The 56,350-nt window shown below is 64.9% G+C and carries 52 protein-coding genes, 2 tRNA genes and 1 pseudogene (2 of these 55 running past the window's edge); 20 read left to right on the forward strand and 35 right to left on the reverse strand.

All coding sequences use genetic code 11. The features are described 5' to 3' along the window. The 7 genes and pseudogenes from QQK63_RS10945 to QQK63_RS10975 all read right to left on the reverse strand — a co-directional run. On the reverse strand, window positions 1–349 hold the 5' portion of the coding sequence (locus tag QQK63_RS10945) for an ABC transporter permease (protein WP_277822671.1). Its footprint begins 458 nt before the window's first position; the window shows 349 of its 807 coding nt (coding positions 1–349); the start codon lies at window positions 347–349; its stop codon lies off the left edge, out of view. Window positions 350–555: 206 nt separating this feature from the next. Continuing rightward, window positions 556–1,428: pseudogene (locus QQK63_RS10950) on the reverse strand (ABC transporter permease); the annotation flags it as partial. Between the two features lie 140 nt (window positions 1,429–1,568). Further along, on the reverse strand, window positions 1,569–2,156 hold the full coding sequence (locus tag QQK63_RS10955; protein ID WP_277822673.1) for a peptidylprolyl isomerase: 588 nt from the start codon (window positions 2,154–2,156) through the stop codon (window positions 1,569–1,571). Further along, the gene (locus tag QQK63_RS10960) at window positions 2,149–2,649 is read right to left on the reverse strand and encodes a peptidylprolyl isomerase (RefSeq protein ID WP_277822675.1); all 501 of its coding nucleotides are present in this window, start codon (window positions 2,647–2,649) and stop codon (window positions 2,149–2,151) included. The genes QQK63_RS10955 and QQK63_RS10960 overlap by 8 nt, the downstream gene beginning before the upstream one ends. Window positions 2,650–2,666: 17 nt before the next feature. Then, complete coding sequence (gene coaD / locus QQK63_RS10965) at window positions 2,667–3,164, reverse strand: pantetheine-phosphate adenylyltransferase (protein ID WP_277822677.1); 498 nt, start codon at window positions 3,162–3,164, stop codon at window positions 2,667–2,669. Window positions 3,165–3,248: 84 nt separating this feature from the next. Next, window positions 3,249–3,683: a CBS domain-containing protein gene (locus tag QQK63_RS10970; protein WP_277822678.1), complete on the reverse strand. Its 435-nt coding sequence runs from the start codon at window positions 3,681–3,683 to the stop codon at window positions 3,249–3,251. A gap of 91 nt (window positions 3,684–3,774) precedes the next feature. Beyond that, on the reverse strand, window positions 3,775–4,662 hold the full coding sequence (locus QQK63_RS10975; RefSeq protein WP_277822680.1) for a LysR family transcriptional regulator: 888 nt from the start codon (window positions 4,660–4,662) through the stop codon (window positions 3,775–3,777). A gap of 161 nt (window positions 4,663–4,823) precedes the next feature. Here QQK63_RS10975 and QQK63_RS10980 point away from each other — a divergent pair, with 161 nt between their 5' ends. Then, on the forward strand, window positions 4,824–6,323 hold the full coding sequence (locus QQK63_RS10980) for a CoA-acylating methylmalonate-semialdehyde dehydrogenase (protein WP_277822682.1): 1,500 nt from the start codon (window positions 4,824–4,826) through the stop codon (window positions 6,321–6,323). Here QQK63_RS10980 and QQK63_RS10985 read toward each other — a convergent pair. Further along, on the reverse strand, window positions 6,307–6,732 hold the full coding sequence (locus QQK63_RS10985; protein WP_284283209.1) for a YkgJ family cysteine cluster protein: 426 nt from the start codon (window positions 6,730–6,732) through the stop codon (window positions 6,307–6,309). The two genes, QQK63_RS10980 and QQK63_RS10985, sit on opposite strands and share 17 nt — an antisense overlap. A gap of 180 nt (window positions 6,733–6,912) precedes the next feature. Between QQK63_RS10985 and QQK63_RS10990 the strand changes: the two genes are divergently transcribed. From QQK63_RS10990 to mmsB, 3 genes are read left to right on the forward strand one after another with little or no spacing between them, the layout of a single operon-like run. Further along, complete coding sequence (locus tag QQK63_RS10990) at window positions 6,913–8,055, forward strand: acyl-CoA dehydrogenase family protein (protein WP_277822686.1); 1,143 nt, start codon at window positions 6,913–6,915, stop codon at window positions 8,053–8,055. 39 nt (window positions 8,056–8,094) lie between these two features. Then, on the forward strand, window positions 8,095–9,129 hold the full coding sequence (locus QQK63_RS10995; RefSeq protein WP_277822688.1) for an enoyl-CoA hydratase/isomerase family protein: 1,035 nt from the start codon (window positions 8,095–8,097) through the stop codon (window positions 9,127–9,129). 17 nt (window positions 9,130–9,146) lie between these two features. Further along, window positions 9,147–10,019: a 3-hydroxyisobutyrate dehydrogenase gene (mmsB, locus tag QQK63_RS11000; protein ID WP_277823019.1), complete on the forward strand. Its 873-nt coding sequence runs from the start codon at window positions 9,147–9,149 to the stop codon at window positions 10,017–10,019. A 167-nt stretch (window positions 10,020–10,186) separates the two neighbouring features. Here the strand turns inward: mmsB and QQK63_RS11005 are convergent, their stop codons facing one another. The 7 genes from QQK63_RS11005 to QQK63_RS11035 all read right to left on the reverse strand — a co-directional run bounded on the left by QQK63_RS11005 (window position 10,187) and on the right by QQK63_RS11035 (window position 19,673). Then, complete coding sequence (locus QQK63_RS11005; protein ID WP_277823021.1) at window positions 10,187–10,903, reverse strand: alanyl-tRNA editing protein; 717 nt, start codon at window positions 10,901–10,903, stop codon at window positions 10,187–10,189. Next, window positions 10,903–13,335 carry a DUF3772 domain-containing protein gene (locus QQK63_RS11010; RefSeq protein WP_277822690.1) on the reverse strand — a complete coding sequence of 811 codons (2,433 nt, stop codon included), beginning with the start codon at window positions 13,333–13,335 and terminating at the stop codon, window positions 10,903–10,905. Before QQK63_RS11010 ends, QQK63_RS11005 begins: the two co-directional genes overlap by 1 nt. Continuing rightward, a complete protein-coding gene (locus tag QQK63_RS11015) occupies window positions 13,332–14,360 on the reverse strand; it encodes a cysteine synthase A (protein WP_277822692.1) in 1,029 nt (342 codons plus the stop codon). The genes QQK63_RS11010 and QQK63_RS11015 overlap by 4 nt, the downstream gene beginning before the upstream one ends. A 113-nt stretch (window positions 14,361–14,473) precedes the next feature. Continuing rightward, window positions 14,474–15,601, reverse strand: a complete 1,128-nt coding sequence (locus tag QQK63_RS11020) for a gamma-glutamylcyclotransferase (RefSeq protein ID WP_277822694.1) — start codon at window positions 15,599–15,601, stop codon at window positions 14,474–14,476. 23 nt (window positions 15,602–15,624) lie between these two features. Continuing rightward, window positions 15,625–16,836, reverse strand: coding sequence for an SAM-dependent methyltransferase (locus QQK63_RS11025; RefSeq protein ID WP_277822696.1), 1,212 nt, complete (start codon window positions 16,834–16,836; stop codon window positions 15,625–15,627). A gap of 102 nt (window positions 16,837–16,938) precedes the next feature. Continuing rightward, window positions 16,939–18,354, reverse strand: coding sequence for a cryptochrome/photolyase family protein (locus QQK63_RS11030; RefSeq protein WP_277822699.1), 1,416 nt, complete (start codon window positions 18,352–18,354; stop codon window positions 16,939–16,941). A 140-nt stretch (window positions 18,355–18,494) separates the two neighbouring features. After that, a complete protein-coding gene (locus tag QQK63_RS11035) occupies window positions 18,495–19,673 on the reverse strand; it encodes a Ppx/GppA phosphatase family protein (protein WP_277822701.1) in 1,179 nt (392 codons plus the stop codon). Window positions 19,674–20,006: 333 nt separating this feature from the next. On the opposite strand from QQK63_RS11035, the gene QQK63_RS11040 reads away from it, so the two are divergent. From QQK63_RS11040 to QQK63_RS11060, 5 genes are all read left to right on the forward strand, one after another. Beyond that, window positions 20,007–20,333: a virulence factor gene (locus tag QQK63_RS11040; RefSeq protein ID WP_277822703.1), complete on the forward strand. Its 327-nt coding sequence runs from the start codon at window positions 20,007–20,009 to the stop codon at window positions 20,331–20,333. A gap of 28 nt (window positions 20,334–20,361) precedes the next feature. Then, window positions 20,362–21,270 (forward strand): methylenetetrahydrofolate reductase, encoded by a 909-nt coding sequence (locus QQK63_RS11045; protein WP_277822705.1) that lies wholly within the window; start codon window positions 20,362–20,364, stop codon window positions 21,268–21,270. An 18-nt stretch (window positions 21,271–21,288) separates the two neighbouring features. Beyond that, on the forward strand, window positions 21,289–22,359 hold the full coding sequence (locus QQK63_RS11050) for a methyltetrahydrofolate cobalamin methyltransferase (RefSeq protein ID WP_277822707.1): 1,071 nt from the start codon (window positions 21,289–21,291) through the stop codon (window positions 22,357–22,359). Window positions 22,360–22,439: 80 nt separating this feature from the next. Next, window positions 22,440–24,485 carry an ASKHA domain-containing protein gene (locus tag QQK63_RS11055; protein WP_277822709.1) on the forward strand — a complete coding sequence of 682 codons (2,046 nt, stop codon included), beginning with the start codon at window positions 22,440–22,442 and terminating at the stop codon, window positions 24,483–24,485. A 47-nt stretch (window positions 24,486–24,532) separates the two neighbouring features. Continuing rightward, window positions 24,533–24,606 (forward strand) — tRNA-Gly (locus tag QQK63_RS11060). 207 nt (window positions 24,607–24,813) lie between these two features. Here the strand turns inward: QQK63_RS11060 and QQK63_RS11065 are convergent. Then, a complete protein-coding gene (locus QQK63_RS11065; RefSeq protein ID WP_277822711.1) occupies window positions 24,814–25,842 on the reverse strand; it encodes an AbrB family transcriptional regulator in 1,029 nt (342 codons plus the stop codon). A gap of 99 nt (window positions 25,843–25,941) precedes the next feature. Here QQK63_RS11065 and QQK63_RS11070 point away from each other — a divergent pair, with 99 nt between their 5' ends. After that, window positions 25,942–26,433: an acyl-CoA thioesterase gene (locus QQK63_RS11070; protein WP_277822713.1), complete on the forward strand. Its 492-nt coding sequence runs from the start codon at window positions 25,942–25,944 to the stop codon at window positions 26,431–26,433. 61 nt (window positions 26,434–26,494) lie between these two features. On the opposite strand, the gene pgi is transcribed toward QQK63_RS11070, so the two are convergent. The 6 genes from pgi to QQK63_RS11100 all read right to left on the reverse strand — a co-directional run bounded on the left by pgi (window position 26,495) and on the right by QQK63_RS11100 (window position 34,645). Then, window positions 26,495–28,102, reverse strand: coding sequence for a glucose-6-phosphate isomerase (gene pgi / locus QQK63_RS11075; protein ID WP_277822715.1), 1,608 nt, complete (start codon window positions 28,100–28,102; stop codon window positions 26,495–26,497). 5 nt (window positions 28,103–28,107) lie between these two features. Further along, complete coding sequence (gene pgl, locus QQK63_RS11080) at window positions 28,108–28,779, reverse strand: 6-phosphogluconolactonase (RefSeq protein WP_277822717.1); 672 nt, start codon at window positions 28,777–28,779, stop codon at window positions 28,108–28,110. A 1-nt stretch (window position 28,780) separates the two neighbouring features. After that, entirely contained in the window at window positions 28,781–30,229 is a 1,449-nt protein-coding gene (gene zwf, locus QQK63_RS11085) for a glucose-6-phosphate dehydrogenase (RefSeq protein WP_277822719.1), read from the reverse strand. Window positions 30,230–30,372: 143 nt separating this feature from the next. Then, window positions 30,373–31,329 (reverse strand): agmatinase, encoded by a 957-nt coding sequence (locus QQK63_RS11090; protein ID WP_277822721.1) that lies wholly within the window; start codon window positions 31,327–31,329, stop codon window positions 30,373–30,375. 65 nt (window positions 31,330–31,394) lie between these two features. After that, window positions 31,395–33,299, reverse strand: coding sequence for an ABCB family ABC transporter ATP-binding protein/permease (locus QQK63_RS11095; protein WP_277822723.1), 1,905 nt, complete (start codon window positions 33,297–33,299; stop codon window positions 31,395–31,397). A 68-nt stretch (window positions 33,300–33,367) separates the two neighbouring features. Then, complete coding sequence (locus QQK63_RS11100) at window positions 33,368–34,645, reverse strand: LysM peptidoglycan-binding domain-containing protein (RefSeq protein ID WP_277822725.1); 1,278 nt, start codon at window positions 34,643–34,645, stop codon at window positions 33,368–33,370. A 152-nt stretch (window positions 34,646–34,797) separates the two neighbouring features. Between QQK63_RS11100 and QQK63_RS11105 the strand changes: the two genes are divergently transcribed. Then, the gene (locus QQK63_RS11105) at window positions 34,798–35,346 is read left to right on the forward strand and encodes an LOG family protein (protein WP_277822727.1); all 549 of its coding nucleotides are present in this window, start codon (window positions 34,798–34,800) and stop codon (window positions 35,344–35,346) included. Window positions 35,347–35,409: 63 nt separating this feature from the next. On the opposite strand, the gene QQK63_RS11110 is transcribed toward QQK63_RS11105, so the two are convergent. The 6 genes from QQK63_RS11110 to QQK63_RS11135 form a co-directional block, all read right to left on the reverse strand. After that, the gene (locus QQK63_RS11110) at window positions 35,410–36,009 is read right to left on the reverse strand and encodes a superoxide dismutase (protein WP_277822729.1); all 600 of its coding nucleotides are present in this window, start codon (window positions 36,007–36,009) and stop codon (window positions 35,410–35,412) included. 111 nt (window positions 36,010–36,120) lie between these two features. Further along, window positions 36,121–36,687, reverse strand: a complete 567-nt coding sequence (locus QQK63_RS11115) for a sarcosine oxidase subunit gamma (RefSeq protein ID WP_277822731.1) — start codon at window positions 36,685–36,687, stop codon at window positions 36,121–36,123. After that, a complete protein-coding gene (locus QQK63_RS11120; RefSeq protein ID WP_277822733.1) occupies window positions 36,680–39,721 on the reverse strand; it encodes a sarcosine oxidase subunit alpha family protein in 3,042 nt (1,013 codons plus the stop codon). The genes QQK63_RS11115 and QQK63_RS11120 overlap by 8 nt, the downstream gene beginning before the upstream one ends. Further along, a complete protein-coding gene (locus QQK63_RS11125) occupies window positions 39,718–40,038 on the reverse strand; it encodes a sarcosine oxidase subunit delta (RefSeq protein ID WP_277822735.1) in 321 nt (106 codons plus the stop codon). The genes QQK63_RS11120 and QQK63_RS11125 overlap by 4 nt, the downstream gene beginning before the upstream one ends. After that, a complete protein-coding gene (locus QQK63_RS11130) occupies window positions 40,032–40,781 on the reverse strand; it encodes a glycosyltransferase family 32 protein (protein ID WP_277822737.1) in 750 nt (249 codons plus the stop codon). Before QQK63_RS11130 ends, QQK63_RS11125 begins: the two co-directional genes overlap by 7 nt. Beyond that, window positions 40,778–42,022, reverse strand: coding sequence for a sarcosine oxidase subunit beta family protein (locus QQK63_RS11135; RefSeq protein WP_277822739.1), 1,245 nt, complete (start codon window positions 42,020–42,022; stop codon window positions 40,778–40,780). The genes QQK63_RS11130 and QQK63_RS11135 overlap by 4 nt, the downstream gene beginning before the upstream one ends. A gap of 195 nt (window positions 42,023–42,217) precedes the next feature. Between QQK63_RS11135 and ccmI the strand changes: the two genes are divergently transcribed. Genes ccmI through QQK63_RS11155 form a run of 4 tightly spaced genes read left to right on the forward strand, consistent with a single transcriptional unit; the run spans window position 42,218 to window position 44,769 of the window. Further along, window positions 42,218–43,453, forward strand: coding sequence for a c-type cytochrome biogenesis protein CcmI (gene ccmI / locus QQK63_RS11140; RefSeq protein WP_277822741.1), 1,236 nt, complete (start codon window positions 42,218–42,220; stop codon window positions 43,451–43,453). Next, complete coding sequence (ruvX, locus tag QQK63_RS11145) at window positions 43,450–43,935, forward strand: Holliday junction resolvase RuvX (protein WP_277822743.1); 486 nt, start codon at window positions 43,450–43,452, stop codon at window positions 43,933–43,935. Before ccmI ends, ruvX begins: the two co-directional genes overlap by 4 nt. Beyond that, on the forward strand, window positions 43,932–44,204 hold the full coding sequence (locus QQK63_RS11150; protein WP_277822745.1) for a DUF1289 domain-containing protein: 273 nt from the start codon (window positions 43,932–43,934) through the stop codon (window positions 44,202–44,204). Before ruvX ends, QQK63_RS11150 begins: the two co-directional genes overlap by 4 nt. Window positions 44,205–44,208: 4 nt before the next feature. Further along, the gene (locus QQK63_RS11155; RefSeq protein WP_277822747.1) at window positions 44,209–44,769 is read left to right on the forward strand and encodes a hypothetical protein; all 561 of its coding nucleotides are present in this window, start codon (window positions 44,209–44,211) and stop codon (window positions 44,767–44,769) included. On the opposite strand, the gene dusA is transcribed toward QQK63_RS11155, so the two are convergent. Next, on the reverse strand, window positions 44,766–45,764 hold the full coding sequence (gene dusA / locus QQK63_RS11160; RefSeq protein ID WP_277822749.1) for a tRNA dihydrouridine(20/20a) synthase DusA: 999 nt from the start codon (window positions 45,762–45,764) through the stop codon (window positions 44,766–44,768). The two genes, QQK63_RS11155 and dusA, sit on opposite strands and share 4 nt — an antisense overlap. 303 nt (window positions 45,765–46,067) lie before the next feature. Here dusA and QQK63_RS11165 point away from each other — a divergent pair, with 303 nt between their 5' ends. Together QQK63_RS11165 and QQK63_RS11170 are read left to right on the forward strand one after the other, a co-directional pair. Then, on the forward strand, window positions 46,068–46,553 hold the full coding sequence (locus QQK63_RS11165; protein ID WP_277822751.1) for a hypothetical protein: 486 nt from the start codon (window positions 46,068–46,070) through the stop codon (window positions 46,551–46,553). Window positions 46,554–46,620: 67 nt separating this feature from the next. Next, a complete protein-coding gene (locus QQK63_RS11170) occupies window positions 46,621–47,220 on the forward strand; it encodes a hypothetical protein (RefSeq protein ID WP_277823023.1) in 600 nt (199 codons plus the stop codon). 527 nt (window positions 47,221–47,747) lie between these two features. Here the strand turns inward: QQK63_RS11170 and QQK63_RS11175 are convergent. Further along, entirely contained in the window at window positions 47,748–48,632 is an 885-nt protein-coding gene (locus QQK63_RS11175) for an AraC family transcriptional regulator (RefSeq protein WP_284283211.1), read from the reverse strand. 159 nt (window positions 48,633–48,791) lie between these two features. On the opposite strand from QQK63_RS11175, the gene QQK63_RS11180 reads away from it, so the two are divergent. Together QQK63_RS11180 and QQK63_RS11185 are read left to right on the forward strand one after the other, a co-directional pair. Then, entirely contained in the window at window positions 48,792–49,661 is an 870-nt protein-coding gene (locus QQK63_RS11180; RefSeq protein ID WP_277822757.1) for an SDR family NAD(P)-dependent oxidoreductase, read from the forward strand. Between the two features lie 12 nt (window positions 49,662–49,673). Beyond that, window positions 49,674–50,483, forward strand: a complete 810-nt coding sequence (locus QQK63_RS11185; RefSeq protein WP_277822759.1) for an SDR family oxidoreductase — start codon at window positions 49,674–49,676, stop codon at window positions 50,481–50,483. An 88-nt stretch (window positions 50,484–50,571) separates the two neighbouring features. On the opposite strand, the gene QQK63_RS11190 is transcribed toward QQK63_RS11185, so the two are convergent. The 5 genes from QQK63_RS11190 to QQK63_RS11210 all read right to left on the reverse strand — a co-directional run bounded on the left by QQK63_RS11190 (window position 50,572) and on the right by QQK63_RS11210 (window position 55,325). Then, window positions 50,572–50,648: transfer RNA gene (locus QQK63_RS11190), tRNA-Arg, on the reverse strand. Window positions 50,649–50,715: 67 nt separating this feature from the next. Next, the gene (gene ispG, locus QQK63_RS11195) at window positions 50,716–51,849 is read right to left on the reverse strand and encodes a flavodoxin-dependent (E)-4-hydroxy-3-methylbut-2-enyl-diphosphate synthase (protein ID WP_277822761.1); all 1,134 of its coding nucleotides are present in this window, start codon (window positions 51,847–51,849) and stop codon (window positions 50,716–50,718) included. Between the two features lie 105 nt (window positions 51,850–51,954). Further along, window positions 51,955–53,205 carry a helix-turn-helix domain-containing protein gene (locus QQK63_RS11200; RefSeq protein ID WP_277822763.1) on the reverse strand — a complete coding sequence of 417 codons (1,251 nt, stop codon included), beginning with the start codon at window positions 53,203–53,205 and terminating at the stop codon, window positions 51,955–51,957. 169 nt (window positions 53,206–53,374) lie between these two features. After that, entirely contained in the window at window positions 53,375–54,598 is a 1,224-nt protein-coding gene (gene hemA, locus QQK63_RS11205; RefSeq protein ID WP_277822765.1) for a 5-aminolevulinate synthase, read from the reverse strand. A gap of 160 nt (window positions 54,599–54,758) precedes the next feature. Further along, window positions 54,759–55,325: a 5-aminolevulic acid synthase gene (locus QQK63_RS11210; RefSeq protein ID WP_277822767.1), complete on the reverse strand. Its 567-nt coding sequence runs from the start codon at window positions 55,323–55,325 to the stop codon at window positions 54,759–54,761. Window positions 55,326–55,459: 134 nt separating this feature from the next. On the opposite strand from QQK63_RS11210, the gene QQK63_RS11215 reads away from it, so the two are divergent. Then, on the forward strand, window positions 55,460–56,350 hold the 5' portion of the coding sequence (locus QQK63_RS11215) for a M20/M25/M40 family metallo-hydrolase (protein WP_277822769.1). Its footprint extends 486 nt past the window's final position; the window shows 891 of its 1,377 coding nt (coding positions 1–891); the start codon lies at window positions 55,460–55,462; its stop codon lies off the right edge, out of view.

Here is a 56,350-nt window from a genome sequence, read left to right on the forward strand (position 1 = left end):
TCAGAAGCGAGATCGCCACGATCACCTCGGGCAGGACGAGGGGTAGCATGATGAACCCCACGATGCCGCCCTTGCCCGGAAAGCCGTAGCGCGTCGCGGCCCGCGCGGCGAAAAGCCCGAGGATGGTGGAAAAGATCGCCGTGGATATCGCGATGATCAGCGAATTCAGCGTGGCGGCATGCAAGGCAGGCGTGTCGAGCAACAGGCCGAACCATTCGGTGGTGAACCCCCTGAGCGGAAAGGCGATGACCGAGCCGCTGTTGAACGCGAAGAGCGGCAAGAGCACGATGGGCGCATACAGCACGACAAGGTAGACGCCTGCGAAAACGGCGAGCAGGTTCAGTTTCATATCCCCCACCTCCCCTTGGGCACCCGTGTAAGAATGAGGGCCGATCCCGCGCTGACGATCAGCAACAGGCCAATGATTGCGGCCTCCGGCCCGACAAGACCCGGTGCCGCCGAAAACGCGACACGGATCGCTGCGATTTCCGCGACAGCCGCGCCAAGGGCGATTGCGCCGCCCCGCATGCCGCCACCCATGCGATCGGCAAGCCACAGCCAGAACCGCAAACGGCTGATGCCCCACAGGAGCGTCATCGCGACGATCAGCATCGCCAGAACCGCCAGCGTTGCGCCCATGGGCCGGTTGTTGAAGGCAAAGATCTGCGCATGGATGTTGTTGGCGATCATCAACCCGCCCGAACCGCCCACCAACTGCGGCGTGACGTAATCACCCACGGTCGGAATGAAGACGATCAAGACGGCCGCCAGAACGCCGGGCATCGCCAGCGGCAGCGTAACGCGCAAGAACGCCATTGCGCGGCTTTCGCCCAGATCACGCGCCGCTTCGAGGAGCGACCGGTCGATCTTTTCCAGCACCACGAAGATCGGCAGGATGGCAAAGGGCGCATAGGCATGGGCCAGCGTGATCACCACGGAATTCGCATTGTAGAGGATCCAGCCCAAGGGCTCGTCGATCACACCAAGCGCCAGCAGCCCGCTGTTCACCGGCCCGTCATAGGCAAGGATCACCCGCCACAGGAACACCCGGATCAGGTAGCTGGTCCAAAAGGGGATGGTAATCAGGAAAAGCCACAGCGACTTGCGCTCGTGCCGAACGTGAAAGGAAATGTAATAGGCGACCGGAAAGGCCAGAACCACCGTAACCAGCGTCACCGTGGCTGAAATCCGGAGCGAGCGGAGCATCAGCGCAGTGTAGATCGGGTCGCTCAGCGCCTCTTGGTAATTGCCGAGCTGAAAATCGCGGACGATGGTCAAAAATTCCTGCGTCCAGAAGGACAGAAGTAGGATCATCGCAAGCGGCGCCGCCAGCAGCAGAAGCGCGTATACGAAGGTGGGGGAGATCAGGGTCAGACCCTTTCCCGCCTCGCTGCGCATCAACTTGCCGATTCCGGCAACCTCACCCATTCGCGTACCCCCGCGCCACGTTTCTCACCACGTTGCGGATTTCAGCCCCGCCCGCAAGGGGATTGCTGCACTGCAGCCCGAACGCGGCGGAATGCGCCGGGATAACGGGCAGGCACTTTGCGCGCCTGCCCTTGCAACGATCAATTGCCGGTTGTCTCGGCGGGCGCGACGGGATCGTCGGCGCGGACACGCAAGGCAACCATCCGGTCCGGTTGGCCGATCACCGCGCCGTTCTGGCCGCGGCCGCGCTTGATCGCGTCGACCACGTCCATCCCGTCCACCACCTGCCCCACGACCGTGTAGGACCCGTCAAGGAACGGGCCGGGCGAGAACATGATGAAGAATTGCGAATTGGCGCTGTCTGGGTTCTGCGCCCGCGCCATACCCACAACACCCCGGTCGAAGGTGATGTCGGAAAACTCCGCCGGAAGATCCGGGTAATCCGAACCGCCCATGCCCGCATAGCGCATATCCTGACCGGCGCGGCCGAATTCCACATCGCCCGTCTGCGCCATGAACCCGTCGATCACGCGGTGAAAGACGACATCCGCATAGGCACCTTCGCTGGCCAGCGTCGTGATCCGTTCGACATGGAGCGGGGCCACATCCTCGAACAGGTCGATGACGATCGTGCCCTCGGCCTCGCCCGCGACATCGATCTCGAGACCCGTGGCCAGCGCCGCCCCCGGAAGAGCAGCGACAAGGGCCGCAACAAACGCCTTACGCATCGGCGGCAACCTTGACCGAGATCATCTTGTCAGGGTTCGCGGGCGGCTCGCCCCGCGTGATCTGGTCGACATGTTCCATGCCCGAAATGACCCGGCCATAGACGGTGTATTGCCGATTCAGGAAATGGTTGTCGTTGAAGTTGATGAAGAACTGGCTGTTGGCCGAATTGGGGTTCGACGACCGCGCGGCACCCAGCGTGCCACGATCATGCGGGATACCGGAGAATTCGGCCGGAAGATCGGGCTTGTCCGATCCACCGGTGCCTGCGCGGCGGATATTGCCGCCGTCCTTGCCATGCTCCACATCGCCGGTCTGGGCCATGAAACCTTCGATCACGCGATGGAAGATCACGCCGTCATAGGCACCTTCGCGGGCCAGTTCCTTCATCCGCTCGGAATGCTTGGGCGCGATGGCGGGCATCAGCTCGATCACCACGGTTCCGGTCTTCAGCTCGATGAGAATCGTGTTCTCGGGGTCCTTGATCTCGGCCATGCGCCAAGTCTCCTGTCTCAATGTTTGGGATATTTCACGTCCAGCGCCACCTTGACCGGAGGCGTGACGAAGGCCGACACATCGCCGCCGAGACGGGCGATTTCCTTGACCAGCTTCGACGCGATGGCCTGCCGGTCGGCCTCGGCCATCAAGAAGACGGTGTCGATGGAATGGTCCAGTTTCCGGTTCATGCCGACCATCTGGTATTCGTATTCGAAATCGGCAACCGCCCGCAGGCCGCGAATGATGATCGAGGCCCCCACATCGCGGGCGCAATCGATCAACAGGTTCTCGAACGGATGGGCCACGATCTCGGTCCCGGTCTTTTCGGAAAGCTTGTCGCATTCCGCCTCGACCATCGCCACGCGCTCTTCCAGCGTAAAGAGCGGACCCTTGTCACGGTTGATCGCGACGCCGATCACAAGCCGATCCACCAGCAGGCAGGCCCGCTTGATGATGTCGATATGACCCAAGGTGATCGGGTCGAAAGTGCCCGGGTAAAGCCCTATCCGCATCGCCTGTCCCTGCCGCCGGTCCATTGCGGGCGCGACCCAATCACCGGGCGCGCGCCGATGCAACCCCCTCGCGCGTCGCAGGTCTCAGAAGCCCTTGATCATTCCTTCCAGCGCTTCCTTTTCCATGGCCAATTCCGACAGCTGCGCCTTGACCACATCGCCGATGGAGATGAGGCCCACCATCTCGCCAGCCTCGACGACCGGCAGGTGGCGAAACCGCCCTTCGGTCATCAGGGCAAGCACGGCATCGGAATTGTCGTTGCGTCCGCAGGTCACGATCTCGCGCGTCATGACGCCGTCGATGCTCTCGGCCATGCAGCCAACGCCCTTGTTCGCCAGTTCCCGCACGATGTCGCGCTCCGACAAGATGCCTGCGACCCGTTTGCCATCCGGCGAGACCACCACCGCACCGATGCGGCGCTGCGCCAGAAGGCGGGCGGCATCGGCAAGGCTTGTGCCCGGTGCAATCGTCACCACGCCATCGTCGGACTTGGATTTCAGGATCTGCTGAACCAGCATGGCAAACCTCCCTTGGTGGTTGTCGTTTCTCCGTCCCCTGTCGGGCAGCGTCCACCCGCATGGGTTGATCTGTCAAGGAAAACGGCGCGCCTCAGGCGACAAGCGCCTCCAGCCGCGCGATCTCGGTGCGCATACCGTCCCGCAATAGCGTGGTGAACCGGTCAAGCCGCGCATCGCGCGGACCTGCATGGGTGACAAGCCAAAAGGTCCGCGTGAGCCGCACCTGATCGGGCAGCACGCGCACAAGCCCCGGTGCGAAGGGCAGCGCGAAATCATGCACGATCGCCAATCCCGCGCCCGCGCGCGCAAGGTTGAGCTGTACCGAAACGGCATTGGAAGCCATGGGCACCCGGGCCACGCCGAATCCGGCCAGATAATCCAATTCCGCGTCAAAGATCATGTCGGGGATATAGCCGATCATCCGCGCACCTCTCAGTGCTTCGGGGCCGTCGGGTGTTCCGTGCCGATCCAGCCAATCGCGCGACGCGGCCAACGACAGGCGGTAATCCGACAGACGCTCGGCGCTCAGGCGCTGGGTGGCCGGGGCCGATACGGTGATCGCCAGATCCGCCTCGCGGCGCGACAGGTTCACGACACGCGGCAGGGCAAGGATCTGGATATCCAGGTCGGGATGATCGGCCCCGATGGCGGCACAGACCTGTGGCAAAAGGTAATTGGCGCAGCCATCCGGCGCGCCGATCCGGATCGTGCCCGACAGACGCCCTGCCCCGTCACCGGCCTCCAGCCCTTCGGACAGCGCGGCCTCCGCCGCCTCGGCGCGAGGAAGCAGCCGCTGACCGGCTTCCGTCAGGGTGTAACCTTGGGGCGAGCGGGCAAAAAGCACGGCGCCAAGGCTTTGTTCCAGCCGGGCGATGCGGCGCCCGGCCGTGGCCGGGTCGAGTTTCAGGCGCGGCGCAGCCCCCGACAGGCCTTCGGCGCGCGCCACCGCCAGAAACACGCGCAGATCGTCCCAGTTCATGCCACCCTCTCCCGCCCCTGCGCAAAGCCGCAGTTTTCGGCCCGCCTGTGCACCGCCATCTTGCAATTTCGCAAAACGACTTTGGCAACCTGCCGCTTTTCCCGACATTCCTGCAAGGCTAGAGTATGGATGAGACACGGATCACCCAAAGGGAGGGACAGATGCAGCAGATCGGACACTGGATCGACGGCAAGCACGTGGCAGGCACTTCGGGCCGCACCGCCGACGTGATGAACCCCGCAACCGGAGAGGTGCAGGCGCAGGTCGCCCTCGCCTCCAAGGCAGAGCTTGACGCCGCCGTTGCCAGCGCCGCCAAGGCGCAGCGGGCCTGGGGTGCCACCAACCCGCAGCGCCGCGCGCGCGTGATGATGGAACTCGTACGCCTCTTGAACCGCGACATGGACAAGCTGGCAGAGGCGATCAGCCGCGAACACGGCAAGACATTCCCCGACGCCAAGGGCGATGTGCAGCGCGGGCTTGAGGTCATCGAGTTCTGCATCGGCGCGCCGCATCTGCTGAAGGGCGAATTCACCGACAGCGCGGGCCCCGGCATCGACATGTATTCCATGCGCCAGCCGCTGGGCGTGGTCGCGGGCATCACGCCCTTCAACTTCCCCGCCATGATCCCGCTGTGGAAGATGGGTCCGGCGTTGGCCTCGGGCAATGCGATGATCCTCAAACCGTCCGAGCGTGACCCCTCCTGCCCGATGATGCTGGCCGAGCTTTGCCAGGAAGCGGGACTGCCCGATGGCATTTTGCAGGTCATCAACGGGGACAAGGAAGCGGTCGACGCCATCCTCGACAACGAGGCGGTCCAGGCCGTGGGCTTCGTCGGCTCCACCCCCATCGCGCAATACATCTACAGCCGGGCGACGGCGAACGGCAAACGCAGCCAGTGCTTCGGCGGTGCCAAGAACCACATGATCATCATGCCCGATGCCGACCTGGATCAGGCCGCCGATGCGCTGGTGGGCGCAGGCTACGGGGCAGCGGGCGAACGCTGCATGGCGATTTCCGTGGCCGTTCCCGTAGGCGATGAAACCGCCGACCGCCTGATCGAGAAACTGGTCCCCCGGATCGAGGCGCTCAAGGTCGGCCCCTATACCGCCGGCAACGATGTCGATTTCGGCCCTGTCGTCACGGCGGCCGCCAAGGCCAACATCCTGCGCCTTGTCGAAACCGGCGTGGCGCAAGGCGCGAAACTGGTCGTCGATGGCCGCGATTTCAGCCTGCAAGGCTATGAGAACGGCTATTTCGTGGGCGCGCATCTCTTCGATCACGTGACCCCCGACATGGACATCTACAAGACCGAGATCTTCGGGCCGGTCCTGTCGACCGTGCGCGCCAAAAGCTACGAGGAAGCCATCGGCCTTGCGATGGACCACGAATACGGCAACGGCACCGCGATCTTCACCCGCGATGGCGACACGGCGCGCGATTTCGCCAACCGCATCAACATCGGGATGGTGGGCATCAACGTGCCGATCCCGGTGCCCTTGGCCTATCACACCTTTGGGGGCTGGAAGAAATCGGGCTTCGGCGACCTGAACCAGCACGGGCCCGATGCCTTCCGGTTCTACACGCGCACCAAGACCATCACCGCGCGCTGGCCTTCGGGCATCAAGGAAGGGGCCGCCTTCAACTTCAAGGCGATGGACTGAGCGGATCGGCCGAGGGCAGGGCAAGCCCCTGCCCCGTGATCATCGGCGGCGCTGTCTCCTCCGGGGGCAGCGCCGTTCCCTTTCGCGCCATGGCGAATGCGCGCAACCCTTCAGCCTCTGCCCCGCGATGCTGGCGCGCCTTGAGGCATTCGAAGCTGCCTGCCCGAAAGGCGCGGCAGGCTTCGGGTCGATCCTCGTAGATGGCGCACAGCGTCTGGCCCTCGGGCGTGATGGTCAGTTGCGCGCAATGCCCGCAGGACATTTTCATGTAGCGCCGCCCGTCAATCTCATTCGTGGCACTGTCGGGGATCGGACGCCCCTGATCCATCTGTAGAATCGCGATATAGCGGTCGTGACCGCCAAAGCAGCAGGCCCCGCAGGCCGTGCAATCATATGTGGGGGAGGACACCGAGGCACCCGTGCGATGCGCCGGCAGGGCCGGCCCGATGCCGCCCGCGATGCGCCGAGGGGCGATATATCCCTGCGCATGACGGCTCGCAATGGGGGTCGCGGGGCTTGCAAAACTGCTGCAACAGTCGGAAATTAAACAAGCGTTCAATTCCACGAAACGCAAAGGGGAGGTGCGGGGATGGATTTCGCTTTGTCGCCGGAGGCGGAGGCCGTATTCGACATGGCCCGCGACGTGGGCCGGGCCGAGATCGCGCCCCATGCCCGCGAATGGGAACGCGAGGGCACGATCCCCCGCGCACTCTGGCCCAAGCTGGCCGAGCTGGGTTTCGGCGGGCTCTACGTTTCCGCCGACAAGGGCGGATCGGGCCTGTCCCGGCTAGAAGCGACACTGGTTTTCGAGGCGCTCAGTCAATCTTGCCCCTCGGTCGCGGCGTTTTTGTCGATCCACAACATGTGCGCCAAGATGATCGAGCTTTATGGCTCGGAGGATCTGCAGGAAAGGTTCCTGCCCCGCGCACTGACGATGGAAAGCTTCTTTTCCTATTGTCTGACCGAACCCGGTTCCGGGTCGGATGCGGCAGCGCTCAAGACGCGGGCGGAACGGACGAATGACAGCTACGCCTTGACCGGGACCAAGGCTTTCATCTCGGGCGGTGGTTATTCGGATGCCTATATCGTGATGTGCCGCACCGGCGAGGCCGGACCGCGCGGCGTGTCGGCCGTGATCATCGAGGATGGCGCGCCCGGGCTCAGCTTCGGCGGGCTCGAGGACAAGATGGGCTGGCGGTCGCAGCCCACGCGGCAGGTGCAATTCGACGCCTGCGTGGTGCCTGCTGAAAACCTGTTGGGTGAGGAAGGCCACGGGTTCCGCTATGCCATGGCGGGGCTCGATGGCGGGCGGCTCAACATCGCGGCCTGTTCGCTGGGGGCAGCCCGCGCCGCGCTCTCCGCAACCTTGGGATACATGGCCGAGCGCAAGGCCTTCGGCCAATCCATCGACCAGTTCCAAGCCCTGCAATTCCGCCTCGCCGACATGGAGATCGAGCTGGAGGCGGCAACCGTGCTGTTGCGCCAAGCGGCCTGGAAGCTCGACACCGGCGCGGCTGACGCGACCAAGGCCTGCGCCATGGCCAAGAAATTCGTGACCGAGGCCGGCAGCCGCGTCGTCGACCAATGCCTGCAACTTCATGGCGGCTACGGATACCTGGCGGATTACGGCATCGAAAAACTGGTGCGCGACCTGCGCGTTCACCAGATCCTCGAAGGCACGAACGAGATCATGCGCCTGATCGTGGCGCGCCAGATGCTGGCCGCGCGCTGAAGGGCGGGCGGGTTTGCATATTTATGGAAAGATGAAGCCATGACCGAGGGGATCGAAATCCGGGTCGAGGGTTGCGCGGGGCGCATCACGCTTGACCGGCCCCAAGCGCTTAATGCGCTGAGCCATGACATGTGCTGCGCCATAGATGCCGCCCTGATCGATTGGGCCGAGGATGAGGCCGTAGCCTTGATCGTGATCGACGCGGTGGGGGACAAGGCCTTTTGCGCGGGCGGCGATATCGCACAGATGCATGCCAAGGGCATGGCGGGCGATTACGATTACGGGCGGCGTTTCTGGGCCGACGAATACCGGATGAACGCGCGGCTCTTTCATTTCCCGAAACCCGTGGTGAGCCTGATGCAGGGCTTCACCATGGGGGGTGGCGTCGGCGTGGGGTGTCACGCCTCCCACCGCGTGGTCTGCGAGACGAGCCAGATCGCCATGCCTGAATGCGGCATCGGCCTCATTCCCGATGTGGGCGGCACGCTTTTGTTGTCGCGCGCGCCCGGACGGCTGGGGGAATACCTTGGCGTGACTGGGGCGAGGATGGGACCGGGCGATGCGATCCATGCGCAATTCGCCGATTACTACATACCGCGCAGCGACTGGCCCGCCCTCATTGCCACACTCTGCGCCACCGGCGATTGGGAAGCGGTCGATCGCGCCGCCCTGCCCCCGCCCGCCAGCCCGCTTGCCGCCGAGCAAGACGGGATCGACTGGATTTTCGCGGGCGAAACGATCCGCGACATCCTCAACGTCCTGCGCGTCACCGACAGCCCGCTTGCGGCGCGCGCGCAGCAGATGATGGACCGGGGCAGCCCGCTTGCGGTCGCCTGCACGATCGAATTGGTACATCGCGCCCGGCTACGCGACACGATCGAGAATGCGCTTGAACAGGAATACCGGTTTACTGCCCGCGCGATGGAAAAGGGTGACTTTCTCGAAGGCATCCGCGCGGCCATCATCGACAAGGACAAATCACCGAAATGGCGGCACGAGGCGCTTGATGCCGTGCCTCCGGCCGATGTGGCGGGCATGTTGATGCCGCTCGGCGCACAAGGATTGAAACTATGAACAAAGAGGCGAAGGCCATGAAGATCGGGTTCATCGGGTTGGGCAATATGGGCGCGCCGATGGCCGCCAATCTGGTGGCCGCGGGCCATAGCGTGGCGGGCTTTGACACCGCGGCCCCCGCGCCCGAGGGCGTGATCATGGCTGCCAGCGCCGTCGAAGCGGCCCACACGGCAGAGGTGGTCATCACCATGCTGCCAAACGGCACGATCCTCAAGGCGGTCGCCGCCGAACTGATCCCGGCCATGACGAAGGGCGCGGTGCTTCTCGATTGTTCCACCGTCGATGTGGCCAGCGCGCGCGAGGTCGCGGCCATGGCCGAGGCTGCGGGCCTTGGTGCGCTTGACGCGCCGGTGTCGGGTGGTGTCGGCGGGGCGGCCGCGGGAACCTTGACCTTCATGGTCGGCGGCAGCGACGCGGCATTCGCCATCGCGCGCCCTTTGTTTGACGTGATGGGCCAAAAGGCCGTGCATTGCGGCCCCTCGGGCAACGGACAGGCCGCCAAGATCTGCAACAACATGATCCTCGGCGTCACGATGATCGCCACATGCGAGGCTTTCGCACTGGCCGACAAGCTGGGCCTCGACCGACAGGCGATGTTCGACGTGGTCTCGACCTCCTCGGGCCAGTCGTGGTCGATGAACACCTATTGCCCGGCCCCCGGCGTCGGCCCCAAAAGCCCAGCAGACAATGGCTACAAGCCCGGCTTCGCAGCCGACCTGATGCTCAAGGACCTGCGCTTGAGCCAGGCCGCTGCCGAAGGCGCCGATGCCGACACGCCCATGGGTGCACTGGCCGCAGAGCTTTACGCGCGCTTTGTCGAGGACGAGGACGGACGTGGCCGCGATTTCTCGGCCATGCTGCCCCGGTTCGAGGCGCGGGGCCGCAGCTAGACACCAAGAGGCTGGAAAAATTTTTCTTGGAGATGTTGCCGATTTGTGGCACTTTGCATCTGACACTCCAAGATATGTCCGCGTAAAAAGCCCGGCGGGACGGCACCGAAGTTCAGGTGCACCTCACGCCGCCCTGCCGGGCTGCGGACATGCGCTTTTCCCAGATCTCAGGCCAGTTCGATCGTGACCCGCCTGTTCTGGCGGCCCTTCTTCTCGATCTTGCCGATGGCGAGCTTTCCGATTTCTCCGGTGCGCGCGACATGGGTGCCACCACAGGGTTGCAGATCGACCTGCCCCGCCCCTTCACCGATCCGGATCAGCCGGATCCGGCCCGCGCCACGCGGCGGTTGGACCGACAGCGTCTTGACGAGGCCGGGGTTGGCGTCAAGCTCGGCCTCGGTGATCCAATCCACGCTCACGGGCAGATCCCGCGTCACCAGCGTGTTCAGCTTGCCTTCGATCAACAGCTTGTCCTCGGGTGCCTCGGGCATGTCGAAATCGAGACGTCCCTTGTCCGCGCCGATGGCGCCCCCCGTTACGGGAAAAGGCATCACCACCGACAAAAGATGCAGCGCCGTGTGAATACGCATGTGGCCATGGCGGCGGTCCCAGTCGATGCGCTGGTTCACCTCTGCCCCCACGGGCGGCAGCCGCCCGGGTTCGGCGGGCACCAGCACGATGGCCGCGCCCTCGCCCTTCACCGCCGTGGCGACCGGGATCCGCCCGCCCTCCCAATCCAGCGTGCCGCTGTCGCCGGGCTGCCCTCCGCCGCGTGCATAAAAGATCGTGCGATCCAGCACGATGCCTCCCTCCTCCGTCAGCGCGATCACCTGCGCCGCGGCGGATTTGCGGTAGGGATCGCTCAGGAACAGGGGCTCGGTCATCATGCCAGTTGATCCTTTTCAGGCGAAGCGGGGGCCTCGGGCGGCCGCGGCGCGGCCTCGGCGGGCGGACGCAACGCCTCGGGGTTGCGCAGCCAGATGTCACGCTGGGCAAAGGGAATCTCAATCCCTTCGGCCTTGAAGCGTTCCGCGATCTGGTGGTTCACCTCGGTCTTGACCGCCACCAGCTTGTTGATGTCGCGCAAGATCATCCGCACACGGAAATCGAGGCTGTCGGCCCCGAACCCCAGAAAATCAACCCCGGGTTCAGGATATTTCGACACATCGGGATGGGCGCGCGCGATATCGAGCAAGATCTGCTGCACCCGGCGCGTATCATTGCCATAGGCAACACCCACCAGCACAACGGCCCGCCCGATGGTGTTTCCGCGCGTCCAGTTCGTCACCGTGCCTGCGATCAGATCGGTGTTGGGCACGATCACATCGGTCTTGTCGAAGGTTTCGATCGTGGTCGAGCGGACCGAGATCGCCTTGACGATCCCCATGGTCGATCCGACTTCGATCCAGTCACCCTCCGAAATCGGCCGCTCGATCAACAAGATGATGCCCGAGACAAAGTTGCTGACCACGTTCTGCAGACCGAAACCGATGCCGACCGACAGCGCACCAAGCACGACACCAAGCGCGGTCAGGTCGATCCCCGCCGTGGTGATGGCGATCACGGCCGCCAGCGCGATACCGACATAGCCGATGCCCGATGTCACCGCGTTGCGCGCGCCCACATCCATCTTGGTGCGCGGCAAGACCGTGCTGCGCAGCGCGCCCTGCACCATCCGGGTCGCGAAAAGCCCGATGGTAAAGACAAGGATGACAGCCAAGACGATGCCGGGCGTGATCCGCGTTTCACCCAAGGTGAACCCGGCCGACAGGCGCTCGTAGATTTCGCCCAATTGCTCTGGCCGCATGCCCCAGATCAGCGCCACCACCGGCAGCACCGCAAGGATGAGCAGCAGGTTCACCACAACCGGCAACAGCGCTTGCGCAGCCTCTTCATAGCTCTTGCCCGACACCAGCGCGTAAAGATCACGGATCGGCCCCTGCAAGGCCAACAGCACCCCGATCAGACCAAGGGTCATGGCCGTGGGCGTCATGATCGCGCCCGTCAGGTTCAGGTAGCCCGCACCCGCCAAAAGCGGCCCGGCCACGGCGACCAGCCGCAAAAGCTGGCCGATGATGGCGATGCTGCGCCCCGCAAATCCCGATTCCGGGCTCGTCTCCTCGGCACCGGCCCCCGCAAGCTCGGCACGGCGCACGCGCCGGATCAGCGCGGCCAGCCGGTAAAAGCCCCAAGCCAGTCCGAGATAGATGGGCAGAACGAACATCCCCCGTGCCTCCAGCGGCACGGCATCGAGCGTCGAAAAGGTTTCAGCGAACCCGCCCAGCCCGAGGAAGATCCCGATCGTCACCACGGCCCGCCGCAGCGCGGGACGCAACTCCAGCGGTGCCCCCAGCGCGCCCGGCGTATCCTCGTTCACCGGGAACAGCCGCCCTGCCAGCCAAAGCGCCGCGAAGATCGACACAAAGACCGCGATCCCGCTCGACAAAAGCGCGCTGCCAGAGGTCCCGAGCACGTCGATCGTGACCATTGCCGCCCCGAACAGGATCAGGCCGATCATCGGCAGCAGCACTTGCAACAGCGAAACAAGGAAGGCCAGCGCGATCCGGCCGCGCCGCACCCCCACCTGCACCTGCAACCGGTCCGTCCAAAGGCCCACGAAATACCGGCTCCGCGTCAAGAGCGCGAGCGCGATCAATCCGAGAAGCCCGGCAAAGGGCAACCGGTCCCACGGCGATTGATCGGCGCGGCGGTGTTCCTCGATCTTGCCCTCGATCTCACGTTCGAGAACCATGGCCACGTCGGCCAGTGCCGTCAGGGCCGTACCCCAATGCAACGGGTTCACCGGAGCGGGGTCGCGTTCCAAAAGCGCGCGCGCCTGACGCGCGGCAAGGATCGTGTCAATCTCGCCGATCAGGCCATTGGCGCGGTTGAAGGCCTCGGTGGCGGTTACGCGCGGCACCTGCGCCGCGGCCAATTGCTCGGTCAGTTGCGCGCGCCGCTCGGCGATGGCAGCGGGTTCGCTCGCGCCTTCCGCCGGGGCCGGCCCCAGCGCGTTGATCTGCGCCTGGATCGTGTCGATCCGCGTCGCATTCGCGGTCTGACCTTGCAGGAACCGCGCCCGCCATTCCGCCAGCGTCGACCGGAGGTTCGCAAGAAACGCGGTCGAGGCCGTGCCCGCGGCGATAAGGTTCTCGGCCCGCGTCGCCGCCGCCTCCCACGCGACGTAATCGATGGCAACGGCCTCGCCAGCCGCCGCTGGCGGTGGCGCGCCGGTGTCCTGCGCCGCACCGACACCGGGCAGCGAAAGGATCAACGACAGCGACAGAAGGAACGGGAAAAGAAGTCTAAAGGTCATGCATCCTCGAAAACGTCAGGAATATCGGCGGGACCGCGCACCAGCCATTCCGGCACGGGCAGCCCCTTTTCCCGCAAGAAGGCGGGATTGAAGATCTTGGATTGGTAGCGCGTGCCGTAATCGCACAGGATCGTCACGATCGTATGCCCCGGCCCCATTTCGCGCGCCATGCGGACCGCGCCTGCCATGTTGATCCCAGACGACCCGCCAAGGCAGATACCTTCCTCGGCCAAAGTGTCGAAGACGATGGGCAGCGCCTCGGCATCGGGGATCTTGTAGCAGGCATCGGGCGTGAACCCTTCGAGGTTTCCGGTGATCCGGCCCTGCCCGATCCCTTCGGTGATGCTGTCACCGCCCGCCTCGCGCCCGGTATAAAGCTTGTAAAGCCCCGACCCCTCGGGATCGGCCAGCCCGATTTTCACGCCCTTTGGTTGCAGGGCCATGCCCACACCCGCCAGCGTGCCGCCCGACCCAACGGCGCAGACGAAACCATCCACCTTGCCCTCGGTCTGCTCCCAGATCTCGGGGCCCGTCATCTCGACGTGGGACTGCCGGTTGGCCACGTTGTCGAACTGGTTGGCCCAGATCGCGCCATTGGGTTCCGATTGCGCAAGCCGCTCGGCCAGACGTCCCGAATAGCGGACGTAATTGTTGGGATTGGAATAGGGCACCGCCGGCACAAGGATCAGCTCCGCGCCGGCCAGCCGGATCATGTCCTTCTTTTCCTGGCTCTGGGTCTCGGGCATCACGATGACGGTGCGAAACCCCATCGAGGCCCCCACCAGCGCCAGACCGATCCCGGTGTTGCCCGCTGTCCCCTCGACGATCGTACCACCGGGGCGTAGCATCCCCTTGGCCACCGCATCGCGGATGATGTAAAGCGCCGCGCGATCCTTGACCGATTGCCCGGGGTTCAGGAACTCGGCCTTGCCCAGGATCTCGCAACCCGTTTCCTCGCTCAGGCGGCGCAGACGGATCAGGGGGGTGTTGCCGATGGCGGCGGCAAGATCGGAATGAACGTTCATCGGTCGGACCCTTTTGCGGCGAAAGCCGGTAATGAGGCCTAAGGGATAGGGGCGCGCGCCGGAAACCTCAACCCGATCCTCCGCGTCCCGCCGATCACGGCGGCGCGAGGAGGTCAGGCTTCCTCCTGCAACCGCGACCGGTGCAGCATCAGCCATTGCATGGACAAGATCAGGGGCGCGTTCGCCATGTCACCGCCCTCCAGCATGGCGCGGGCCGTCTCCCAATCGACGAGATGGGACAGGATATCCTCCCCCTCCGAGACATGTCCGCCGGTCCCCGCCACCCCGTCGGGCAGATCGGCAATCCCGACATAGGAGATCAGCACCTGCGCCAACCCGCCGGGGCTGGGGTAATAGCGCGCGACAGGATGCAGCGCGCCAAGTTCAAGCCCTGCTTCCTCCACCGTCTCGCGCCGCGCCGCAGCCTCGGGCGTCTCGCCCGCGTCGATCATGCCCGCCACAGGCTCCAAGAGCCACGGATGCGCATCCCCATGCACGAAGGGCCCCATGCGCAATTGCTCGATCACGAGGATCCTGTCGCGAAAAGGATCATAGGGCAGCACCGTCACCGCATCCGCCGCGCGGAACACCGACCGCCGCTGAGGCTCCGACAGCGCCCCGTCGAATTGCCGGTGGCGCAAAACCAAGTCCTCGACCGTGTGAAAGCCGGAGTAAGGATGGTGGCGCTCCACAACCTCGACCGCGTCGCGGGCAGGATTCTTCCCTACACGTGCGGGCCTGCGCCATGCACCGGCGGACACCTCCGCCTGCGCGCGGGCCGCGATCATCCAGTAGCGCGCGCCCACCTCGGCGGCTGTCGCCCCGCCCGCCCGCTGGCGGATCACCTCGCCCGCGGCGATCACGGCCAATGCGCCCCAGTCGCGCACCCATGCATCAAGCGACCAATCACCCTCCGGCGTCGCGGCCGTCATGCCGGGGCCGGGCCGCCAAACCTCTGCCGCCCGCACCACACCCGCAACCACGACCTCTACCGGAGACCGCAGATAGCCAAAACACGCCTCGTAGAAATCAAGCCGGGCAAGCGCCTCACCCGAAACCTCGATCAACTGCCCCCGGGCCCGCGCCCCGTCCCGCAGCACAAGGACGGGATAGGGCGCACCCGCCACGCCCGCGACCGCCGCATCGGGCAAAGCGGCCTCCACGCTCGGCACATCCTCTCCCGCCACCGCCCGCAACAGGGGCGCATGCAGCAAAGTGCCGAACAAAAAGATCGCCGCCATGAAAGCCCCGCTCCGGCCCCGCCTCAGGCGGGCCGGGTGACCGTGATCTGCGTCACATCCGTATTGCCGAAATGAAAGGTCGCGGCACAGGACGTGAGGTAGAAATTCCACATCCGCCGGAACCGGTCGTCAAAGCCCAAGGCCGCCACTTCCGGCCAACGCGCGTTGAACGTCTCGTGCCACCGCCGCAACGTCTGGCTGTAGCTTTCGCCGAATTCGATGGAATGCGCGACCCGCAGCCCCGCCTTTTCGACCTCGGCGCGCAACACTTTCGGCGCCGGCAACATGCCGCCCGGAAAGATGTATTTCTGGATGAAATCCACGCCCCGCTTGTAGACCTCCCAACGGCGGTCCTGCACCGTGATGATCTGCAAGGTCGCGTTCTTGCCCGGCTTCAGATTCTTGCGCAGCGTGTTGAAATAGACCGGCCAGTAGCGCTCGCCCACCGCCTCGAACATCTCGATCGAGGCGATGCCGTCATATTGCCCGCGCTCGTCACGGTAGTCTTGCAGCTTGATCTCGACCCGGTCCTGCAACCCCGCCCGTGCCATCCGCGCCACCGCGTAATCGTATTGCTCGCGGCTGATCGTCAGGCCCGTGACCTTCAACCCCCGCTCCTTGGCGGCGTATTCCGCAAACCCGCCCCAGCCGCAGCCGATCTCCAGCACGTGATCGCCGGGTTGCGCGCCCATCTGGTCGACCATGCTGGCGTATTTCGCGATCTGCGCGACCTCGGTCGATTCCTGCCCGGTGGTGAACAGCGCCGAGGAATAGGTCATCGTCTCGTCCAGCCACAGGCCGTAGAAATCATTACCCAGATCGTAGTGATGGGCGATGTTCTTCTTGGCCTGTCGCTTGGAATTGGACTGCAACCAGAACCGCAGCCGCTCATAGGCCCGCACCAGCCCCATCCCGAGGAAACCGTCATAGACCTCCTCGTTGTCGGCATGCACGAGATCCATGAAAGCCTGAAGATCCGGCGTCGACCACCATTCGTCGAGATAGGCTTCGCAAAACCCCAGATCCCCCTCGCGGATCAGCCGCGCGAAAATCTCGGGATTGTGGATATCCAGTTCCGCCACCGGCCCCGGCGCATGGCCGCCCGCGCGAAACACCCGGCCGTCGGGCAGCACCATGTCGAGCCTGCCGTGCTTCATCTTGGTCGCGGTCTCGAACACCGCCGCGAAATATCGGGGGAGATTGTCCTCTCCCTTCGTGCTTGTCTTGATATCCATGCAATCCTCTTGTCTGGCGTCCGATTTGGACCGAACGAACCACGTCGCACAAGCCCTGATTGTTTCGCCCCGCCGCTTTCACGCCGCAGGGCCCGACGTGCCTCAGAATCCTCTGTTCTCGTAGGCGTCCAGCGCCCGCTTGCGCCCCTCGGCAGCATCGACCACCGGCCGCGACGGATAGGATTGATCGGGCGCCATGTCCCAAGACCGCGGCACCGCGTCGAAATAGGCCAGCGCCGTCTCGGGCGGGCGGTTCGACAGTTCCGCGACATAGGCGCGGCGATAGCGGCCATGCGGGTCAAATTTCTCGGCCTGCGTCTCGGGATTGAAGACCCGGAAATAAGGCGTGGCATCCGGCCCCGATCCCGCCGACCATTGCCATCCCATCGCATTCGACGCGGGGTCCCAATCGATCAGGCACTCGGCGAACCAATCCATCCCGATCTTCCAATGGGTCAACAGGTGCTTGGTCAGGTAGGAGGCGACCAGCATCCGCGCCCTGTTGTGCATCCGCCCCGTCACATACATCTCGCGCATCGCGGCATCGACGATGGCCATGCCCGTCCGGCCCCGCCGCCACGCCGTGACATCGGCATAATCGGCATCCTCGTTCCAGCCAAACGCCTCCCATTCCTCGCGCCAGTTCCGCTCGACGATATGGGGGGTATGATGGACGAGGTGATAGGCGAAGTCGCGCCAGATCAATTCCTTGAGGAATGTCTCCGCCCCGGCCTTGCCCTCTTCCATCACGCGCACACCTGCGTGCCAGCAGGCTCGCGCCGAAATCTCGCCATGGGTGAGGTTCTCCGACAAGCCCGATGTGCCATCGACATCCAACTTGTCGCGCGCCTCGGCATACTCCGCGATCCGATGCGCGACAAAGGCCCCAAGCCGCCCCTGCGCGCCCGCTTCCCCGATCACACAATGGGGCTTTACCACCGCCGCGCCGCGATCCATCGCACGGCCCAGATGCCAATCCTCGATCGCGTCACTCTTGGGCCAGACCTCCGACGCGCGCAGCTTGGGCACGGCCAAAGGCTCGGCCACATCGCGCCCCCGCACCGCCTTCCAGAACGGTGTATAGACCTTGTAGAACCCGCCTGTTCCCGTCTCGACCGTCCACGGCTCGTGGACCAGATGCCCGGCATGGCTCACCGCCGTCACACCGTCGGCCTTCAGCCCTGCTTTCACCGCCTCGTCGCGCTTGCGGCTGACGGGATCGTAAAGCCGATTCCAATGCACGGCCCGCGCGCCCGTTTCCGCGATCAGCGCGCGCAAGGCCTCCAGCGCATCGCCCTGCCGCAGGATCAACCGGCTCCCCGCCTCCTCCAGCCGCGCGTCAAAAGCCTCCGCCCCCAGACCCAACCGCCATTTCGGCGCGGCCCCCAGCGTGTCGATCGTCTCGTCGTACAGGAAAACCGGGATGACGGGCGCGCCGCTCTCGCAGGCGGCGACAAGGGCCGGGTTGTCCGACAGGCGGAAATCCCGGCGGGTCCAGTAGATCACGGGCTCGGTCATGGCGGGTCTGGTCTTTCGGCTGCTCTGTGCCGCGAGAAGCTAGCGCTTGCGCCGGACGGTCAAGCCAAACCCTGCCCTTCATCTTCCCCCAAATACGGACGGCCCGACGCACCCGCCGCCCCACCGCCCGTCAAGAGCGCTCAGAACGGCCCGTCCTCCAGCACGCCATCGGCCGACATCTGCGCGTAAAGCAGCCCTTCGCGCAGGCCCCGGTCGGCCACGCTCAACCGGTCCGTCGGCCAAGCGCGCAACAGCGCCTGCAAGATCGCGGCCCCCGACATGATCAGCGTCTGCCGGTCGCGTCCGATGCGCGGGTCGCGCCGCCGCCCCTCGGGACCCAGAGCCAGATAATCTTGGATCACCCGGTCGATCTGGTCCGAGGTCATCCGGAGCCCATCCACCTTGTTGCGGTCATAGCGCTTCAACCCAAGATGCGAGGCCGCCACCGTGGTCACGGTCCCGCTCGTCCCGATGATCTGGAACCCTTCGCGGGCTTGGTCGGCGGCGTCGTCATAGGGCGAAAAGCCCGCCAGCTGCTCCTCGAAATACCAGCTCATCAGGGCAAAGCGCGCACCGTCATCGGCCACGTCCGCATACATGTCCTTGAGCGTCGCCACCCCCAGCGGAATGGAAATCCAGTCCACCACCTTGGCGCGGGGAAAAACCGTCTCTTCGTGATCGAAACCCTGGTGCAGCCGCATGATCGCGCGCGGCCGCTCCACCGGGGGCACACGGCTCAGATCGATCCAGACCAGCTCCGTGGACCCGCCCCCGATATCGACCACCAGCAATTGCTCGGTCTTCATCGACACCAGCGGCGCGCAGGACACGACCGCCAGCCGCGCCTCCTCCTCGGGCTTGATGATCTCGAGCGCCAGCCCCGTCTCGCGCTTGACGACACTGATGAATTCACCCGCATTCGACGCGCGCCGACATGCTTCGGTCGCAACCAGCCGCATCCGGCTCACCCGGTGCTTTTCAAGCTTTCTTTGGCAGATCTTCAGCGCGCCCACGGCCCGCGCCATGGAGGCGCGCGACATCCGTCCCGAAGCCTCCAACCCCTGCCCTAGCTGCACGCTCTTGGAAAAACTGTCGACGACATGCAGCTGGTTGCCCTTGGGCTGGGCGATCAGCATCCGACACGAATTCGTTCCAAGGTCTAGCGCCGCATACAGGTCCGCTGGATCGGGCCGCGGCTCGAGCTTGGGATCGGGCGCAAGGCGCCGTTCGACTGCTGCGTCGGCCATCGGCACCAAGGGCACCACATTGGCCACGACGCTGGGGAACGGACCGGCGCCGCCTTTGCGCTTGCGCGACATGCGGGGCCTCCGGAAATCAGGTGTTGGAGGCAATGTAGCAACCACCGCGCCCCGTCACAATGAATTCCTCCGCCAAAGGTTGTGCCAGAAGGCAGGCCTCGCCCCTCATGTGCACCGGCACGCCGCGACGCCATGCGGCAACCCGCTTCAACATCTTCATGAGAATTATGGGTCGCCCCGCCCCTCGCCCCCGATGCGCCTTGCGGCTATCTCCCATGGCAGGCCGGGTCGCTCCCGATCCGGCTTGTGTCGAATTCGGAACCCGTGCCGCACCCGGCCTCGCCTATGGTGCGCCTCAACCCAAGGCTTCAGGCCAGACCAAAGGACCCGACCATGCCCGCCATCACCCATGTCTTCTGGCGCGACATCCCCGCCCAGGTCATCGTGGGCAAGGGCCGGACCGGGTCCAAGGCTGTGCTGCCCGAGCGTTTCGAACAAGCCATCGACCGCTGCGCGATGAAAATCGGCGCGAAGGACGAGGACGCCTATCTCGCTGAATGGCGTCGCGTCCCCGCAGGCGAGGCTGAAGGCGATCCAGCCGCCATCGCCGCCGCCGAAATCGCGCGCCTCGATGCCGCTTATGATGCCGACCGCCTCAAAAGCCTGATCGCGGCCGACGGACATGACACCGACACATCCGCAAACACGGGCGCGCCCTGATCCCATGGCCGCCCTGAGGGAGAAAATGATGGCACTCCTGAAATTCCGCTCGCGCGACACCGCGCCCGCGCCCACCGGCTTGGCTGAGCTTTTGGCTGGCTATTCGATCGAGGTGATGCCGCGCACCGCCGAAAAGGTGGAGGATTTCCGCGCGCTCCTGCCCCGCGGCACCCGCGTCTACATCGCCCATATCGACGGCACCCCGTTCGAGGACATGCTTGCCACCGCGCGCCGCCTGCGCGCCGAAGGCTTCGAGCCGATGCCGCATTTCCCAGCCCGCTCCATCCCCGACCGCGCCACGCTGGCCGACATGATCGCCCGCTACCGGGGCGAGGCCGATGTGACGCAGGCCCTGATCCTCGCAGGCGGCATCGCCAGCCCGCGCGGGGATTTCCACGCCTCCATGCAGCTTCTGGAAACCGGCCTCTTCGACGGCTTCACCCGGCTCCATGTCGCGGGCCACCCCGAGGGCAATCGCGACATCGACCGCGATGGCGGCGAGGCCGAGGTGATGGCGGCACTCCGTTGGAAACAGGCTTTCGCCAACCGGTCCGACGCGGATTTCGCCATCGCGACCCAATTCGTCTTCGAGGCGCCGCCGGTTCTCGACTGGGCCGACAGGCTCGCGGCAAACGGCATCACCATGCCCATCCACCTTGGCGTGGCGGGGCCTGCAAAACTCCAGACGCTGATCAAATTCGCCATCGCCTGTGGCGTCGGCCCCTCGCTCTCGGTCCTGCAAAAGCGCGCCCGCGACGTGTCGAAACTGCTCCTGCCCTTCGAGCCGGACGACATCCTGACCGCGCTGGCCCAGGCCCGCGCCAAGGGCCGCGGCAAGTCGATCGAGGCGATCCATTTCTTCCCTCTTGGCGGCATCAAGACCAATGCCGACTGGGCCACCGCCCATGGCGGTGCTGCCCCGATCCCCCAAACCTGACAGGAACAGAACCCGACCATGACCCGCACCGTCATCGAATCGCAGACCCGCACCACCGTGATCGGCTTTGATCAGCCCTTCTGCGTCATCGGCGAACGGATCAATCCCACAGGCCGCAAGATCCTCAACGAGGAACTGGAGCGCGGCGATTTCTCCCGCGTGCAATCCGACGCCGTGGCCCAGGTCGAGGCTGGCGCGACCGTGCTCGACGTGAATTCCGGCGCGGTCTTTTCCAACAAGATGGGCGAAGACCCCCGCTACGCCGACAACAATTTCGTCGAACCCATGCTGATGCCCGAATTGATCCGCGTGGTGCAGGAGGTGACGGATTGCCCGATCTGCATCGACAGTTCGGTCCCCGGCGCGCTCGAGGCGGGTCTGGCCGTCGCGCACGGCCGCCCGCTGGTCAATTCCGTGACCGGCGAGGAGGAACGCCTCGAAATCGTCCTGCCGCTGATCAAGAAATACAACGTCCCGGTCGTCGCCATCTCCAACGACGACACCGGCATTTCCGAAGATCCCGATGTCCGCTTTGCCGTGGCCAAAAAGATCGTCGAACGCGCGGCCGATTTCGGCATTCCCGCCCATGACATCGTGGTCGATCCGCTCGTCATGCCCATCGGGGCCATGGCGACGGCGGGTCAGCAGGTCTTCACCCTTGTGCGCCGTCTGCGCGAGGAACTGGGCGTGAACACGACCTGTGGCGCCTCCAACATCTCCTTCGGCCTGCCCAACCGCCACGGGATCAACAACGCCTTCCTGCCCATGGCCTATGGCGCGGGCATGACCAGCGCCATCATGAACCCCATCACCCTACCCGTGGGCCCCAAGGCCATCGCCGCGAAAAAGGCCGAGATCGAGGCGGCGGGCATCATGCTCCCCCCCGATCTGGACGACGAGGTCTTCGTCAAACTTTTCGGAATGGGCTCGACCAAGCCCCGCCCCGGCAAGGAGATGGAGGCGATCCGCGCCGCGAATTTCTTGATGAATCAAGATGATGGCGGGGCCGCTTGGATCAAGTTCAACCAAGATCCCGACGCGGCTCTGCGCGGTGGGCGTGCCGGCGGACGGCGGCGTCGCGCAGGCTGAGTGACCCCAACCATGTTCACGGATGTCGCCCCGAGGGGCGGCATCTTGTTGTCTGACAAAACAGGACCAGATACCGCCGCATGACCACCGATCCTCTCGTCATCTTCACCCCCTCGGGCAAGCGCGGGCATTTCCCGGTCGGCACACCGATCCTGACCGCCGCGCGCCAGCTGGGCGTCGATCTGGATTCGGTCTGCGGCGGGCGCGGCATCTGCTCCAAATGCCAGATCGCCCCCTCCTACGGGGATTTTCCCAAGCACGGCGTCACAGTGCGCGACGGCGCGCTTTCCGAATGGAACGCCGTCGAAGACCGCTACAACCGCGTGCGCGGCCTCAAGCCCGGCCGCCGTCTCGGCTGTCAGGCGATTGTTCAGGGCGATATCGTCGTCGATGTTCCCCCCGAGTCTCAGGTCCACCGCCAGGTCGTGCGCAAGGCCGCCTCCACCCGCGCCATCACCATGGACCCGGCCACGCGCCTCGTTCTGGTCGAGGTTGTGGAACCCGACATGCACGAACCCTCGGGCGATTTCGAACGCCTTCAATCCGCCCTCCGCGACCAATGGCAGATCGACAAGGTCACGGCACCGCTAAGCGTCTTGCAACAGCTGCAACCGGCGCTTCGCAAGGGCAAGTGGCAGGTGAGCGTCGCCCTGCATCAGCCTGCGAATACAGATGAATTCCAGATCCTCGGTGTCTGGCCAGGCCTGCATGAGGGCGGGCTTTATGGCCTTGCCATCGACCTTGGCTCCACCACCATCGCGGCGCATCTCTGCGACCTCGCCGATGGGCGCGTGCTCGCCTCCTCGGGCCTCATGAACCCCCAGATCCGCTTCGGCGAGGATCTGATGAGCCGCGTCAGCTATGCCATGATGAACCCCGGCGGCGATGCCGAGATGACGGCCGCCGTCCAGCAGGCCATCGCCACCCTCGCCACCGAAATCGCCGCCGAAGGCGGCATCGATCCCGCGCTGATCATGGAAACCGTGATCGTCTGCAACCCGGTCATGCACCATCTTCTTCTGGGCATCGATCCGGTCGAACTGGGGCAAGCGCCCTTCGCGCTCGCCACATCGGGCAGCATGACGCTTGCGGCCCGCGACATCGGCCTGTCCACCATCGCACCTGCCGCACAGGTCTATCTCCTGCCTTGCATCGCAGGCCATGTGGGGGCCGATGCCGCCGCCGTCGCGCTGTCCGAGGAACCCGATCAGGCCGATCACCTCACCCTCATCGTCGATGTCGGCACCAATGCCGAGATCCTCTTGGGCGACAAGACCGGTGTTCTCGCTTGTTCCTCCCCCACCGGACCGGCGTTTGAGGGGGCGCAGATCAGCGCGGGCCAACGCGCAGCGCCCGGTGCCATCGAACGGATCGAAATCGACCCCGTGACCAAGGAGCCCCGCTTCCGCGTCATCGGCTGTGATCTCTGGTCCGACGATCCGGGTTTCGCCGAGGCCACCAAGGACACCGGCGTCACCGGCATCTGCGGCTCGGGCATCATCGAGGCCGTGGCCGAAATGCGCATGGCGGGCCTTCTGGACGCCTCGGGCCTCATCGGCGGGCCGGAGGCGACGGGCACAACCCGCGCCGAACCCACGGGCCGCACCTTCGCCTATCTCGTCCATGACGCGACCGCCACGGGCGGCCCCCGCATCACCGTGACCCAGGGCGATATCCGCGCCATCCAGCTCGCCAAATCCGCGCTCTACGCGGGCGCACGCCTTCTCATGGACAAGCGCGGCGTCACACGCGTCGACCGCGTCGTCCTCGCGGGCGCCTTCGGGGCGCATATCAGCCCCAAACACGCGATGGTGCTGGGCATGATCCCCGACGCGTCCCTCGACCACGTCACCAGCGCCGGCAATGCCGCAGGCCACGGCGCGCGCATCGCCCTTTGCAGCCGCGAGGCGCGCCAAAGGATCGAAAAGATCGTGCGCCGGATCGACAAGATCGAAACCGCCATCGAACCCCGCTTTCAGGAACATTTCGTCAACGCCAACGCCATCCCCCACGCGACCGATCCTTTCCCGGAACTCGCCAAGATCGCGACCCTCCCGCAGGTGGCCTTCGGCGCCTCCGGATCCGCGCCGGGCGGCGAAGGCGGGCGGCGTCGCCGACGCGGCTGAGGGGCCTTGACGCCCCCGGCCCCACGGGACTATCTGACCCTCGTGATGCGGGTATGGTGAAAAGGTATCACGAAAGCTTCCCAAGCTTCAGTTACGGGTTCGATTCCCGTTACCCGCTCCAAAACCGGACAGCTGTTGCCCTTGGGCCAGCCCGCTGCGATCCCCGAAAATTCCTTCGGATCATCCTGAACGCGCCGCAATGACGCCGCGATCCCTGTGCACTTTCAACCTGTCGAAACCGCGGGCCCGCTCCTCCCGGCCCGCCCGGTTTTCCCCTCCCTGACCCGACTTCGGGCCGCACCTCCTCCCGGTGCGGCCCTTTTTCCTGTCAAGCACCCGTCCTTGCCCGCGCGATCATCACCGGCACAAGAACCGTCAGAACCAACAGACGAAACACGTGATGCGCCGCGACAAGGGCAGGCTCCAGCCCCGTCTCGACCGCGATCGCCGCCATCGCCTCCACGCCCCCCGGCGCAAAGGCCAACAAAAGCGCCGCCGCCGGCAACCCGATCATCCAAGACGCCACCACCGCGCCCACGGATGCCACGGCACAAGCCACCAGCGTCGTCACCATCCCTGCGCCCAAGGCCGCCCAGATGCCGCGCGGATCAAACCCCCGAAACCGCGTCCCGATCAGCGTACCCATGCATAAAAACGCCCCGATCTGAAGCCATGCCGGGATCACCCCGGGCGTCAGCCCGCTGCCATGCCCCAAGGCCGACACCGCCATCCCGCCCAGAACCAGCGCCGCAGGCACATGCAGGCGCAAGAACACCCAACCGACCGCCAGCGCCGCAACAAAGGTCAGCGCCAGCGCCAGCGGCGCAATCGCGCCGTAATCGGTCAGATAGGCCTGCCCTTCCACCCCCCACAGCGCGATCAGAACCGGCACCGCCAAAGTCAGCAACAACACCCGCACCGTCTGCACCAAGGCCACGCGCGGCACATCCGCCCCAAGTTCCGTGGACAGCGTCAACACATAGCTCAGATGCCCCGGCGTCGCGCACAACAGGGCCGTCATCCGGTCATAGGCGAAGACCCGCATCAACGCTTGCTGCGCCCCCACGATCACCGCCACCAAGGTCGCAACCAGCACCGCCAGCGATATCGGCCAGGTCAGCGCGGTTGCGATCACCTCGGGCGTGACCGTGCTGCCGATCGTCACCCCGATGATCAGGAACACCGCGTCGCGCAGCCGTGCGGGCATCAGCGTCGGCGCCCCCATCAGCGTGGCCACCGATACCGCTGCCGCAGGCCCCGTCAGAACCGCCGCCGGAAATCCGATCAGCCAAAACACCACGGCCCCCGCAGCCCCGATGACCAGCGTCAGTCCTGTCTCGTAGATCGTCCTGCGCATTCCGCCCGCCCGCATGTCCCGTTCGCCCCAGAAACCGCGATTGCGCGCCGGGTTCAAGCGGGCTTGCACCGCCGAACGCCCCGCGCCAAACCATGCGCCATGGATTTGCGCTATCACACGCCCCTCGACGCCCCGGCGCTGCGCGCCCTGGGTATCCCCGCCCCTTGGGGCTTCGGCCTTGCCGACCGCGTCCGCTTCGGCGAGATCGACGCGCTGGGTCACGTCAACAACACCGCCTATCTGCGCTGGTTCGAAAGCTTCCGCCTGCCCTATCTCGCCGCGCGCCATGTCACCGATTACGGCCCCGACAGCCCGCGCCTTGTCCTCAAACACGCCAGTTGCGACTACTTGGCCGAAATGTATCAGGCGATGGATTACGTGGTGACGGGCCGCACGCGGGCCTTGCGCACCACGTCTTTCACGATGGATTACGCCGTCTGGCTCCCCGATCCCGCGGGCGCGCGGCAAACGGCAGCGGGCAGCGCGATCATCGTGCTGCTCGACCGCCACGGAAACGGCCGCCACAAGATTCCCATGGAAGCCCGCGACGCCCTCCAAAGGCTCGACGGCGCCATCCCTGAAAGCGCCTGATCCTTCATCTTCCCCCAAATACGGAACAGCCCGACCGCGCCGCGCGCGTACCGGAGAGAGGTCAACCCTCCCCCCGCGCAAAGGCGACAAGCGCCAGCGTGGAGCCGTCCTTGCCCGCACCATCGGCCTTGCCCGCCAGAACCGGCTCCAGCGATTGCGCCAGCTCCTTGCCCAACTCCACACCCCATTGGTCAAAGGAATTGATCCCAAGGATCACGCCCTCGACAAAAACCCGATGCTCGTAAAGCGCGATGATCCGCCCCAGCATCGCAGGCGTCAACTCGGGATAGACCAGCATGGTCGAGGGTCGGTTGCCGGGGAAAACCCGGTGCCGCGCCTGCCGCTGCAGGTCCCCCCCCTCCAAACCCTTGGCCGCCATGATGGCCAAAGCCTCGTCAAGGCTCCGGCCCCGCATCAACGCCTCGGCCTGCGCCAGACAATTGGCCACCAGCAGCCGGTGATGATGCGCCAGCTCCGGCTCATGCCCCTTGGCCGCCACCAGGAATTCACAAGGCACAACCCGCGTGCCCTGGTGGATCAGCTGGTAGAAGGCATGTTGCCCGTTCGTCCCCGGCTCACCCCAGACCACAGGCCCCGAGGGCAGCGTCAGATCGTGCCCGTCCATCGCCACGCGCTTGCCGTTGCTCTCCATCTCCAACTGCTGAAGATAGGCGGGCAGCCGCGCCAGCCGTTGGTCATAGGGCAGCACCGCCCGCGTCGCATGGCCCTGCACCTGCGCGTGCCAGATGCCCACCAGCGCCAACAGCACCGGCAGATTCTCGGACAGATCGGCAGCCCGGAAATGCGCATCCATCTCGCGCGCGCCTTGCAGGAATTCCCCGAAACACTCCGGCCCCACTGCCAGCATCAGGCCAAGGCCGATGGGCCCCCACAGCGAATAGCGCCCCCCGACCCAATCCTCGAAGCCGAAGACACGCTCGGGATCAATGCCATAGGCGCTCGTACGCTCCACCGCGCTCGACAGGGCCGCGAATTGCGCCGCGGGCTCGGCCACGGCTTTTCCCATCCAATCCCGCGCCGTATCGGCATTGGTCATGGTCTCGATCGTGGTGAAGGTTTTGGAGGCGACGACGATCAGCGTCCGCGCCGGGTCCAGCCCCTTCAGCACGTCATGGATATGCGCCCCGTCCACGTTCGAGACGTAATGGATCCGCGGCCCGTCATGCCATGGCGCCAGCGCAAGCGTCGCCATCGCCGGACCCAGATCCGATCCCCCGATCCCGATATTGACCACATCCGTATAGGATCCGCCCGCGCCCTTGATCTCGCCCGACCGGATCTTGTCGGCGAATGCCGCCATCCGCGCCCGCGTGGCCAGAACGCCCGGCATCACGTCCTGACCATCGACAAGGATCGGTCCCGCCTCGGCCCTCAGCGCCGTATGCAGCACCGCGCGTCCCTCGGTCTCGTTGATCTTGACCCCGGAAAACATCGCGTCGCGCCGCGCCTCTACCTCCGCCGCCCGCGCCAGATTGATCAGCCCGGCGAACACCGCATCGTCGATCTGCGTCTTGGAGAAGTCGAACAGCATGTCGTCCAGACGCCGCGAAAACCGCGTGGCGCGGCTGTCATCTTCGAACAGCGACAGCATGCTGCGCCCTTCGACCTTCTTGGCCAAGCCCTTGAGATCGCTCCAGATCGCGTCCATCACCCTCACTCCGCCCAATGCACCACGGCCTGCCCCAGAACGGCGCGCACCGGCGCCTCCAGGGCGGGCAGATGTTGCGCCTTTTCCAACGCGGCGCGCTTTTCCGCACCCGTGATCAGGATATGCAGGCTCAACGCGCCCTTCAGCACCGGCGCCGTCAGCGTGATCCGCGGCTCGGCCGCGCCTTCGGCCCGCATCGCCATCAGGGGCGGCGCATCCTCGGCCAACGCAGCCTCCAGATTGTCCGCGCCGGGAAACAGGCTCGCGGTATGCATGTCCGCCCCCATCCCCAACAAGACGACCGACAGCGGCAGATGCGGCTCAAGCCCTTCGGCCAAATCCTCGATGCAATCCTCGGGCCGCTCCACTGCTGCGTAAAGCGGGATCAACGTCGCCGCCGAGGCCTTTGACACCAATAGTCTTTTGCGCAACAGCCCCGTGTTTGACCTCGGGCTGTCCTCGGGCACCCAACGCTCGTCGTTCAAGACAACCGACACCCGGTCCCAATCCAGCGCCTGCTCGCTCAAAAGGTCGAAAACAGGCCCCGGCGTCGTGCCCCCCGGCACGCTCAAACTCGCCCGCTCGTTCAGGCGCAGCGCCTCGGCCAGATCGGCGGTCAACCGGTCGGCCAACCCCAGCATCAGCAGATCGCGGTCGGGATATTCGATCAGGTCCATCTCAGATCTCCCGCCAGCGGCGGTTGTCGCGATGCATCAGGATCGCCGCTTCCTCCGGTCCCGAACTGCCCGCGTGATAGGGAACGGGCCGGTCGCCCCGCGCCTCCCATGCGGCGATGATCGGATCGGTCCAGGCCCAGGCGGCTTCCACCTCGTCGCCGCGCATGAACAGCGTCTGGTTGCCCCGGATCACATCCATGATCAGCCGCTCGTAGGCGTCGGGAACATCGGCCACTTCCGGCCCAAGGGCATCCGCGAAACTCATGTCGAGCGGCACGTCGATCAACCGCATCCCGCCCGGCCCCGGCTCCTTGATCGTCACCCGCAGGTCGATGCCCTCGTCGGGCTGCAACCGGATCGACAGGACATTGGCCCGGTTGCCCGCATCCGCGTCAAAAATCGAATGCGGCGTTTCCTTGAAATGGATCACGATTTCCGACTTGCGCGACCGCAGCCGCTTGCCGGTCCGCAGGTAAAACGGTGTCCGGTTCCAGCGCCAGTTCGAGACATGGATCTTCATCGCGATGAAGCTTTCGGTGCGGCTCACCTCCGCCTCCGCATCCTCCAGATAGGAGGCGTGATCGCCCGATGCCCGATACTGCCCGCGCACGATATCGACAGGCGCGACCGGGTCGAGCGCGCGGATGACCTTCAACTTCTCGTCGCGCACCGCATCGGGCTCGAACCGCGCCGGCGGCTCCATCGCGGTCAGACACAGGAGCTGCATCAGGTGGTTCTGCACCATGTCCCGCATGGCCCCGGACTTGTCGTAATAGGCCCCGCGCCCGCCAACGCCGACCTCTTCGGCCACCGTGATCTGCACATGATCGACGTATTGCGCGTTCCACAGCGGCTCGAACAGCGTATTGCCGAACCGCACGGCCATCAGGTTCTGGACCGTTTCCTTGCCCAGGTAATGGTCGATCCGGTAGATCTGCGCCTCGTCGAAATGCGCAGCCAGCGTCGCGTTCAACTCCCGCGCCGTGCCAAGATCACGGCCAAAGGGCTTTTCCACCACGATGCGCGCATCCTTGCGCGCGATCTCGAAATGATGGAGCCGCTCGGCCAGAACCCCGAACAACGCCGGCGCGACCGAGAAATAGAAGGCCTGCACCACGTTGTCGCGCATCGTGGCCCGCAGATCTTCCCACCCCGCCTCGCCATGGGCATCGACCGCCACATAGCTCAACCGCTCCAGAAACGCCTTCAACCCCTTGGGGTCGCGCTTCTTGGCCGGAAGGAAGGTCTCGATCGCCTCGCGCACCTGCTCGGCAAAGGCGGCATTGTCCTGCTCGGTCCGGGCCGCGCCGATGATCCGCGCCTCGGGGGGCATCTGCCCGTCGCAGAACCGCCGGTACAACCCCGGCAGGATCTTGCGCCGCGCCAGATCGCCGGTGGCTCCAAAGATGACGAGGTCGAACGGATCGACCGGAATGACACGCGAAACCATGATCGCCTTTCCCTGCCGGACCGCCTCCACACGCGCAAATCTCACGATTTGTTAGCGCTAACGGAAGCCTTTCCCGCCAGATACACCCTGCCCGTGCCCCTGTCTAGCAAAAGGCCCGCCCAACGCACAACCGCAGGCCCAAGTCAGCCGGTCATCGCGCAGAGCAACTCGAACATCACCGACGCACCCAGCCATGTCGTGATCCCGCCGGTGTCAAAGGGCGGCGCGACCTCCACCAGATCGGCCCCGATGATGTCGAGCCCCCGCAGCGCGCGCACACATTGGATCGCCTCGAAACTCGTGGGCCCTCCCACTTCGGGCGTCCCCGTTCCCGGCGCATAGGCGGGATCGACGAAATCGATGTCGAAACTCACGTAGCAGGGCCCATCCCCCACGATCTCGCGCGCCGCCTGCATCACCGCGGGCCAGCCCATCGCGACACATTCCTCTATCGGCACGATCCTGACGCCGCGGTCCCAGCCATACTGGAAATCCTCGTTGTTGTAGGACGTGCCCCGCATCCCCGCCATGACGCAGCGCGCGGGATCCAGACAGCCTTCCTCGATGGCCTGCCGGAACGGGTTGCCATGGGTCAGCACATCCCCGCCGAAATAGGGCGGGTAAAGGTCGGTGTGACTGTCCAAAAGCACGAGGCCAAAGGGTTCCCCCCGCGCCGCGCGCAATTCGCGCAAAACCGTCAGCGTGCACAGATGATCGCCCCCGACCATGAAGGGCCGGATATCCTGCGCCAACATTCCCCTGACAAAACCCTGCGCCGCCGCCAGCGCCGCATCCTGATCGACCGGGCTCATCGCAACATCGCCCAGATCTGCTATATTGAGCGCCCGGAACGGCTCCTGACCCGTCGCGCGGTTGCGTTCCCGGACCATGGTCGAGGCGTCGCGCAATCCCCGCGGCCCATGCCGCGCCCCCGGCCTGTTCGAGGTCGCCCCGTCCCACGGAAGCCCGAAAATCCCGATATCCACCTCCCCCCGGCGCGGATGGTCGGGCGGCAGATAGGGCAGCCGCATGAAACTCGGCACACCCGCGTAGCGCGGCAATTCCGTGCCCGAAGGCGGCTGAAAGAACGGATCGGACATCAGGGGCACCTCGGGTTGGGTTCAGATCACGCTACCTCCCGCCGCGCGGCCCGTCCATGGCCCGTCTAGGCCCCGCCCTCGGCCTCTTCCTCCTCGGCCATCTGCCGCGCCCACATCGAGGCATAGCGCGTCCCCCGCGCCAGCAATTCGTCATGCGTGCCGCGCTCCACGATCTCGCCCGCCTCCAGAACAAGGATCTGATCAGCCTCCACCACGGTCGACAACCGGTGCGCGATGGTAATTACGGATCTACCCTGCCCCATCATCCGCAACTCGTTCTGGATGTCGCGCTCCGTTTCCGTGTCCAGCGCCGATGTCGCCTCGTCCAAAAGCAGGATCGGCGGATCCTTCAAAAGCGTCCGCGCGATGCCGACACGCTGCTTCTCGCCCCCAGACAGCTTCAGCCCCCGCTCGCCCACGGCCGTCTCGTAGCCCTCGGGCAAGGAGAGGATGAAATCGTGGATGCGCGCGGCCTTGGCGGCGGCGACGATCTCCTCGTCCGTGGCCCCAGCCCGGCCATAGCCGATGTTGTAGCGGATCGTGTCGTTGAACAGCACCGTGTCCTGCGGCACCACCCCGATGGCGTCATGCAGGCTCACCTGCGTCACGTCGCGCAGATCCTGCCCGTCGATCAGGATTGCCCCGCCCGTCACGTCGTAGAACCGGAACAGCAACCGACCGATGGTCGATTTTCCCGACCCCGACGGCCCGACCAGCGCCACGGTCTCGCCCGGCTTCAACGTGAAATCGAGACCCTTCAGGATCGGACGGCTTGGGTCATAGGCAAATCGCACGTCTTGAAACCGCACCTCGCCGCCTGCCACGCGCAGATCGGGCGCGCCGGGCTTGTCCGCGATCTCGCGCGGCTGCTCCAGCAGGTCGAACATCTCGCCCATGTCGACCAAGGCCTGCCGGATCTCACGATACACTGTGCCAAGGAAATTCAGCGGAATGGTGATCTGGATCATGAAGGCGTTGACCATCACGAAATCACCGACCGTCAATTCGCCCTGCTGCACGCCGATGGCCGCCATCACCATGACGATGACAAGCCCCGCCGTGATGATCAGCGATTGCCCGAAATTCAGCACCGCCAGCGACAGCGCGGTCTTGATCGCGGCCCCCTCGTATCCTTCCATCGCGCGGTCATAGCGTTCCGCCTCGCGGGCTTCCGCGCCGAAATACTTGACCGTCTCGAAATTCAGCAGGCTGTCCACGGCCTTCTGGTTGGCATCCGTGTCCTGCGCGTTCATCTCGCGCCGGATCTTCACCCGCCATTCCGTCACGGTGAAGGTGAACCAGACGTAAAGCACGATGGTGACGATCAGGACCAACATGTAGCTGAGGTCGAAATAAAGCCCCAGCACGATGGCCGTCAGCAGCAATTCCACCAGCAGCGGCCCGATGGAAAACAGCATGAACCGCAGCAGGAAATCGACGCCCTTCACCCCGCGCTCGATGATCCGGCTCAATCCGCCCGTCTTGCGCGTGATGTGATAGCGCAAGGACAGCGCGTGGATATGGTTGAAGGTTTCGAGCGCCAGTTGCCTGAGCGCGCCTTGCGCCACGCGCGCGAACACCGCGTCGCGCAATTGCTGGAACCCCACATTGGCCGCCCGCGCCACGCCATAGGCCACAGTCAGGCCCACCGCGCCCAAGCCCAGCAGGAAGGCGGGGCTAACAAAATCGCCGCCAAGGCTGTCGACGGCGTATTTGTACAGGAACGGCGTCCCGATCGAGATCAGCTTGGCCAGGATCAAAAAGCCCATCGCCGCAACGACGCGCTGCTTCACCCACGGCTTGTCCACCGGCCAAAGATAGGGGGAAACCTTCCGGATCGTGCGCAGCCCCGACCGCCGCTCATCGGCATCGGCGCGCGCGGCAGCGGCAATTTGCGAAGGATCCCGGCCTGTCTTGGCCGCTTGTCTGTCTTGTGCGCCGGTATCGGCTGCGCGTGTGTCGGCTGGCATGGTCTGTCCTTGCGGGCGTCTTGCCGACTACCTATGCCCCGCCGCCGGGAATGGCCAGAGGTCTGCCCCTATTGCCCGTCCCGCGGCAGATCGGGCAGCGCAAAGATCTGGCCCGGAAAGATCAGATCCGGGTCACGGATCCGGTCGCGGTTTTCCTCGAAAATCTGGACATAGCGGATGCCCTCTCCGAAATTCGCCTCCGCGATCCCCCACAGCGTGAATCCCTGCTGCACCGTGATCACCGTCGCACCCGGCGCGACCAGCATCGGGTTGCCCGCGATCCGCTCGGGATCTTCGCGCAAAAAGGGCGTCTCGACCGTACCCGTCACCTGCCCATCCGCGCCCAGCTGTTCCAGCCGCAGCGTGTAGGTGCCCGGATCGACATCGGGCAATTCGAGGCTCCATTGACCGCCCGCCCCGACCTCGCCCGACGTGATCGGCTGGTTGTCCAAGGTCGCGCGCACCGCGCCCTCGGCAGGCGCGCGACCCGCCAGCGTGACCTCGCCCGCCACATCATACGTTATGGCATCGAGCCGCAGGGCGCTCGGATCCTCGGGCGCGCCACCCGAACCCTGCAGGACACGCAATCCCCCCTCATCGGCCAAGATCACGGCCGGGGCCTGCGGCGCGGGCACGGTCTCTGGCGCTGGGGCCGCACCGGCCGCAACCTCGGCAAGCGCGCCCGCCGCCTCGACCTCGGGGGCAGCCTCGGGGACGGCCTCCTCAAGAACCGGCGCAGCGCTCGTCGTCTCGCCCAGACCCGGCGCCTCGGGCGGCGTCACGGGCACATCCACCGCCGCGACCGCCGGCAAGGCGAAGGGCGCGATGATCGCGGTCCCCTGCCCGTCCAACTCGGTCCCGTCCTGCAGCACGGCGCGCAGCGCGAGGATCCTGGGCACATCGGCGGGCGGCAGCGTCAGGATGGCGGCGAATTGCCCGCCCGCATCGGCCGTCACCGTCTCGATCGGCATATCGTCAAGCGTCAGCGTCACCGCAGACCCCGGCACAGACCGCCCCGCGATCACCGCGCCGCCCTCGGCATCGACCCGCACAAGGTCGAACCGCGGCCCCTCAGGTGGCAGCGCGACCTCGGGCGTGGCTTCCGCCACCGCCGCCTCGGGCGTCTCCTCGGCCTCCGGTACGATCTCCGGCGCAGTCTCCGCCGCACCCTCGGTCACCGTCTCCGGCGCGCTGTCGACCACTGCTGCCTCTTCCGGCGTCTCGCGCAGCACCGCGAAACCCACCGCCGCCGCGATCAACACGCCCGCCAGAGCCGCCGCCCCGGCGATCGTCGACACACCGCTCGCGCCGCCCGCGGCCTGTCCCGTGTTCTTCTGCTCCGCCATGGATGCGCTGTCTCCCTGTCCGGGTCACCGGGGGACAGGCGAACGCCCCACCCCGGCAGGCCCCACTCCGGCAGGACCATTCCGCGCCGCTTGAGCGCCCCGCCCTTTGCGCCTATCAGGTGATAAAACCCGTTCAAGTGCAAGGGATACCGATGCAAGGCCTTTCCGTCTGTGTCTATTGTGGCGCGCGCCCCGGCACCGATCCCGCGCATATGGAGGCGGCCACCGAACTGGGCCTCAGCCTCGCGGGCGCGGGCCTCCGCCTCGTCTATGGTGCGGGCGATGTCGGGCTCATGGGCGCCGTTGCCCGCGCGGCGCAGGCCGCGGGCGGCCGGACCTTCGGCGTCATCCCCACCCATCTCATGGCTTGGGAGGTCGGCAAACGCGACCTCACCACCTTCGTCATCACCGAAACGATGCACGAACGCAAAAAGGTCATGTTCATGAACGCCGATGCCGTGGCCGTCCTGCCCGGCGGCGCGGGCTCGCTCGACGAATTGTTCGAGGTGCTGACATGGCGCCAACTCGGCCTGCACGCCAAACCGGTCTACCTCCTCGACGTGAACGGCTATTGGCAGCCGCTTCTGGCGCTCATCGACCACGTGATCGCCCAAGGCTTTGCCGATCCCACCTTGCGCGACTACCTCACCGTGGTTCCCGACGTGCCAGCCCTCATGGCCCATCTCGCCCCCGCCCCCTGACCCCGTAAACGAAAACGGCCCGCCACAAAGGGCGGGCCGCATCGCATCATGACCTTCGGGGGATCAGAGGCGCGAGGCCACGTTTTCCCAGTTCACCAGCTTGTTGAGGAAATTCTCAAGGTAGGCGGGCCGCTTGTTGCGGAAATCAATGTAGTAGGAATGCTCCCACACATCGCAGCCCAACAATGCCGTCTGACCGAAGCACAGCGGGTTCACGCCGTTCTCGGTCTTGGTGACCTTCAGACCGCCATCGACATCCTTGACCAGCCAGCACCAGCCCGACCCGAACTGGCCCGCGCCCGCCGCCGAAAACTGTGCCTTGAACTCGTCGACCGACCCAAAGCTTTCGACCAGCGCCTTTTCCAGCTCGCCAGGCATCCCGCCTTCGCCCGGACCCATCATTTCCCAGAACTGGTTGTGGTTCCAATGCTGGGACGCGTTGTTGAAAATGCCGTTCTGCGCGACAGCACCGGCCTGATAGGTGCCGGTGATGATCTCTTCGAGGGATTTGTTCTCCCACTCGGTGCCCGCGATCAGCTTGTTGCCGTTGTCGACATAGGCCTTGTGGTGCAGGTCGTGGTGATATTCCAGCGTCTCGCGGCTCATGCCCAGACCGGCCAGCGCGTCATGGGAATAGGGAAGATCGGGAAGTGTGAAAGCCATGTGTCGGCCCCCCTCGTTGTTGGTTGTCGGTTGAGGCACAGATGGAGGTCGGACCGGGGGGGCGTCAACCCCACGCCCTTTATCCTCCCCGAAAAACTAAAGCTTTCCGGCTCAGCCGTGATAGCCGACCGTGCCGCCCTCGCGCGCCGACATCGCCAACAGATCAAAGACATACCGCGCTACCGACCGGAAACAGATCACCCGCGCCTCGTCCCCGGCCTCAAACCAGATCGCGCCCGCCACCTGCTGCAGCCGCGTGCGCCGCATCTCGCCAAGGCCCAAGGCCCCGATATCGGCGGGCGTGATCTTGGCCAGCACGTCGCGGATCGCACCCGCCTCGCCCGTCACCGAAAACATCGCCCGCGCATCGCTGATGTCGAGCGCAAGGTGATGCTGCCCCGTCAAAGCTTCCGACAGGTCAAAGGCGATCTTGCCCGCCTGATCGGCGGCGCACAGGATCAACACCTCGTCAGGCGACATCCACGCCACGGCGCATTCCTTGCCCGCGCTGATCTTGCGCTGGGCGGGCATCTCGGCCCCCGTCACCCGCGCCACGGCCTTCGCCGCCGCCGACAGATCGGCGCGCAGGCTCACCATCCCCTGCCGCCCCATCTCGCGGATCGTGACAGACCCGCCCACCGACAGCCCGTCCAACGCGCTCACCGAAAACTCAGACATTCTGCTTCTCCCCCTCGGGGTCATAGAAAACCGGGCTGACGATCCGCGCCTTGATGGTCTTGGGCGCCGCGCCCTTTGCGGCGGGCTTGGTCGTGTTGAACGCGATCACCTCGCCCATCCGGTCGGGTCCGTGCCGCACCAGACCCATGGCGATCCCCCGCCCCAGCGTCGGCGAAAAATAGGTCGAGGTGACGCGCCCTTGCGTGTTCCCCTGCCCGTTCTCGTTCACGCCCTCGTCCAGCGCATAACTGCCATCGGGCAGAACCGAGCCATCGAGCGTTTCCAACCCCACCAGCTTCCAGCGCTCGGGGTCGGCCATATGGCTGCGCTCCTGGGCACGTTTGCCCAGATAGTCGTCCTTCTTCTTCGAGATCGCCCAATCAAGCCCCAGATCCTGCGGGATGACCGTGCCATCGGTCTCGTCCCCGATCATGATGAAGCCCTTCTCGGCCCGCATCACGTGCAACGCCTCGGTGCCATAGGGTGTCGCGCCGAATTCCGCGCCCGCCTCCAGAAGCTTGTCCCAGAACGCCCGGCCCTGGCTGGCCGGAACCGCGATCTCAAAGGACAATTCCCCCGAGAACGAAATCCGGAAGACCCGCGCGTCAAAGCCGCCGATCCGCCCTTCGGCCCACCCCATGAAGGGCAGCGCCTCTTTCGACAGGTCGATATCCGCCCCGATCTTGTTGAGAAGCGCCCGCGCTTTCGGCCCAACGACTGCGATCTGGGCAAAAGCCTCGGTGACATTGGCGGTATAGACCTTCCAATCCCACCACTCGCACTGCAGCCAATCCTCCATATGCGCATGGATCCGATCCGCGCCGCCCGTCGTGGTATGCACAAGGAACGTCTCCTCGTCCAACCGCGCGACCACGCCGTCATCCATGAGAAACCCGTTTTCGCTGCACATCAGCCCGTAACGACATTTCCCCGGCTTCAGGCTGCTCATCACGTTGGTGTAAAGCATGTCCAGAAACCGCCCCGCATCCGGTCCCTTGACGATGATCTTGCCCAGCGTCGAGGCATCGAGCAGCCCCACGCCGTTTCGAACCGCCAAGATCTCGCGGTTCACGGCATCCCGGTGGCTCTCGCCCTTGCGCGGGAAGCAATACGGCCTGCGCCAATAGCCCACGGGCTCGAAATGCGCGCCGTTGTCCTCGTGCCAGCCCTGGATCGGCGTGCGCCTCAGCGGTTGGAACAGCGCACCGCGCGCCTCGCCCGCGATCGCCCCCATCGAGATCGGCGCATAGGGCGGCCGGAACGTCGTGGTCCCCACCTGCGGGATCTCCGCGCCAAGCGCGCCGGCCAGAACCGCAAGCCCGTTGATGTTGCTCAGCTTGCCCTGATCCGTCGCCATACCCAGCGTTGTGTAGCGCTTCGTATGCTCGACGCTTTCATAGCCTTCGCGCGCAGCCAGCTGCACGTCCGAGACCTTCACGTCGTTCTGGAAATCGAGCCACATCTTGGCACGCTTTTTCGGCCCCGCCTTGGCGGGCATGATCCAGACCGGTTCGAGCTTTTCCTCCTCCGGGACGGAAACTTTAAGGAACGCCTGATCGCTCACCGGCATGTTAAGGTCTTGCAAGGATTTGCGCGTCGAATTTAACGCATCCTCAAGGGTTTGGCCTGCGTGTAAAGCACCATTGGCCGCGCCCGCGCAGATCACGAACCCCTCGCCATTCTGGTCGGTCGGCGGCTTGTCGGGATCGGGCCTGAAAAAGGAATTCTCTTTTTCCCACAACAGCTTGCCGCCACAATGCGACCACAGATGCACGACCGGCGACCAGCCACCGGACATGGCGACCGCGTCGCAGATCACATCCTCGATCACCTCACCCGCGCCATCCTGACGGCAAAGCTGTGCCGCAACAACGCCGCGCAACCCTTTGATATTGCTTATTCCCATTCCGGCCAAAACCCGGATGCCCCGCGCCCTCACGGCCTTGGGCAGCGCCCCCTCAGCCCGCGCGCGCGCATCGACGACGCAAGGAACCGTCAGGCCAGCCTCCGCCAGCACCAGCGCCGTCCGGTAAGCGTCGTCATTATTTGTAACGATTACAACGCGTTCTCCCGGGGCGCTCCCGTAATTCACGACGTGATCCCGCACCGCCGAAGCCAGCATGACCCCAGGCTTGTCGTTGCCCGCGAAACTCAGCGGCCGTTCCAAAGCCCCCGTCGCCGCGATCACATGGCGACTACGGATACGCCACAACCTGTGGCGCACCACATCATCTTGTGGCGCATGATCGCTGACCCGCTCATAGGCCAACACGTAGCCATGGTCGTAAACACCCGCCACCATGCAACGCAGGCGAAGATGAATATTCTCCATCTTTTCAAGCGTATCTACGGCGTTCTTGATCCAAACTTCCGCAGGCTGCCCCTCGATCTCCACCCCATCCACCGGCGCGCGTCCGCCCCAATGGGCGCTCTGCTCGCACAAGATCACCTGCGCCCCAGACCGTCCCGCTTCAAGTGCGGCCTGCAATCCCGCAATGCCGCCGCCCGCGATCACGAGATCGGTGTGCGCGTAGAATTGTTCATATCTATCAGGGTCTTGAAGTTTCGGATCGGGCGCCTTTCCCAATCCGGCAGACTGTCGGATGAAGGGTTCAAAAACGTGTTTCCAGAAGGGGCGCGGATGGATGAAGGTCTTGTAATAGAAGCCCGCGGGCAAAAACCGCGGGATCAGCGCGTTCACCTCGCCGATATCCCAGCTCAGGCTGGGCCAATGGTTCTGGCTAGTGGCTTGCAAACCTTGGAAAATCTCGGTCGTCGTCGCGCGCTGGTTCGGCTCGTGCGTCTTGCCTTTGCCCAGGTTGACCAGCGCATTGGGTTCTTCGACCCCGCTCGCGACCACGCCGCGCGGGCGGTGGTATTTGAACGACCGGCCCATGATCCTTTGCCCCGATCCCATCAAAGCCGAGGCCAGCGTATCCCCGGCAAAGCCTGTCAACCTCTTGCCGTTGAACGAAAAAACGACGCGCTTATCGCGGTCGATCAGGCGGCCACCCTTGGGCAAACGCAGGCTCATGACAGGCTCCAGTCGGGACGTTTGGCGCGGATCGCCGCCACGATGTCTTGCGGCGGTTCGGGGGTTTGCGCTGGATAGGTTCCGAAAACCTCCAGCGTCGCGGTGCAGCGCGCGGCGAGAAACCACTTGCCGCAACCCATCGCGTGCCGCCAGCGTTCGAAATGCACGCCCTTGGCATTGTGTCGCAGGAACAGGTAGGCCTCGAAATCCGCGTCAGCGGAACCGGGGCCAAAGCGCTTCAGATGCGCCTCGCCACCGGGCGCAAGCTCCGTCTCGCAGGCGTCGATGCCGCAATAGGGACAGCGGAATGTCAGCATGAAATCTGTTCCTTTTCAGGGTCTTGCGCCACATCCAGCGGCAGCGCCGCATCCAGCACGGCCTGCACCTCCGCCTTGGTCATCGCGGCTTTGGCCGGGTCCGCGGGCGCGTAGCGGTCCTTGGTCGTGCCCCAGTGATGCTCGGCATAGATCACACCCGGCCCGTCATAGCGCGGCCCGTCCTTGTGGCGCGGGATGAAGGTATAGGCCGGCAGGATCCGGCAATCTTTGAGCGTGAAACGATGGCGTTCCATGAAACCGCGCAGGAACAGGTTGCCGACCGACATCCAGGGCTGGTCCGCCTTGGCCGGATCGGCCCCATAGGCTGCATGAATCTCACCGATCGTGCGCGCCAGCGTCTGCGTCCCGGGCGCGGAGGCAAGCCACGGCGTCACCCGGCATCGCCCGATCGGATAGGTCTCGTAGCAGGAATAGGTCACGGCCTCGCCGAAGATCGGATCGCAAGGGCGCAACGCCTCGAAATCGGCGCCGGGGATGAAGCCGCCCGTCTCGAACAGGATCTCGTAACGCATCAGGTCCGCCACGCCTTCGAGCCGGCCGCGCCGGAAATATTCGGCCATCAGCCGCTGGTTCCTCCACCGCCTGCCGGACAGATAGGCGTTGTCGTAGAGCCGATACTCCCAATCGGGATGATGGTCGCGCCATGTCTGCATCCAGTGCAGCGGCGGCGGCCGTTCCCCGATCCAGATATGGGCAAGCCGTCTGGGAATGGCTGGGATCAATGCGCCACCCCTGCCGCCACGGATTCGTCGATGAACCGCCCTTCGCGGAAACGGTCGAGCGAAAAGGCATCGGCCAAGGGCGAATGCCCCTTGGCCATCAGTTCCGCCATCGCCCAGCCCGAGCCCGGAATGGCCTTGAAGCCGCCCGTTCCCCAGCCGCAGTTGACGAAAACACCCTCGACAGGTGTTTTCGAGATGATGGGAGAGCGGTCGCCCGTCATGTCGACGATACCCCCCCACCAGCGCAGCATCTTGAGCCGCGAGATGATCGGGAAAGTCTCGATCAAAGCGCGCACAGTCTCCTCGACATGGTGGAAAGATCCGCGCTGCGTGTAGTTGTTGTAGCCGTCCGCACCGCCGCCGATCACCATTTCGCCCTTGTCGGACTGGCTCATGTAGCCATGGACGGTGTTGGCCATGACGACCACGTCCATCACCGGCTTGATCGGTTCCGAGACCAGCGCTTGCAACGCCACGCTCTCGATGGGCAGCCGGAATCCCGCCCGCTCGGCCATGACGCCGGAATGGCCCGCCACCACGATGCCGAGCTTGCCGCAGGCGATAGGGCCCCTCGTCGTGTCGATGCCCACGACCTGGCCGCCCTCGCGCTGCACGCCCGTCACCTCGGTCTGCTGGATGATGTCCATCCCAATGTCCGAACAGGCCCGCGCATAGCCCCAGGCGACCGCGTCATGACGCGCGGTGCCGCCGCGCGGCTGCCACAGCGCGCCAAGAACAGGATAGCGCGGCCCGTCGAGGTTGATGATCGGGCACAATTCCTTGACCCTGCGGGGGCTGATGAATTCGGTGGCCACCCCTTGCAGCGCGTTGGCATGGGCCGTGCGCTGGTAGCCGCGGATCTCGTGCTCGGTCTGGGCCAGCATCATCACGCCGCGCGGGCTGAACATGACGTTGTAATTCAGGTCCTGGCTCAGCGTTTCGTAGAGGCTGCGCGCCTTTTCGTAGATCGCCGCCGACGGATCCTGCAGGTAGTTCGAGCGGATGATCGTGGTGTTGCGCCCGGTGTTGCCGCCGCCCAGCCACCCTTTTTCGATCACGGCGACATTGCGGATGCCGTGGTTCTTGCCAAGGTAATAGGCCGTGGCAAGCCCATGCCCGCCCGCGCCGACGATCACCACGTCATAGCGTGCCTTGGGTTCGGGACTGCGCCAGGCGCGCTCCCATCCCTCGTGGTGACGAAAAGCCTGGCGCGCGATGGCAAAGGCGGAATAGCGACGCATGTGTTGCGGCTCCCTCTGGCTCTGTGCCTGATGTGGGACAGGACAGTCCCGAACAGGATACCAAGGCCGACCACATCTGCGCAAATTGCGACGCAGGGGCAGAATGTCTCAAGCCTGCGGCAAAGGCCCCGGTTTTCGGCGGCGCGCGCAGGACTTATGTGAAGGCAAGGACGACAGGCAAAGGCAGCAGACACGATGGGATTCTGGATCGCGACGGGGGCGTTTTCGGCGCTGGTTGTGCTGGTGCTGATGCTGGCCGTGCTGCGCCCGCGCAAGGCCACGGTGCCCGCAGCCGCCTATGACCTGCAGGTCTATCGCGACCAGCTGCGCGAGATCGAAAAGGACATAGCGCGCGGCATCCTGTCGGAGGATGAAGCCACCCGCGCCCGCACCGAAGTCTCGCGCCGCATCCTCGAGGCCGACCGCGCCCTGCAACAGGCCAAGGCTGCGGACCTGCGCGCCAGCGGCCTTGACCGCGTTATCTTGGGCGCAGGATTGGTTGCGACGGTTGCCGGCGCCTTTGGCCTTTACCTTGGCATCGGCGCACCGGGCTATCCCGACCTGCCCATCGCCACCCGGATCGACATGGTCGAAGAGGCGCGCGCGACGCGCCCAGCCCAGGCCGAGGCCGAGGAACAGGTGCCATTCCGCGAAGGCTTGCCGCCCGATCCCCGGCGCGAGGAATTGGTGGCGCAACTGCGCACCATCATGGAACAGCGCCCCGACGATGTGCAGGGCCTTGGGCTTCTGGCGACGAACGAGGCGGCCTTGGGCAATTTCCGCGCCGCGCGCGTGGCCCAGGAACGTCTGATCGCGCTTCTTGGCGATGACGCGGACGCCTTTCACCACATCGATCTGGCCGAGATGATGATCTTGGCTGCGGGCGGCTATGTCTCGCCGGAGGCCGAGGCGGCGCTGACGCGGGGGCTTCAGATGGAGCCGCGCAATGGAACCGGGCGCTACTATGCGGGCCTGATGTTCGCGCAGCAGGGCCGGCCCGACCTTGCCTTTCCCATCTGGCGCAACCTTCTGGCGGATTCGACCATCGACGCCCCTTGGGTGGAGCCGATCCTCTTGCAGATCGAAGAGGTCATGTTCCTTGCCGGCGTGCCTGAAAGCATGTCCGAGCTGCCCCAACCCGCGCCCGCGCGCGGCCCCAGCGCTGAAGACTTGGCCGCCGCCGAAAACATGTCGCCCGAGGATCGGCAGGCGATGATCGAAAGCATGGTGGCAAGCCTCGGCAGCCGCCTGGCCAACGAGGGCGGCACGCCAGACGAATGGGCGCGCCTGATCGGGGCGCAGATCGTCCTTGGCCGGACCGATCAGGCCCGAGCGATCTACGAGGAGGGCCGTAGCGTCTTCGCCGAAAGCCCCGAAGCGCTGCGCCTGCTGGAGGAGGCCGCCGCCCCCTTGACCGAGGCGCCAGAGTGATTTTCGAAGATATCGCGGAATTCGCTGCCGCCCTGCCCGTCGCGCGTGGTCTTATGGGGTTGGATCTGGGAACCAAGACCATCGGCGTTGCCGTTTCCGACAGGCTCTTGTCCTCGGCCAGCGCGCTGGAAACCGTGAAGCGGGTGAAATTCACCCAAGATGCCGCGCGGCTTGGCCAGATCGCGGCCGGGCGCGAGATTGGCGGCATCGTTCTTGGCCTGCCCGCGAACATGGACGGAACCGAAGGGCCGCGCGCCCAATCGACCCGCGCCTTTGCCCGGAACCTCTCCCGCCTGCCGGAGTTCGAGGCGCTACCGATCACCTTTTGGGACGAGCGGTTGAGCACGGTTGCGGCAGAAAGGGCACTCCTCGAGGCGGATACGTCGCGGAAACGTCGCGCAGAGGTGATCGACGCCGTCGCAGCGGGGTATATCTTGCAAGGGGCGCTCGACCGGTTGCGCCACCTGAGGAGCGCGCAATGACCGACACACCCGAACGATCGCGCGCCTCCGGAGACGAGGTCTGGAAGCGCGACGAGATCGAGAGCCCCTGCATCAAGATCTGCGTCGTTCATCCCGAGGCGCGGATCTGCACCGGCTGCCTGCGCACCATCGACGAGATCACGCAATGGTCGCGCATGACCGCCGATGATCGCCGCGCGGTGATGGCCGCCCTGCCGGCACGGCGCGCGGATCTGGGCCAACGGCGGGGCGGGCGTGCGGCCCGCCTCAAGCGGCGCGCCGAAGGCTGACAGGATGCACAGACCGCTTCCCTTGCCGCCGGGGCGGCGGGTTACGGGATTGCGAGGTCATCGGCTTTTCGCATGGTTCACTGGCTGGATCGCGGGCGGCATCGCCATCACGGTAATCTTTTTCCCGCTTTTCGCCGCGACGCTCGATACCGAACGGTCCTATGGCGCGGCGCTCCGGGCCTGGTTCGACAACGGCGCTTTCTTCGCGGTTCTACCGGGTGTTTTTCTATGGGCGGTATTTCTGGGGCCGGTCTGGCTTGTCTTGCGGATCTGGATCGCAAGGCGCGGGGATCACCCGATCGGCCCACGGCCCGCGACCCTGCCGGTCTGGCTGGCCATCTGGGTCGTTTTCACGGTGATCGAGGTCTTGCTTGCCGGACCGGAGGCGAACCGCACACCGCCCGGCCCCTTTGCGCTGGTGCCTCCACCCTTCGACCTGATGGTTGGCGGGGCGCTTTTGGTCAAGATCGGGGGCGTTGCGGTCATGTTCGCGGTCTATCGCCGGATGCGGCCCCGCGATGCGATCGACCGGGGCGAGACAGGCCCCTTCATCTCCAGCCGCTAGGCCGCGCGGGCCGTCACCTCGGCCAGTGCGCGTTCGACCACTTCGGGGCCCGCGCCGTCGCGATGTGCATTCTCGCTCAGGTAGCGTTTCCAGCCCCGCGCGCCGGGTCGCCCGGTGAAAAGCCCCAGCATGTGCCGCGTCACCTGATGCAGCCGCCCACCCGCCATCAGATGCGCCTCGATATAGGGCAGCATCGCATGCGCCACCGACTCCGCGCTCCGCGGCGGCGCGCTGTCGCCAAAGATGTCTCGGTCAGCGCTCAGCAGGATACCGGCGGGCGCATGATAGGCCGCGCGCCCGATCATCACCCCGTCCATGCCTGCCGCAAGATGCACCTGTGCCTCCTCCAACATTGTGATCCCGCCGTTGATGGACAGGTGGAGATGCGGAAACGCCTGTTTCATCGCATGGACCAACGGATAGTCCAGCGGCGGGATATCGCGATTTTCCTTGGGGCTCAGCCCTTGCAACCACGCCTTCCGGGCATGGATGGCAAAGCGCGTGACGCCTGCGGCAGAGACGGTTTCCAGAAATGCCGGCAAGACCTCCTCCGGGATCTGGTCATCAACGCCAATCCGGCATTTCACCGTCACCTCAACTGGGCTCGCCGCGATCATGGCCGAAATGCACTCGGCGACAAGCTCGGGTCGCTCCATCAAGACGGCCCCGAAACATCCCGATTGCACCCGGTCGGATGGGCAGCCCACATTGAGATTGATCTCGTCATAGCCATAAGCCGCAGCGATCCTGCTGGCCTCTGCCAATTCGCCCGGATCCGATCCGCCCAGTTGCAGCGCGACGGGATGTTCGGCCTCGTCAAAGCCAATCAGGCGATCCTGGTCGCCATGGATCACCGCAGGCGCCGTGACCATTTCTGTATAGAGAAGCGCATTGCGCGACATGAGCCGGTGAAAATAGCGGCAATGCCGGTCGGTCCAGTCCATCATCGGCGCGACGGACAGGCGCGCCGCCGGGGTGGCTGCGTTCAGGGGCATTCAAAATTCTCCACTCGGCCGCCCTTGGTCGGCGCAAACCTGATCCGAACATCATACCCACAGGGCATCGGGTGCACTACCCTATCTCGTACAGCGGTCGGCACAGGGCGGCTTCATGGGGTGCCCGACAGCGGATCACTGCGTTGAACGTGCAAAGGGCGACCTGCCCAAAGTTTGTCCAAAGTCGATACCGCCCATACAAATCGGCCTTTTACGTTTTGTCAGTTGCCACACGGTGCAATAGGGTGTCTGGACGCGCGTCGCACTCCAGACTTCGCACGCAGATATTGGACGGAGATCGTCATGACCCAGATCCTTCAAGTGGCCGCGATGGCATGTGCGACGCTTGGGATCGGCGCTGCGACGATGTCGGTGATGCATGAAGACATCCCCGACCTCCAGGTGCCCGAAGGCGCCTGGTCATCTTCGGGTGCATTGGACGGTCGGGCCTTCACCGTTCTGGGCACGGATGTCGAAAGCGGCGCCGTTCTCGAAGATGAACTGTTGTTCCGCAATGGGGCCTTTCAGTCGGTCGACTGCCAGAACTACTGCGATTTCGGCTGGTCCGAATACCAGACCAAAGAGATCGATGACGTGATCCATTTCACCGCCACCACGATTTGCCCCGATGCGCCGCATACGGTTGTGTTTTACGGTCAGGTCGTCGGCGACACGATCACCCTCGAAGGGACATGGACGACCCGCCGCTGGTACTGGACGAACCAGATCGTCATGGAGGCATCGGGAACAGCCACCGATTTCGAGGCTGCCGTCGGCGTATCGGGGTAGTGGTCGCGCCATGCGCCCCTCAGGCCCAACTCTTGGTGATATCGCGAGGCGCGTCGCGATCTTGATTGTGGTGCTGGTGCTGGCCACCTGGGCCGCGCACGAGATCCGCGATGCGCTCAACCTGCAGGTTCGGCCAGACAACGAGCAGCAAGTGCATCGGGCGATCATGTTTGGCGCAATCGCCTATATCGGCCTTCTGGCGCTTCCCTTCGTTCCGGGGGCCGAAATCGGCCTCGCCATGCTTGCCGCTTTTGGGACTGCGATTGCGCCGCTGATCTATGTGTGCACGGTCGCCGCGATGACGCTAGCCTATATCGTCGGGCGGTTTCTTCCGATCCGTATTCTCGAACGCCTGCTGTCGTTCTTCAGACTGCGGAAGGCGTCAGCTCTCGTTGCGCGCGCCGCGCCCCTTTCCTCCGAGGAACGTCTGGAGATGCTGCTCCATGGGCAGTCGAAACGCACGCTGGGCCTCGTGCTGCGCTTCCGCTACCTCGGCTTGGCGATCGCCGTGAACACCCCGGGCAATTCGATCATCGGTGGCGGCGGCGGCATCATGATCTTGGCGGGACTGAGCGGCATCTTTTCACCGCTCGCCACGGTGCTGACCGTCATGATTGCCGTCTCTCCCGTGCCACTGGCCATGATCTTTTTCGGCCTTCAGATCTGAACGATTGACGCCAGCCGCACCACGTTCGGCCATTGATTTTATGTGATTTTCGGCTTGTTTGGCGAAAGATCAGTCTTGTGGCTTGGATCGGTGGATCGCGGCGTTAGCGATGAAACACTGGCGCGAGTGGAGACGCAGGGCGCGGTGCGACAGTCAAGGCATCGGGGCTGACCTGCGGTGATCTACCCGCTGGATGGCTCAATCCTTTTGCTCATCGGGTTGCCGGATTGGTGTGTCGTGCGCGCGCTCACCGAGGGAAAGGCAACGCATCTGGGTGTCACCGTTGTTCCGGTGACAGGCGAAACCGCACCGCGCGCGCCATGGGGCAAGGCTTGACGGCATTACGTTGTGCTTCGACGCGGGCAAGCGGATCTATCAGGGGCGGGCTGCCGTCGGTGCCTGCCGCGATGGCGAAATTCCCGGAACGGCCGATCGCAAAGGGCGGCATGACCGAGGCGCAACACCAGACCGGAGGTAAGGCCGCTCTCTAACCCTGCCCGGCGGCCCGGGACCGGTCTTCGGCAGGTTCACTCCGCAGCCATTGCCCCCCGATCTTGGCGAGGGGGCAGACCGAATTTCCGCGCGTATTCGCGCGAGAATTGGGCCGGGCTTTCATAGCCGACGCGATAGGCGATCTCGGATACCTTGACGTTCGAGCCCCGCAGCGCGTCGCGCGCCTGTAGCAGGCGAAGGTCTTTTTGGTACTGCAAGGGTGAGGTGCCGGTGACAGCCTTGAAATGCTCGAAGAACCCCGAAACGCTCATCCCGATGCGCCCTGCGAGTTCGCTCACGACCAATGGCCGAGACAGGTCCGACTGGATGTCGCGCGTGGCGCGAAAAATGCGGCTTGCGGTGGTTTCATGCCAGAGCAGCCGTTTAAGGACCTCCGCATGTGGCCCGAGCAATAGCCGGGCATGCAGTTCCTGCCGTGTGATTGGGGCAAGCAACCGGCGCGTATCCTCCGCCTCGCTTTGAACGATCAGACGGCTGAGAGCGTGTTCCAGATCTGTGTCCGTCGCGCAAAGTGCGATGGAGAACGGATCAACCGATTGCGACGCCCGCACGGGCGGCACGGCGGAGGCGAGCCCGCGCAACACATCCAGATCCAGTGGCATGACCAGCGCGACATAGGGCGCGTCCGGCGTCGCCTTTGTGATCCGCGAAACGACCGGCAGCGCATGGCTCACGATCAAGGATTGCCCTTGGGCCACCGTCAGGTTCCGGGTGCCTGCGCCAACCGTCTTTGCGCCTTGCAGCACCAGACAGAGCAGCGGACGATAGACCGTGCCTGTCTGCGGCGTCTCTTGGGCGTGACGCAACAGGTGAAGACCGCTCGCGTCATGTGCGAACGCGCCCTGCGCCAGCCGCGCCCGGTCCAAAAGCGTCAAAGCGTGATCCAGCAAGCTTGCCATGACTATCCTCTCTTTCGGAGCAGTTAGCATGGATTGGCCCAAATTAATGCCAGAAAAGAAGACTGTTTGGAGGATCAGGCAAGTCATCTGGACGATCAGGAAAGAGGCTGACGCCCGCGTCGACTATGGTCACAGCATCAGACAGCGAGGGCAGACCAGATGACAAAAGTATTCATTACGGGGATCGCGGGCGGCTTTGGCCTGCCCACGGCACGGGCCCTGATGGCGCAGGGCTACGAGGTGGCGGGCAGCGTCCGCAGCCGCACGGGGCGCAACGCCGCGACCGTGGCCGCGTTGCTGGCCGAGGGCGCGCAGATCGTCGAGATGGACGTGACCGACACCGACAGCACCGATGCTGCCATGGCCGATGCCATCGCCGCCCTTGGCGGATTGGACGTACTCTTCAACAACGCCGGGATCGGCGCCTATGGCATCCATGAACTGATGTCGCCCGAAGACATGGCCCATGTCTTCGACGTGAACGTCATGGGTGTGCAGCGTGTCATGCGGGCGGCGCTGCCGCACATGCGGGCGCAGGGGCGCGGCACCGTGCTCTACACCTCCAGCCTGATCGGCCGCATCACGACGCCGTTCTACGGCACCTATTCCGCCTCGAAATGGGCGCTAGAGGCCATCGTCGAATGCTACCGCACCGAGCTTTCGGGCTTTGGCATCGAGTCCTGCCTGATCGAACCGGGCGCCATGCCTACCGCCTTCTTCGACGGCATGGTGACGCCGAACGATCCGCTGCGCGAAACGGCGTATGGCGATTTCGCCGGCATCCCTGCGATGTCGGCAGAGGGTCTGGCGCGCATGCTCGACGCGACACCGAACCAGCGCCCGGAACGTGTCGCGGAAGCCGTTGTCGACCTTCTGGCCCTGCCATTCGGGGCCAAGCCGTTCCGGACCGTGGTCGATAACACCGGGGTCGGGCCCGAGATCGAACGCTACAACACCGCCCTGCATGACGTCACACGCACCGTCCTGAGCAATTTCGGCCTCGCCGACATGCTGCGCCTCAACGCCTGAAGGAGAAAAGACATGCCCACCATTCTCATCACCGGCGCGTCCTCCGGCATCGGCAAGGCCACAGCCTTGCGCTTCCAGTCCGAAGGCTGGAATGTCATCGCCACGATGCGTGATCCCTCCAACTCCGAATTGGTCGGGCTTGACGCCACATTGGTCACGCGCCTTGACGTGACCGATCCAAGCTCGATCGCGGATGCCGTAAGCTTGGGCGTCGACCGCTTCGGCGCCATCGACGTGCTGCTGAACAACGCGGGCTACGGCGCCTATGGCCCTTTGGAGGCATTCTCGACAGAGCGCATCCGCCGCCAATTCGACACCAATGTCATCGGCCTTCTGGAGGTCACCAAGGCCGTTCTGCCCCACATGCGCGCACGGCGCACCGGCACCATCGTCAACATATCCTCCATCGGCGGGCAGATCACCTTCCCGCTCGGAACGCTTTATCACGGCACCAAATTCGCCGTCGAAGGCCTGTCCGAGGCGCTGCATTATGAACTGGAACCGCTGGGTATCCGTGTCCGGATCGTCGAGCCGGGTATGATCAAGACCGACTTCGGCGGACGATCTTTCGACTTTGCCATGGATGAAGACTTGTCCGACTACGCCCCAACCGCCGCCGCCATGGGTCGGCTGTTTGGCAAACTGGCCTCGCAACCGTCAGCGCCCGAATTGGTCGCAGATGTAATCTGGCAGGCGGCCATCGCGCCCGGTGACCAATTGCGATTCCGCGCCGGGCCGGATGCCGTCGACCTATTGGACCGTCGCAAAGAGGAGGACGACACCGCGTTCATCGGCTGGATCAAGACCTTGATGACGGAGTGACGTCGTGACCCGCCAAGGCGCGTGCTGCGTCACGCCCGCAAAAGCCATGGCTACATAAAGGCGCGAAAACATTTGCGTGTTGGGAAAGTGGCGCACCCGACAGGATTCGAACCTGTGACCTCTGCCTTCGGAGGGCAGCGCTCTATCCAGCTGAGCTACGGGTGCGTTCTGATCTGGCATATAGCGGGCGGGACAGCGGCCCGCAACGCCAAATCAGGCGCCGATCCGGCCGCTATTCCGCCGCTTGGCTCTCGGCTGCACGGGCGGCTTCGATCTCGGCGGCCTTCTTCTCGACCTGCTCGACGATATGCTCGATCATGCCTTCGTTCGACAACTTGTGGCTTTGGACACCCGCAAGATAGACCATGCCCGACCCGGCCCCACCGCCGGTGAAGCCCACATCGGTCATCAAGGCCTCTCCCGGCCCGTTCACCACGCAGCCGATGATCGACAGGCTCATCGGCGTCTTGATGTGTTCCAGTCGCTTTTCCAAGGCCTCGACCGTCTTGATCACATCGAAGCCCTGCCGCGCGCAGGACGGGCAAGAGATGATGTTCACCCCGCGATGGCGCAGGCCCAGCGACTTCAGGATCTCGAAGCCGACCTTCACCTCCTCGACCGGATCTGCCGACAGGCTGACGCGGATCGTATCGCCGATCCCGGCCCATAGCAGGCTGCCCAAACCGATGGAGGACTTGATCGTCCCCGACATCAGCCCCCCCGCCTCGGTGATGCCAAGGTGGATCGGCGCATCCGTCGCTTCGGCCAACCCTTGGTAGGCAGCGGCGGCAAGAAAGACGTCGGAGGCTTTGCAGGAAATCTTGAACTCGTGAAAATCGTTGTCCTGCAGGATCCGGATATGGTCCAGCCCGCTTTCGATCATCGCCTCCGGGCAGGGTTCGCCGTATTTTTCCAGCAGATGCTTTTCAAGCGACCCGGCATTGACCCCGATCCGGATCGAACAGCCATGGTCGCGCGCGGCTCGGATCACCTCCTTGACGCGCTTTTCATCGCCGATGTTGCCGGGATTGATCCTGAGACAGGCAGCGCCTGCCTCGGCCGCCTCGATGCCGCGTTTGTAGTGGAAATGGATGTCGGCCACGATCGGAACGGGGCTTTCGCGCACGATCTCCTTGAGCGCCTTGGAACTCGCCTCATCAGGCACGGAAACACGGACGATATCGGCCCCTGCCTCGGCACAGCGCTGGATCTGCTCGACCGTCGCCTTCACATCTGTGGTCAGCGTGTTGGTCATGGTCTGCACGCTGATCGGCGCATCGCCCCCGACCGCGACCGGGCCGACATGGATCTTGCGGCTCTTGCGGCGGTCAATGTTGCGCCAAGGGCGGATGGGATTGTGCGACATGAACAGGGCCTTTGCGGGATCTATAGCGGCAATGGCCGAACGATAGACCTGTAAACCTGCGACGACAACGGGGGGTTATCCAGACGCGAGAGCGGCAGACGCTTTTCAGCGCGCAGCGTCACCCGACAGGATCAATTCAGCCACCTCGGGCAGGTCAGGGTCGGCGGCGGCATCGGCCATCGCGAAATTCGTGCTGATCGCATCGGCCGACAATTCCACGTCTCGCGCGATCGAGGCACCCGGACCGGCGGGGCCCATGGTGACGCCGTTGACCGCGAAATACACCGATCCCGCATTGCCCGACCGCAAACGCGGCGCTTCGGCGCTTTCGGGGATGGTGTAGCTGTCGCCTCTGTTCAACGTCCCCTCGAACAGGGTCGCGCCCGAGGCCGATGTCACCCGAACCCAAGACGGGCGCACCGCAAAGATGACCAGTTCGTCCTGCCTTGCTTCGGTGACCTGTACCGCGGGGGCGGGTTCGCCCTCTCCCCCCTGCTCGAACGACGCTGCTGCGGCAAGCCGTGGCACATCCCGCGACGCGGCGCTGTCCAGACCACCCAAGGTTCCGACCTCGTCGGGGTCGAGCGTGGCGAGCGCGCCATCGCGCGGCGTCAAAACCGGCGCTTCCAGCGCCTCGGGCCGATAGATCCGGCCAAAGCTTTCGGGGCCCGGTACGGCAATGTCGAAATCCTGCGCGACGGCAAAGGCCCCTTCCGAGGCTCCCGCCAGCGGGTCGAGCTGCGCCAGCGGAACGGGCGCCTCGTCCACCGGAGCGATCTGCAGCCGCTGGATGTCATGGAGAACGGACCACGCGCCGTAGCCAAGCCCCAGCACCAGCGCCACCAGAACGGCGGCGGACCCAAGGGCGCCTGGCTCGATGCCCGAGAACATGCGGTCACGTTCAGGCGCGAAACTGATCCGCGCGCCCTTTATGACCTCGTTGGGGTCTATCCGGCGCGGGGGCGCGTCGCTCACCTCGCGCTTGGCGGCGCGGGCCTGCTGGGCCGAGGGGCCGTGGACACCATAGAAACCGGTTTCGTCACAGAACCGCCGAAACGTCCATTCCGGATCGATCCCGAGATATCGGGCATAGGATCGGACATATCCCGCGATAAAGCCGGGCGAGGAAAACGCCCCGATGTCGCCATTCTCGATCGCGGCGATGTAAGCGGCACGGATCTTCAGCTCGCGCTCGACATCCAGCAGGGATTTTCCAAGGGTTGCCCGCTCGCCCCGCATCAGGTCGCCAAGCGGCACGTCGGTCACGTCATACCCGTCGAAGGACCCGGACACGGCAACAGAAGCATCGGGCTGTACGTTGCCCTGCCCCTGCCACTGGTCGTGGTCCTGACCCATGCGCCTGTTGCCTTCCCTGCCCGTGCCTGCGGTTGCCTTTGGTCAGTATCTGGTGGTCCAGATCCGCCCCGCTACCGCATATATTACGCCCAGATGGGGTGATTCCCCAATACCCGTTACTTTCGCACGCCTAACACGGGCAAACCGCGCTTTGCATCAACAGATTACGTCAGGCTGACATCTCGGCACGATTCAGCGCACAATGGCTCCAAAGCGCATCCATAGCGCGCACAAGCGCATCGACGGACCGGGGATCGTGCACCGGCGAGGGGGTGAAACGCAGGCGCTCTGTGCCGCGCGGGACTGTGGGGAAATTGATCGGCTGCACATAGATCCCGAACTCCGACAGCAGCATGTCCGAGATCTTCTTGGTGTGCACCGGGTCACCCACGATGACCGGCACGATATGGCTGCCATGATCGATGATCGGCAGGCCCAGCCCCTTCAGACGCAGCTTCAGAACCGCGGCGCGTTCCTGATGCAGATCGCGCAGCGCCTGATCCGTTTTCAGGTGCCGCACGCTTGCCGCGGCCCCGGCCGCAACCGCCGGCGGGATGGATGTGGTGAAGATAAACCCGGGCGCATAGCTGCGGATCGCGTCACACATTTTCGCGCTGGCCGCGATATAGCCGCCCATCACGCCATAGGCCTTGCCCAGCGTCCCGTTGATGATGTCGATCCGGTCCATCAGGCCCAGTTTCTCGGCCACGCCGCCGCCGCGCGGGCCATACATGCCGACGGCATGCACCTCGTCCAGATAGGTCAGCGCGCCGAATTCCTCGGCCAGTTCGAGGATCTCGGCGATGGGGCCGAAATCGCCATCCATGGAATAGACCGATTCAAAGGCGATCAGCTTGGGCGCGGACGGATCGTCGGCCTCCAGCTTGGCGCGCAGATCGGCCAGATCGTTGTGCCTGAAGATGCGCTTGGCTCCGCCGTTGCGGCGGATCCCCTCGATCATCGAGGCGTGGTTGAGCGCGTCCGAATAAATGATGAGCCCCGGAAACAGCAGGGGCAAAGTGGACAGCGTCGCATCATTGGCAATGTAGGCGGAAGTGAAGATCAGCGCGGCTTCCTTGCCGTGCAGATCCGCAAGTTCGGCCTCGAGCGCTTTGTGATACACCGTCGTGCCCGAGATGTTGCGCGTGCCGCCCGAGCCTGCGCCCGTCGCCTCCAGCGCCTCGTGCATCGCATTGAGGACAACCGGATGCTGCCCCATGCCAAGGTAATCGTTGCCGCACCAGACGGTGATCTGTTGTTCCGTACCGTCGGGCTTTTTCCAGATCGCATGGGGGAAATTGCCGCGACGACGCTCGATGTCGATGAAGGTCCGATACCGGCCTTCTTCGTGCAGGCGATTGAGGGCTGCGTCGAGCGCGCTGTCGTAATTCACTGGCTGTCTCCCTTCCCGGCCCCGGTCACGAGGGGCCCACCGTCAAGACGCTGGCTGATCCATTCAGGCTTCGGAATATGTCCTTTGCACGTCCCGGGCCAAGTTACAAATTGACGCGCGCCTGACTTTGACCTGTGTCAATCCGCGCATCTTACCCGGCCTAGCCTTCGACGACGGCGCGGCAATCCTCTGCGGCGCAAGCGATCACGGCGGCCTCCCGGCTTTCACCGATGCCCCATTGCCCGGTCGACGGGCTGATCGCCATGGCGCGCGACCTGCGCGGCAGGCGGCGGTATTCCCCTGTCAGCGCGGCCGTCGCCTGTTGCGACAATTGCAGCGCGCGGCCCGGTTCCCACCCGGCAGGACGGATCACCATCACCACCGCGCAATCCGCCCCGCAGGCGGCCATCGCCGCGGCGCGGGCATTATCCTCGTCATGATAATTCGCCGCCAGCGACGTGCGCTCTGACGCCAGCCCCGAGGCCGGATGAACCGCCATCGCCGCGTAATGCGGTTGCGGCTGGATCAGGTTGATCTGTTCCAGCGTGGCGATATCGGCAGCCGTCAGCCCGTCGGCGGCGTAAACCTCCCATTCGACCCCGCCATCCTCGGCAAAGACCATCCCGCGCGCCTCGCGCAGATTGGGCAGGTCCTGCGCGGCGGCGGGTCCTGCGACCGCCAGCGCCACCGCAGCCGCCAGACCGCCCCGAAGAAGTGTTCGCACCATGGCTCTCTCGCTCGTTTTGCCGGTTGCCACCCGAAATAGCGTCCCAGCGCGCCCCCGGCAACCGCTGGACATTCCCGCCGCCTCCGGGCCAGTCTCCTGCCAAACACGAAACCCTTTCGAAAGGCCCCGCGCTGATGTCGCTTGATGCTGTCCTCGCCCGTCTCGACAAAGACCTCGATGCCGCCACAGCGCGCCTGTTCGAGCTGTTGCGCATTCCTTCGATCTCGACCGATCCGGCCTTTTCCGCCGACGTGCGCCGCGCGGCGGATTGGCTGCGCGACGATCTGGCCCAAATCGGATTTCAGGCCGAGGTGCATGACACCACCGGCCATCCGATGGTCGTGGCCCATCACGACGGCCCCGGCCCGCATCTGCTGTTCTACGGCCACTACGATGTGCAGCCCGTCGATCCCCTCTCGCTCTGGGAACGCGATCCGTTCGATCCCGAGGTGCAGGACACGCCAAAAGGCCGCGTGATCCGCGCGCGGGGTGCCGCCGATGACAAGGGCCAGCTTATGACATTCTTGGAGGCCTGCCGCGCCATCAAGGCGGAAACCGGCACCCTGCCCTGCAAGATCACCGTGTTTCTGGAGGGTGAGGAGGAATCCGGTTCCCCCTCCCTCGTCCCCTATCTCGAGGCCCATGGCGACGCGCTCCGCGCCGATCTGGCGCTCATCTGCGACACGGGCCTTTTTGCCGAGGGCGTGCCGGCCATCGTCACCCAGCTGCGCGGCCTTCTGGGTGAAGAGATGACCATCACCGGCCCCCGCATCGACCTGCATTCGGGCATGTATGGTGGCATGGCGATCAACCCGATCCGGGTGCTGACCCGCATCCTGGGCGGGCTACACGACGACACGGGACGGGTGCAGGTGCCGGGATTCTACGACGGGGTCGAGGAGATTTCCGAGGATCTCGCCGCGCAATGGGCGGGCCTCGGCTTCGACGCGGGCGGCTTTCTGGGCGATGTGGGCCTGTCGGTTCCGGCGGGCGAAACCGACCGGACGCCCCTCGAATCTCTCTGG

Source organism: Roseicyclus marinus (assembly GCF_030163795.1).
Taxonomy (GTDB): domain Bacteria; phylum Pseudomonadota; class Alphaproteobacteria; order Rhodobacterales; family Rhodobacteraceae; genus Roseicyclus; species Roseicyclus marinus.

What these genes read in the sequence shown, in the direction of transcription:
- QQK63_RS10960 (WP_277822675.1), bottom strand. Translation starts at nt 2,649, where the DNA reads ATGGCCGAGATCAAGGACCCCGAGAACACGATTCTCATCGAGCTGAAG.
- QQK63_RS11015 (WP_277822692.1), bottom strand. Translation starts at nt 14,360, where the DNA reads ATGAACGTTCATTCCGATCTTGCCGCCGCCATCGGCAACACCCCCCTG.
- coaD (WP_277822677.1), bottom strand. Translation starts at nt 3,164, where the DNA reads ATGCGGATAGGGCTTTACCCGGGCACTTTCGACCCGATCACCTTGGGT.
- QQK63_RS11125 (WP_277822735.1), bottom strand. Translation starts at nt 40,038, where the DNA reads ATGCTGACATTCCGCTGTCCCTATTGCGGCATCGACGCCTGCGAGACG.
- pgl (WP_277822717.1), bottom strand. Translation starts at nt 28,779, where the DNA reads ATGGACCTGATCGAATATCCCGACCGCGATCTGCTGATGCTGGGGTTG.
- QQK63_RS11175 (WP_284283211.1), bottom strand. Translation starts at nt 48,632, where the DNA reads ATGGCAAGCTTGCTGGATCACGCTTTGACGCTTTTGGACCGGGCGCGG.
- QQK63_RS11150 (WP_277822745.1), top strand. Translation starts at nt 43,932, where the DNA reads ATGACCGACACACCCGAACGATCGCGCGCCTCCGGAGACGAGGTCTGG.
- ccmI (WP_277822741.1), top strand. Translation starts at nt 42,218, where the DNA reads ATGGGATTCTGGATCGCGACGGGGGCGTTTTCGGCGCTGGTTGTGCTG.
- QQK63_RS10955 (WP_277822673.1), bottom strand. Translation starts at nt 2,156, where the DNA reads ATGCGTAAGGCGTTTGTTGCGGCCCTTGTCGCTGCTCTTCCGGGGGCG.
- QQK63_RS11105 (WP_277822727.1), top strand. Translation starts at nt 34,798, where the DNA reads ATGCAAGGCCTTTCCGTCTGTGTCTATTGTGGCGCGCGCCCCGGCACC.
- QQK63_RS11165 (WP_277822751.1), top strand. Translation starts at nt 46,068, where the DNA reads ATGACCCAGATCCTTCAAGTGGCCGCGATGGCATGTGCGACGCTTGGG.
- QQK63_RS10970 (WP_277822678.1), bottom strand. Translation starts at nt 3,683, where the DNA reads ATGCTGGTTCAGCAGATCCTGAAATCCAAGTCCGACGATGGCGTGGTG.
- QQK63_RS11200 (WP_277822763.1), bottom strand. Translation starts at nt 53,205, where the DNA reads ATGGGTCAGGACCACGACCAGTGGCAGGGGCAGGGCAACGTACAGCCC.
- zwf (WP_277822719.1), bottom strand. Translation starts at nt 30,229, where the DNA reads ATGGTTTCGCGTGTCATTCCGGTCGATCCGTTCGACCTCGTCATCTTT.
- QQK63_RS11100 (WP_277822725.1), bottom strand. Translation starts at nt 34,645, where the DNA reads ATGGCGGAGCAGAAGAACACGGGACAGGCCGCGGGCGGCGCGAGCGGT.
- QQK63_RS11010 (WP_277822690.1), bottom strand. Translation starts at nt 13,335, where the DNA reads ATGACCTTTAGACTTCTTTTCCCGTTCCTTCTGTCGCTGTCGTTGATC.
- ispG (WP_277822761.1), bottom strand. Translation starts at nt 51,849, where the DNA reads ATGTCGCACAATCCCATCCGCCCTTGGCGCAACATTGACCGCCGCAAG.
- QQK63_RS10975 (WP_277822680.1), bottom strand. Translation starts at nt 4,662, where the DNA reads ATGAACTGGGACGATCTGCGCGTGTTTCTGGCGGTGGCGCGCGCCGAA.
- QQK63_RS11180 (WP_277822757.1), top strand. Translation starts at nt 48,792, where the DNA reads ATGACAAAAGTATTCATTACGGGGATCGCGGGCGGCTTTGGCCTGCCC.
- QQK63_RS10995 (WP_277822688.1), top strand. Translation starts at nt 8,095, where the DNA reads ATGACCGAGGGGATCGAAATCCGGGTCGAGGGTTGCGCGGGGCGCATC.
- QQK63_RS11135 (WP_277822739.1), bottom strand. Translation starts at nt 42,022, where the DNA reads ATGCGTCGCTATTCCGCCTTTGCCATCGCGCGCCAGGCTTTTCGTCAC.
- QQK63_RS11005 (WP_277823021.1), bottom strand. Translation starts at nt 10,903, where the DNA reads ATGACCGAGCCCCTGTTCCTGAGCGATCCCTACCGCAAATCCGCCGCG.
- QQK63_RS10980 (WP_277822682.1), top strand. Translation starts at nt 4,824, where the DNA reads ATGCAGCAGATCGGACACTGGATCGACGGCAAGCACGTGGCAGGCACT.
- QQK63_RS11045 (WP_277822705.1), top strand. Translation starts at nt 20,362, where the DNA reads ATGGCACTCCTGAAATTCCGCTCGCGCGACACCGCGCCCGCGCCCACC.
- QQK63_RS11040 (WP_277822703.1), top strand. Translation starts at nt 20,007, where the DNA reads ATGCCCGCCATCACCCATGTCTTCTGGCGCGACATCCCCGCCCAGGTC.
- QQK63_RS11185 (WP_277822759.1), top strand. Translation starts at nt 49,674, where the DNA reads ATGCCCACCATTCTCATCACCGGCGCGTCCTCCGGCATCGGCAAGGCC.
- QQK63_RS11020 (WP_277822694.1), bottom strand. Translation starts at nt 15,601, where the DNA reads ATGGCGGCGATCTTTTTGTTCGGCACTTTGCTGCATGCGCCCCTGTTG.
- QQK63_RS10990 (WP_277822686.1), top strand. Translation starts at nt 6,913, where the DNA reads ATGGATTTCGCTTTGTCGCCGGAGGCGGAGGCCGTATTCGACATGGCC.
- QQK63_RS11065 (WP_277822711.1), bottom strand. Translation starts at nt 25,842, where the DNA reads ATGCGCAGGACGATCTACGAGACAGGACTGACGCTGGTCATCGGGGCT.
- QQK63_RS11120 (WP_277822733.1), bottom strand. Translation starts at nt 39,721, where the DNA reads ATGAGCCTGCGTTTGCCCAAGGGTGGCCGCCTGATCGACCGCGATAAG.
- QQK63_RS11110 (WP_277822729.1), bottom strand. Translation starts at nt 36,009, where the DNA reads ATGGCTTTCACACTTCCCGATCTTCCCTATTCCCATGACGCGCTGGCC.
- QQK63_RS11115 (WP_277822731.1), bottom strand. Translation starts at nt 36,687, where the DNA reads ATGTCTGAGTTTTCGGTGAGCGCGTTGGACGGGCTGTCGGTGGGCGGG.
- QQK63_RS11025 (WP_277822696.1), bottom strand. Translation starts at nt 16,836, where the DNA reads ATGGATATCAAGACAAGCACGAAGGGAGAGGACAATCTCCCCCGATAT.
- QQK63_RS11055 (WP_277822709.1), top strand. Translation starts at nt 22,440, where the DNA reads ATGACCACCGATCCTCTCGTCATCTTCACCCCCTCGGGCAAGCGCGGG.
- dusA (WP_277822749.1), bottom strand. Translation starts at nt 45,764, where the DNA reads ATGCCCCTGAACGCAGCCACCCCGGCGGCGCGCCTGTCCGTCGCGCCG.
- QQK63_RS11030 (WP_277822699.1), bottom strand. Translation starts at nt 18,354, where the DNA reads ATGACCGAGCCCGTGATCTACTGGACCCGCCGGGATTTCCGCCTGTCG.
- QQK63_RS11050 (WP_277822707.1), top strand. Translation starts at nt 21,289, where the DNA reads ATGACCCGCACCGTCATCGAATCGCAGACCCGCACCACCGTGATCGGC.
- pgi (WP_277822715.1), bottom strand. Translation starts at nt 28,102, where the DNA reads ATGGACGCGATCTGGAGCGATCTCAAGGGCTTGGCCAAGAAGGTCGAA.
- QQK63_RS11090 (WP_277822721.1), bottom strand. Translation starts at nt 31,329, where the DNA reads ATGTCCGATCCGTTCTTTCAGCCGCCTTCGGGCACGGAATTGCCGCGC.
- QQK63_RS11070 (WP_277822713.1), top strand. Translation starts at nt 25,942, where the DNA reads ATGGATTTGCGCTATCACACGCCCCTCGACGCCCCGGCGCTGCGCGCC.
- mmsB (WP_277823019.1), top strand. Translation starts at nt 9,147, where the DNA reads ATGAAGATCGGGTTCATCGGGTTGGGCAATATGGGCGCGCCGATGGCC.
- QQK63_RS11095 (WP_277822723.1), bottom strand. Translation starts at nt 33,299, where the DNA reads ATGCCAGCCGACACACGCGCAGCCGATACCGGCGCACAAGACAGACAA.
- QQK63_RS11155 (WP_277822747.1), top strand. Translation starts at nt 44,209, where the DNA reads ATGCACAGACCGCTTCCCTTGCCGCCGGGGCGGCGGGTTACGGGATTG.
- QQK63_RS11035 (WP_277822701.1), bottom strand. Translation starts at nt 19,673, where the DNA reads ATGTCGCGCAAGCGCAAAGGCGGCGCCGGTCCGTTCCCCAGCGTCGTG.
- QQK63_RS11210 (WP_277822767.1), bottom strand. Translation starts at nt 55,325, where the DNA reads ATGGTGCGAACACTTCTTCGGGGCGGTCTGGCGGCTGCGGTGGCGCTG.